The 54900-nt window shown below is 72.9% G+C and carries 59 protein-coding genes and 1 pseudogene (1 of these 60 only partly in view); 25 read left to right on the top strand and 35 right to left on the bottom strand.

What is annotated here, in order from left to right; all coding sequences use genetic code 11:
- The 6 genes and pseudogenes from ACGFMP_RS27820 to pssA all read left to right on the top strand — a co-directional run.
- Nucleotides 1-263: pseudogene (locus tag ACGFMP_RS27820) on the top strand (crotonyl-CoA carboxylase/reductase); the annotation flags it as partial.
- Entirely contained in the window at nt 263-2269 is a 2007-nt protein-coding gene (locus ACGFMP_RS27825; protein ID WP_393675758.1) for a protein meaA, read from the top strand. The pseudogene ACGFMP_RS27820 and the gene ACGFMP_RS27825, both read left to right, overlap by 1 nt.
- A gap of 2 nt (nt 2270-2271) precedes the next feature.
- Nucleotides 2272-2778, top strand: a complete 507-nt coding sequence (locus tag ACGFMP_RS27830) for a MaoC family dehydratase (protein ID WP_393675891.1) — start codon at nt 2272-2274, stop codon at nt 2776-2778.
- 4 nt (nt 2779-2782) lie between these two features.
- On the top strand, nt 2783-3997 hold the full coding sequence (locus tag ACGFMP_RS27835) for an acyl-CoA dehydrogenase family protein (protein WP_393675759.1): 1215 nt from the start codon (nt 2783-2785) through the stop codon (nt 3995-3997).
- A gap of 181 nt (nt 3998-4178) precedes the next feature.
- A complete protein-coding gene (locus ACGFMP_RS27840) occupies nt 4179-4826 on the top strand; it encodes a phosphatidylserine decarboxylase (protein ID WP_393675760.1) in 648 nt (215 codons plus the stop codon).
- Nucleotides 4813-5664 (top strand): CDP-diacylglycerol--serine O-phosphatidyltransferase, encoded by an 852-nt coding sequence (pssA, locus tag ACGFMP_RS27845; RefSeq protein WP_393675761.1) that lies wholly within the window; start codon nt 4813-4815, stop codon nt 5662-5664. Before ACGFMP_RS27840 ends, pssA begins: the two co-directional genes overlap by 14 nt.
- Nucleotides 5665-5968: 304 nt before the next feature.
- On the opposite strand, the gene ACGFMP_RS27850 is transcribed toward pssA, so the two are convergent.
- On the bottom strand, nt 5969-7120 hold the full coding sequence (locus ACGFMP_RS27850; RefSeq protein WP_393675762.1) for a glycerate kinase: 1152 nt from the start codon (nt 7118-7120) through the stop codon (nt 5969-5971).
- A gap of 122 nt (nt 7121-7242) precedes the next feature.
- Between ACGFMP_RS27850 and ACGFMP_RS27855 the strand changes: the two genes are divergently transcribed.
- Nucleotides 7243-7743, top strand: coding sequence for an NUDIX domain-containing protein (locus ACGFMP_RS27855; protein ID WP_393675763.1), 501 nt, complete (start codon nt 7243-7245; stop codon nt 7741-7743).
- A 6-nt stretch (nt 7744-7749) separates the two neighbouring features.
- Here the strand turns inward: ACGFMP_RS27855 and ACGFMP_RS27860 are convergent, their stop codons facing one another.
- Nucleotides 7750-8220, bottom strand: coding sequence for an SCP2 sterol-binding domain-containing protein (locus ACGFMP_RS27860; protein ID WP_393675764.1), 471 nt, complete (start codon nt 8218-8220; stop codon nt 7750-7752).
- Between the two features lie 323 nt (nt 8221-8543).
- Between ACGFMP_RS27860 and ACGFMP_RS27865 the strand changes: the two genes are divergently transcribed.
- Nucleotides 8544-8846 (top strand): hypothetical protein, encoded by a 303-nt coding sequence (locus ACGFMP_RS27865; RefSeq protein WP_393675765.1) that lies wholly within the window; start codon nt 8544-8546, stop codon nt 8844-8846.
- Nucleotides 8847-8904: 58 nt separating this feature from the next.
- On the opposite strand, the gene ACGFMP_RS27870 is transcribed toward ACGFMP_RS27865, so the two are convergent.
- The 5 genes from ACGFMP_RS27870 to ACGFMP_RS27890 form a co-directional block, all read right to left on the bottom strand.
- Complete coding sequence (locus tag ACGFMP_RS27870) at nt 8905-10371, bottom strand: phytoene desaturase family protein (RefSeq protein ID WP_393675766.1); 1467 nt, start codon at nt 10369-10371, stop codon at nt 8905-8907.
- 79 nt (nt 10372-10450) lie between these two features.
- The gene (locus tag ACGFMP_RS27875) at nt 10451-11464 is read right to left on the bottom strand and encodes a TIGR03842 family LLM class F420-dependent oxidoreductase (RefSeq protein ID WP_393675767.1); all 1014 of its coding nucleotides are present in this window, start codon (nt 11462-11464) and stop codon (nt 10451-10453) included.
- Between the two features lie 37 nt (nt 11465-11501).
- The gene (gene hydA / locus ACGFMP_RS27880) at nt 11502-12908 is read right to left on the bottom strand and encodes a dihydropyrimidinase (RefSeq protein WP_393675768.1); all 1407 of its coding nucleotides are present in this window, start codon (nt 12906-12908) and stop codon (nt 11502-11504) included.
- The gene (locus ACGFMP_RS27885; protein ID WP_393675769.1) at nt 12905-14260 is read right to left on the bottom strand and encodes an aspartate aminotransferase family protein; all 1356 of its coding nucleotides are present in this window, start codon (nt 14258-14260) and stop codon (nt 12905-12907) included. Before ACGFMP_RS27885 ends, hydA begins: the two co-directional genes overlap by 4 nt.
- Nucleotides 14261-14264: 4 nt before the next feature.
- Nucleotides 14265-15107: a nitrilase-related carbon-nitrogen hydrolase gene (locus ACGFMP_RS27890; RefSeq protein WP_393675770.1), complete on the bottom strand. Its 843-nt coding sequence runs from the start codon at nt 15105-15107 to the stop codon at nt 14265-14267.
- A gap of 358 nt (nt 15108-15465) precedes the next feature.
- On the opposite strand from ACGFMP_RS27890, the gene ACGFMP_RS27895 reads away from it, so the two are divergent.
- The 5 genes from ACGFMP_RS27895 to ACGFMP_RS27915 all read left to right on the top strand — a co-directional run bounded on the left by ACGFMP_RS27895 (nt 15466) and on the right by ACGFMP_RS27915 (nt 18266).
- A complete protein-coding gene (locus ACGFMP_RS27895; protein WP_393675771.1) occupies nt 15466-16191 on the top strand; it encodes a hypothetical protein in 726 nt (241 codons plus the stop codon).
- Between the two features lie 81 nt (nt 16192-16272).
- Nucleotides 16273-17049 (top strand): hypothetical protein, encoded by a 777-nt coding sequence (locus ACGFMP_RS27900; protein WP_393675772.1) that lies wholly within the window; start codon nt 16273-16275, stop codon nt 17047-17049.
- A 37-nt stretch (nt 17050-17086) separates the two neighbouring features.
- A complete protein-coding gene (locus tag ACGFMP_RS27905) occupies nt 17087-17650 on the top strand; it encodes a DoxX family membrane protein (protein WP_393675773.1) in 564 nt (187 codons plus the stop codon).
- A gap of 68 nt (nt 17651-17718) precedes the next feature.
- A complete protein-coding gene (locus ACGFMP_RS27910; protein WP_393675774.1) occupies nt 17719-18075 on the top strand; it encodes a PRC-barrel domain-containing protein in 357 nt (118 codons plus the stop codon).
- A gap of 23 nt (nt 18076-18098) precedes the next feature.
- Nucleotides 18099-18266 (top strand): hypothetical protein, encoded by a 168-nt coding sequence (locus ACGFMP_RS27915; RefSeq protein WP_393675775.1) that lies wholly within the window; start codon nt 18099-18101, stop codon nt 18264-18266.
- On the opposite strand, the gene ACGFMP_RS27920 is transcribed toward ACGFMP_RS27915, so the two are convergent.
- Entirely contained in the window at nt 18267-18839 is a 573-nt protein-coding gene (locus ACGFMP_RS27920; RefSeq protein ID WP_393675776.1) for a putative glycolipid-binding domain-containing protein, read from the bottom strand.
- 82 nt (nt 18840-18921) lie between these two features.
- Nucleotides 18922-20340, bottom strand: coding sequence for a hypothetical protein (locus tag ACGFMP_RS27925; RefSeq protein WP_393675777.1), 1419 nt, complete (start codon nt 20338-20340; stop codon nt 18922-18924).
- Nucleotides 20341-20500: 160 nt separating this feature from the next.
- On the opposite strand from ACGFMP_RS27925, the gene ACGFMP_RS27930 reads away from it, so the two are divergent.
- The 3 genes from ACGFMP_RS27930 to ACGFMP_RS27940 all read left to right on the top strand — a co-directional run bounded on the left by ACGFMP_RS27930 (nt 20501) and on the right by ACGFMP_RS27940 (nt 22410).
- Complete coding sequence (locus ACGFMP_RS27930) at nt 20501-21028, top strand: MarR family winged helix-turn-helix transcriptional regulator (RefSeq protein WP_393675778.1); 528 nt, start codon at nt 20501-20503, stop codon at nt 21026-21028.
- Nucleotides 21025-21582, top strand: a complete 558-nt coding sequence (locus tag ACGFMP_RS27935; RefSeq protein WP_393675779.1) for an isochorismatase family protein — start codon at nt 21025-21027, stop codon at nt 21580-21582. Before ACGFMP_RS27930 ends, ACGFMP_RS27935 begins: the two co-directional genes overlap by 4 nt.
- A gap of 66 nt (nt 21583-21648) precedes the next feature.
- Nucleotides 21649-22410, top strand: coding sequence for a hypothetical protein (locus ACGFMP_RS27940; protein ID WP_393675780.1), 762 nt, complete (start codon nt 21649-21651; stop codon nt 22408-22410).
- On the opposite strand, the gene ACGFMP_RS27945 is transcribed toward ACGFMP_RS27940, so the two are convergent.
- From ACGFMP_RS27945 to ACGFMP_RS28035, 19 genes are all read right to left on the bottom strand, one after another.
- Nucleotides 22379-23131, bottom strand: a complete 753-nt coding sequence (locus tag ACGFMP_RS27945) for a ZIP family metal transporter (protein WP_393675781.1) — start codon at nt 23129-23131, stop codon at nt 22379-22381. The two genes, ACGFMP_RS27940 and ACGFMP_RS27945, sit on opposite strands and share 32 nt — an antisense overlap.
- A gap of 102 nt (nt 23132-23233) precedes the next feature.
- Nucleotides 23234-24196, bottom strand: coding sequence for an SGNH/GDSL hydrolase family protein (locus ACGFMP_RS27950; protein WP_393675892.1), 963 nt, complete (start codon nt 24194-24196; stop codon nt 23234-23236).
- A gap of 379 nt (nt 24197-24575) precedes the next feature.
- Nucleotides 24576-26414: a transketolase gene (locus ACGFMP_RS27955; protein ID WP_393675893.1), complete on the bottom strand. Its 1839-nt coding sequence runs from the start codon at nt 26412-26414 to the stop codon at nt 24576-24578.
- 156 nt (nt 26415-26570) lie between these two features.
- Nucleotides 26571-27413: an amino acid ABC transporter permease gene (locus ACGFMP_RS27960; RefSeq protein WP_393675782.1), complete on the bottom strand. Its 843-nt coding sequence runs from the start codon at nt 27411-27413 to the stop codon at nt 26571-26573.
- Nucleotides 27410-28054, bottom strand: coding sequence for an amino acid ABC transporter permease (locus tag ACGFMP_RS27965; protein ID WP_393675783.1), 645 nt, complete (start codon nt 28052-28054; stop codon nt 27410-27412). Before ACGFMP_RS27965 ends, ACGFMP_RS27960 begins: the two co-directional genes overlap by 4 nt.
- Complete coding sequence (locus ACGFMP_RS27970) at nt 28051-28974, bottom strand: glutamate ABC transporter substrate-binding protein (protein ID WP_393675784.1); 924 nt, start codon at nt 28972-28974, stop codon at nt 28051-28053. Before ACGFMP_RS27970 ends, ACGFMP_RS27965 begins: the two co-directional genes overlap by 4 nt.
- Before the next feature lie 15 nt (nt 28975-28989).
- Nucleotides 28990-29733: an amino acid ABC transporter ATP-binding protein gene (locus tag ACGFMP_RS27975; protein WP_393675785.1), complete on the bottom strand. Its 744-nt coding sequence runs from the start codon at nt 29731-29733 to the stop codon at nt 28990-28992.
- Between the two features lie 10 nt (nt 29734-29743).
- Entirely contained in the window at nt 29744-29995 is a 252-nt protein-coding gene (locus ACGFMP_RS27980; RefSeq protein WP_393675786.1) for a TfoX/Sxy family DNA transformation protein, read from the bottom strand.
- A gap of 285 nt (nt 29996-30280) precedes the next feature.
- Complete coding sequence (locus ACGFMP_RS27985) at nt 30281-30724, bottom strand: DUF6278 family protein (protein WP_393675787.1); 444 nt, start codon at nt 30722-30724, stop codon at nt 30281-30283.
- A gap of 79 nt (nt 30725-30803) precedes the next feature.
- Complete coding sequence (locus ACGFMP_RS27990) at nt 30804-31517, bottom strand: MBL fold metallo-hydrolase (RefSeq protein WP_393675788.1); 714 nt, start codon at nt 31515-31517, stop codon at nt 30804-30806.
- Between the two features lie 91 nt (nt 31518-31608).
- Complete coding sequence (locus ACGFMP_RS27995; RefSeq protein ID WP_393675789.1) at nt 31609-32388, bottom strand: exodeoxyribonuclease III; 780 nt, start codon at nt 32386-32388, stop codon at nt 31609-31611.
- Nucleotides 32389-32439: 51 nt separating this feature from the next.
- Entirely contained in the window at nt 32440-33075 is a 636-nt protein-coding gene (locus ACGFMP_RS28000; RefSeq protein WP_393675790.1) for an MBL fold metallo-hydrolase, read from the bottom strand.
- Between the two features lie 118 nt (nt 33076-33193).
- The gene (locus ACGFMP_RS28005; RefSeq protein WP_393675791.1) at nt 33194-34534 is read right to left on the bottom strand and encodes an alpha/beta fold hydrolase; all 1341 of its coding nucleotides are present in this window, start codon (nt 34532-34534) and stop codon (nt 33194-33196) included.
- Between the two features lie 34 nt (nt 34535-34568).
- Nucleotides 34569-35288, bottom strand: coding sequence for a hypothetical protein (locus ACGFMP_RS28010; RefSeq protein WP_393675792.1), 720 nt, complete (start codon nt 35286-35288; stop codon nt 34569-34571).
- Entirely contained in the window at nt 35285-36433 is a 1149-nt protein-coding gene (locus ACGFMP_RS28015; protein WP_393675793.1) for an ROK family glucokinase, read from the bottom strand. Before ACGFMP_RS28015 ends, ACGFMP_RS28010 begins: the two co-directional genes overlap by 4 nt.
- Entirely contained in the window at nt 36430-37275 is an 846-nt protein-coding gene (locus ACGFMP_RS28020; protein ID WP_393675794.1) for an ATP-binding cassette domain-containing protein, read from the bottom strand. The genes ACGFMP_RS28015 and ACGFMP_RS28020 overlap by 4 nt, the downstream gene beginning before the upstream one ends.
- The gene (locus ACGFMP_RS28025) at nt 37272-38309 is read right to left on the bottom strand and encodes an ABC transporter permease (RefSeq protein ID WP_393675795.1); all 1038 of its coding nucleotides are present in this window, start codon (nt 38307-38309) and stop codon (nt 37272-37274) included. Before ACGFMP_RS28025 ends, ACGFMP_RS28020 begins: the two co-directional genes overlap by 4 nt.
- Nucleotides 38306-39289 carry a sugar ABC transporter substrate-binding protein gene (locus tag ACGFMP_RS28030; RefSeq protein ID WP_393675894.1) on the bottom strand — a complete coding sequence of 328 codons (984 nt, stop codon included), beginning with the start codon at nt 39287-39289 and terminating at the stop codon, nt 38306-38308. Before ACGFMP_RS28030 ends, ACGFMP_RS28025 begins: the two co-directional genes overlap by 4 nt.
- A 188-nt stretch (nt 39290-39477) precedes the next feature.
- Complete coding sequence (locus tag ACGFMP_RS28035) at nt 39478-40257, bottom strand: GntR family transcriptional regulator (RefSeq protein WP_393675895.1); 780 nt, start codon at nt 40255-40257, stop codon at nt 39478-39480.
- Between the two features lie 116 nt (nt 40258-40373).
- Here ACGFMP_RS28035 and ACGFMP_RS28040 point away from each other — a divergent pair, with 116 nt between their 5' ends.
- The 5 genes from ACGFMP_RS28040 (at nt 40374) to iolD (ending at nt 46284) form a co-directional block, all read left to right on the top strand.
- Entirely contained in the window at nt 40374-41441 is a 1068-nt protein-coding gene (locus ACGFMP_RS28040) for a Gfo/Idh/MocA family oxidoreductase (protein ID WP_393675796.1), read from the top strand.
- Nucleotides 41438-42298 carry a TIM barrel protein gene (locus ACGFMP_RS28045; RefSeq protein WP_393675797.1) on the top strand — a complete coding sequence of 287 codons (861 nt, stop codon included), beginning with the start codon at nt 41438-41440 and terminating at the stop codon, nt 42296-42298. Before ACGFMP_RS28040 ends, ACGFMP_RS28045 begins: the two co-directional genes overlap by 4 nt.
- On the top strand, nt 42295-43395 hold the full coding sequence (gene iolC / locus ACGFMP_RS28050) for a 5-dehydro-2-deoxygluconokinase (RefSeq protein ID WP_393675798.1): 1101 nt from the start codon (nt 42295-42297) through the stop codon (nt 43393-43395). The genes ACGFMP_RS28045 and iolC overlap by 4 nt, the downstream gene beginning before the upstream one ends.
- A gap of 169 nt (nt 43396-43564) precedes the next feature.
- Nucleotides 43565-44440: a 5-deoxy-glucuronate isomerase gene (gene iolB, locus ACGFMP_RS28055; protein ID WP_393675799.1), complete on the top strand. Its 876-nt coding sequence runs from the start codon at nt 43565-43567 to the stop codon at nt 44438-44440.
- On the top strand, nt 44437-46284 hold the full coding sequence (gene iolD, locus ACGFMP_RS28060; protein ID WP_393675800.1) for a 3D-(3,5/4)-trihydroxycyclohexane-1,2-dione acylhydrolase (decyclizing): 1848 nt from the start codon (nt 44437-44439) through the stop codon (nt 46282-46284). Before iolB ends, iolD begins: the two co-directional genes overlap by 4 nt.
- Before the next feature lie 55 nt (nt 46285-46339).
- On the opposite strand, the gene ACGFMP_RS28065 is transcribed toward iolD, so the two are convergent.
- On the bottom strand, nt 46340-46912 hold the full coding sequence (locus ACGFMP_RS28065; RefSeq protein WP_393675801.1) for an isochorismatase family protein: 573 nt from the start codon (nt 46910-46912) through the stop codon (nt 46340-46342).
- 174 nt (nt 46913-47086) lie between these two features.
- On the opposite strand from ACGFMP_RS28065, the gene ACGFMP_RS28070 reads away from it, so the two are divergent.
- Complete coding sequence (locus ACGFMP_RS28070) at nt 47087-48889, top strand: WD40 repeat domain-containing serine/threonine protein kinase (protein WP_393675802.1); 1803 nt, start codon at nt 47087-47089, stop codon at nt 48887-48889.
- Between the two features lie 52 nt (nt 48890-48941).
- Here the strand turns inward: ACGFMP_RS28070 and ACGFMP_RS28075 are convergent, their stop codons facing one another.
- Together ACGFMP_RS28075 and ACGFMP_RS28080 are read right to left on the bottom strand one after the other, a co-directional pair.
- Nucleotides 48942-49160 (bottom strand): DUF397 domain-containing protein, encoded by a 219-nt coding sequence (locus tag ACGFMP_RS28075; protein WP_393675803.1) that lies wholly within the window; start codon nt 49158-49160, stop codon nt 48942-48944.
- Nucleotides 49144-49974 (bottom strand): helix-turn-helix domain-containing protein, encoded by an 831-nt coding sequence (locus ACGFMP_RS28080; protein WP_393675804.1) that lies wholly within the window; start codon nt 49972-49974, stop codon nt 49144-49146. The genes ACGFMP_RS28075 and ACGFMP_RS28080 overlap by 17 nt, the downstream gene beginning before the upstream one ends.
- Nucleotides 49975-50101: 127 nt before the next feature.
- Between ACGFMP_RS28080 and ACGFMP_RS28085 the strand changes: the two genes are divergently transcribed.
- Both ACGFMP_RS28085 and ACGFMP_RS28090 read left to right on the top strand, forming a co-directional pair.
- Nucleotides 50102-50536 carry an ATP-binding protein gene (locus ACGFMP_RS28085; RefSeq protein ID WP_393675805.1) on the top strand — a complete coding sequence of 145 codons (435 nt, stop codon included), beginning with the start codon at nt 50102-50104 and terminating at the stop codon, nt 50534-50536.
- Nucleotides 50537-50627: 91 nt separating this feature from the next.
- Nucleotides 50628-51413, top strand: a complete 786-nt coding sequence (locus ACGFMP_RS28090) for an arylamine N-acetyltransferase (RefSeq protein ID WP_393675806.1) — start codon at nt 50628-50630, stop codon at nt 51411-51413.
- Between the two features lie 21 nt (nt 51414-51434).
- Here ACGFMP_RS28090 and ACGFMP_RS28095 read toward each other — a convergent pair whose 3' ends face one another.
- The 4 genes from ACGFMP_RS28095 to ACGFMP_RS28110 form a co-directional block, all read right to left on the bottom strand.
- Nucleotides 51435-51890, bottom strand: a complete 456-nt coding sequence (locus tag ACGFMP_RS28095; protein WP_393675807.1) for an iron chaperone — start codon at nt 51888-51890, stop codon at nt 51435-51437.
- Between the two features lie 119 nt (nt 51891-52009).
- A complete protein-coding gene (locus ACGFMP_RS28100; RefSeq protein ID WP_393675808.1) occupies nt 52010-52846 on the bottom strand; it encodes a hypothetical protein in 837 nt (278 codons plus the stop codon).
- Between the two features lie 108 nt (nt 52847-52954).
- Entirely contained in the window at nt 52955-54190 is a 1236-nt protein-coding gene (gene aroA, locus ACGFMP_RS28105; protein ID WP_393675809.1) for a 3-phosphoshikimate 1-carboxyvinyltransferase, read from the bottom strand.
- Nucleotides 54191-54328: 138 nt separating this feature from the next.
- Nucleotides 54329-54838, bottom strand: coding sequence for a MarR family winged helix-turn-helix transcriptional regulator (locus ACGFMP_RS28110; RefSeq protein ID WP_393675810.1), 510 nt, complete (start codon nt 54836-54838; stop codon nt 54329-54331).
- Between the two features lie 45 nt (nt 54839-54883).
- Here ACGFMP_RS28110 and ACGFMP_RS28115 point away from each other — a divergent pair, with 45 nt between their 5' ends.
- Nucleotides 54884-54900: the 5' end (the start) of an EamA family transporter gene (locus ACGFMP_RS28115; RefSeq protein WP_393675811.1), read on the top strand. The gene runs 868 nt beyond the window's last position; the window shows 17 of its 885 coding nt (coding positions 1-17); it begins with the start codon at nt 54884-54886; its stop codon lies beyond the right edge, outside the window.

The raw sequence follows: 54900 nt of genomic DNA on the forward strand, positions 1-54900 counted from the left end.
AGAAGATCATCGGCTCCCACTTCGCCAACTACCGCGAAGCATGGGAAGCCAACCGCCTCATCGCCAAAGGCAGGATCCATCCCACCCTGTCGCGCACCTACCGGCTGGCCGACACGGGGCAGGCCGCCTACGACGTCCACCGCAACCTCCACCACGGCAAGGTCGGCGTCCTGGCGCTGGCACCCGAGGAGGGCATGGGCGTGTCGGACCCGGAGATGCGCGAGCGGCACCTGCCGGCCATCAACCGCTTCCGGGACGCCTGATGGAGCCGCGCGAGCAGGGCGGGAAGGACCGGCCCTGGCTGATGCGGACCTACGCGGGCCATTCCACCGCCGAGGCATCCAACGCGCTCTACCGGCGCAACCTCGACAAGGGCCAGACCGGCCTGTCGGTCGCCTTCGACCTGCCGACGCAGACGGGCTACGACGCCGACCACGTGCTGGCACGCGGCGAGGTGGGCAGGGTCGGGGTGCCGGTGGGGCACCTGGGCGACATGCGGCGGCTGTTCGAGGACATCCCGCTGGAGCGGACGAACACCTCGATGACCATCAACGCCACCGCCATGTGGCTGCTGGCGCTCTACCAGGTGGTCGCCGAGGAGCAGGGCGCGGACATCGCCGCGCTCCAGGGCACCACGCAGAACGACATCGTCAAGGAGTACCTGTCCCGCGGTACGCACGTCTTCCCGCCGGTTCCGTCGCTGCGGCTGACCACCGACATGATCACGTACACCGTGCACCACATGCCGCGGTGGAACCCGATCAACATCTGCAGCTACCACCTCCAGGAGGCCGGGGCCACGCCGGTGCAGGAGATCGCCTACGCGATGTCCACCGCCGTCGCGGTGCTCGACGCGGTCTTCGCGTCCGGCCAGGTGCCGGAGGAGCGCAGGGGCGAGGTGGTCGGCCGGATCTCCTTCTTCGTCAACGCCGGGGTCCGCTTCGTCGAGGAGATGTGCAAGATGCGCGCCTTCGGCCGGGTCTGGGACACCCTCACCCGGGAGCGCTACGGCATCGAGGACCCCAGGCACCGGCGCTTCCGCTACGGCGTGCAGGTCAACTCCCTCGGCCTGACCGAGGCGCAGCCGGAGAACAACGTCCAGCGGATCGTGCTGGAGATGCTGGCCGTCACGCTGTCGAAGGACGCCCGCGCGCGGGCCGTCCAACTGCCGGCGTGGAACGAGGCCCTGGGCCTGCCCCGGCCGTGGGACCAGCAGTGGAGCCTGCGGATACAGCAGGTGCTCGCGCACGAGAGCGACCTGCTGGAGTACGCCGACCTCTTCGACGGCAGCCATGTGGTCGAGGCGAAGGTCGCGGAACTGGTCGAGCAGGCGACCGCCGAGATCGCGCACATCGAGGAGCTGGGCGGCGCGATGGCGGCCGTCGAGTCCGGCTACCTGAAGTCGGAACTCGTCGCCTCGCACGCCGCCCGCCGGGCGCGGATCGAGTCCGGCGAGGAGAAGGTCGTCGGCGTCAACATCCATGAGAGCACCGAGCCGAGCCCGCTGACCGCGGATCTGGACACCGCCATCATGACGGTCGACCCCGCGAACGAGGCCCGGGTGGTGGCCGCGCTGCACGAATGGCGGCAGTCCCGCGACGAGCCGCGGGCCAAGGCCGCCCTCGACGCCCTGCGGTCGGCAGCCACTGGTACGGACAACCTGATGGCGGCGACGCTGGACTGCGCCCGGGCGGGCGTGACGACCGGCGAGTGGTCGTGGGCGCTGCGGGACGTCTTCGGCGAATTCCGCGCCCCGACCGGGGTCGGCTCGGCGCCGGTCGCGGTGGCCGCGGAGGAGGGCAGCCCGCTGGCGGACGTACGCCGCAGGGTCGCGGTCACCGCGAAGGAGCTGGGCGGCGGGCGGCTGCGGCTGCTGGTCGGCAAGCCGGGACTGGACGGGCACTCCAACGGCGCCGAGCAGATAGCGGTACGCGCGAGGGACGCCGGTTTCGAGGTGGTCTACCAGGGGATCAGGCTGACCCCTGAGCAGATCGTGTCCGCGGCGGTCGCAGAGGACGTGCACTGCGTGGGACTGTCGATCCTTTCCGGTTCGCACGCGGAGCTGGTCCCCGACGTGCTGGAGCGGCTGCGCCGGGCGGGGGTCGACGACATCCCCGTGGTCGTCGGCGGCATCATTCCGGCGGCGGACGCAACCGCTCTGCGGGCCGCCGGTGTGGCGGCGGTGTTCACACCCAAGGACTTCGGTATCACCGGGATAATCGGCCGGATCGTGGACGAGATCAGGCGCGCGAACAAGCTGGAGGTATGACTGTGCAGTTCGGCCGCACATATGAGGAGTTCGAGGTCGGTGCCGTATACAAGCACTGGCCGGGAAAGACGGTCACGGAATACGACGACCACCTCTTCTGCCTCCTCACCATGAATCACCACCCGCTGCACATGGATGCCAACTACGCCGAGAAGAGCACCGACTTCGGCCGCAACGTCGTCGTCGGGAACTACGTCTACTCGCTGCTGCTCGGGATGTCGGTACCCGACGTGTCGGGCAAGGCCATCGCCAATCTGGAGGTCGAGTCGCTGCGGCACGTGGCGCCGACCTTCCACGGTGACACCGTCTACGGCGAGTCGACGGTGCTCGACAAGTGGCCGTCGAAGTCGAAGAGCGACCGCGGCGTCGTCCAGGTGGAGACCCGCGGGCACAACCAGGACGGCACCCTGATCTGCGTCTTCCGGCGCAAGGTGATGGTGCCGACCGCCACCTACATCGAGCAGCGCGGCGGGGAGCAGCCCGGGCGCCCGCAACCGGAGGGGAACTGAGCAGATGGCCGACCGACTCGCGCAGACCGACGGGCTGACCGACATCCAGCAGGAGATCCTCTCCACCGTCCGCAGCTTCGTGGACAAGGAGATCCTGCCGGTCGCCACCGAGCTCGAACACCGCGACGAATACCCCACGGACATCGTCGAGGGCCTCAAGGAACTCGGCATCTTCGGCCTGATGATCCCCGAGGAGTACGGCGGTCTCGGGGAATCGCTGCTGACCTACGCGCTGACCGTGGAGGAGATCGCCCGCGGCTGGATGAGTGTGTCGGGAATCATCAACACGCACTTCATCGTCGCCTACATGATCAAGCAGCACGGCACGCAGGAGCAGAAGGACCGTTTCCTGCCGCGGATGGCGACCGGCGAGGTGCGTGGCGCGTTCTCGATGTCCGAGCCGGGGCTCGGCTCGGACGTGTCGGCGATCCGCACCAAGGGCGTACGCGACGGGGACGACTACGTCCTGAACGGCCAGAAGATGTGGCTGACCAACGGCGGCTCGTCGAACCTGGTGGCGGTGCTGTGCCGCACGGACGAGGGGCAGCCCGAGGACGCGCCCGCGCACCGGTCGATGACGACCTTCCTGATCGAGAAGGAGCCGGGCTTCGGCCCGAACCCCACCGTCCCCGGCCTGACCGTGCCCGGCAAGATCGACAAGATGGGCTACAAGGGCGTCGACACCACGGAGCTGATCCTCCAGGACGTGCGGGTGCCCGCCGACAGCGTGCTGGGCGGGGCCGGCGGGCAGGGCTTCTACCAGATGATGGACGGGGTCGAGGTGGGCCGGGTGAACGTGGCCGCCCGCGGCTGCGGCGTGGCCAGGCGCGCCTTCGAGCTGGGCATTTCCTACGCACAGCAGAGGCACACCTTCGGCAAGGCCATCGCACAGCACCAGGCGATCCAGTTCAAGCTTGCCGAAATGGCCACCAAGGTGGAGGCCGCACACCAGATGATGGTCAATGCCGCACGCAAGAAGGATTCCGGCGAGCGGAACGACCTCGAGGCCGGAATGGCGAAGTATCTGGCGGCAGAGTTCTGCAAGGAGGTAGTGGAGGACGCCTTCCGCATCCACGGCGGCTACGGCTTCTCCAAGGAGTACGAGATCGAGCGGCTCTACCGGGAGGCACCGATGCTGCTGATCGGCGAGGGGACCGCAGAGATCCAGAAAATGATCATCGGCAGGAGACTTCTGGAGGAGTATCGAATTCAGGGATGAATGTCCGTATTTGGGATGATTTATCCGAGGCAAACGTCACAGTCTGTCATGGGTGAGGCCACCGGAACCAGCCACCGACTCGCCCTTGCGCTTGCCGAGTTGCCGGTGTCAGCCGATACCATCGACGAAAGCCGCCGTCCCCTGAAGTAATTCGCGGCATCCTCCGCTACGAAGGTCTTCCATGCCCCACAGCCATTCCCCTGCACCACGCGGCCGGGTCCGCCTCGCACGTGGCGCATCACCGTGGCTCCTCCCGACCGTGGCCACCGCGGCGGTCTCCCTCGCCAAGGCGCGCCGCTCCGGCCGCTGGGCAACCGTGGCCGTCCCCGCCACCGCGCTCGCGGCCGGGATGCTGTGGTTCTTCCGCGACCCCGAGCGGGAGATCGCCGAAGGCCGGGTCATCAGCCCGGCCGACGGCGTGGTCCAGAGCGTCATGCCGTGGAAGGACGGACGCACCCGCGTCGCGATCTTCATGAGCCCGCTGAACGTGCACGTCAACCGCGCGCCGCTCACCGGCACGGTCATGTCCGTCGAGCACATCCCCGGCGGGTACGTACCGGCGTTCAACAAGGAGAGCGAGAACAACGAGCGGGTGGTCTGGCACTTCGACACCGACGCGGGCGACATCGAGATGGTGCAGATCGCCGGGGCCGTGGCGCGGCGGATCGTGCCGTACGTCCCGCGCGGCTGCAAGGTCGAGCAGGGCGACCGGATCGGGCTGATCCGCTTCGGCTCCCGGGTCGACGTGTACCTTCCGGCCGGGATCGAAGCGGGTGTCGAGGTCGGTCAGACCACCACTGCAGGGGTGACACGCCTTGACCGTGACTGATCAGGACACGGCTCAGTCCAGCTGGGTCACCGAACTCCAGGACGAGGTCGGCGACCTCCCCCTGTCGACCCGGCTGTCCATCGCCGACGCGCTCACCCTGGGCAACGCGATCTGCGGCTTCATGGCGGTGTACTTCACCACCACCGGGGTCCTCGTGCCGCACCTGATGGGCACCAGCGACGGCGGCATGTCCAAGCACAGCGCCGCCACGGCGGTCACGCTGATGCTGCTGGCCTCCGTCTTCGACCTCTTCGACGGGCTCGTCGCACGCAAACTGCGCAGCTCGGCCATGGGGGCCGAACTGGACAACCTCTCCGACCTCATCAGCTTCGGGCTCGCCCCGGCGTATTTCGTGGTCGTCTGGGGTCTGGTCGCCGACGACGCACACGGCAAGGTGTCGGCTGTCGCCGCGGTGCTCGTGGTCCTGGCCGTCGTACTGCGGCTGGCCCGCTTCTCCTGCACGACGCTGCGGGACGGGGTCTTCCAGGGCATGCCGAGCCCCTTCGGGGCGATGACCGTGGTGTCGGTCGTGCTGCTGGAGCTGCCCTTCGTGCCGACCATCGCCGCGATCGTGGGCGTGGCCTGGCTGATGGTGAGCCGGGTCGAGTATCCCAAGCCGCGCGGGCGGCTGGCCGTCCTCACGCTGGCGTGGATCCTGGTCAGCATGGGCTGCCTCACCGCTTGGACGCTCGACGCCCCCGGCGGCCACCAGCTCCTCCAGACCGGCGCCGCGCTCCAGTGCCTGGCCGCCGCCGTGATTCCCTGCTTCGCGACGACGCGCCGCGTGAACACGATGCGGGCCAATCGGCGTGAGGCCCGAGCCGAGGCGCTCCGCTAGGCTCCCCGAAACCCCCGGCCGCCCCTTCCTCGGGGCGCCCGGGGGTTTCCCCATTCCCCACGACGGCCGTCACGGCCGCCCCCAGGCGGTGGTGCGGCTCCCCTGCGCAGGGGGGTGCCCTTCAGGGGCGCTGGGGGTACCCCCAGGCGAAGCTCTGGGGGCGGAACGGCGCGAGCAGCCCACCACCGGGCGGCGGCCCGGAAACGACAGGAACAGCCCCTCTGGGACGGTGACGACCCGCGCCCCTACGGGGCTCGGCACCTGCGCAGTGGGCACCCGGGAAGGCGCCCCTGCGAGGGATCGGCTAGGTCAGGAAGTCCTGGGCCAGGTGGGAGGCCAGGCGTTCCAGGAGGGGGCCGGCTTCCGCCATGGAGCGGGACGGGTCGGGCTCCAGGTCGGAGAGGGCGTAGGCGCGGCGGATGCCGGCCCGGCCGAGGTCGGCCGGGGGGAGGGTGAGGCGGCCGCAGACGGCCACCACGTCGATGCCGCGGGCGCGGGCGGCGCGGGCCACCCCGGCCGGCGCCTTGCCGTGCAGGGTCTGCTCGTCCAGGGAGCCCTCGCCGGTGATGACGAGCGTGGCACCGTCGAGGGCCGCCTCGAAGCCGAGGACGTCGAGCAGCACCTCGATCCCTGGCCGGAAGGCGGCCCGCAGGCCGACCAGCGCGCCGAAGCCGATGCCGCCGGCGGCCCCGGCGCCGGGCGCCTCGGCCTCATCGGTGGCGCCGAGCACCTCGGCGAAGCGCCCGAGCGCCGCGTCGAGGACGGCGACGTCCGCCGCGGAGGCGCCCTTCTGGGGTCCGTAGACCGCCGCGGCGCCCTTGGGCCCGAGCAGCGGGTTGTCGACGTCGCTGGCCAGCACGACCTCGGTGGCGGCGAGCCGCGGGTCGAGGCCGCCGAGGTCGGCGGTGGCGAGATCGGCGAGCGGTCCGCCGCCGGGCGCGAGCGGCGCCCCTTCTGCGTCCAGCAGCCGGGCGCCGAGCGCGCTGAGCATGCCCGCGCCGCCGTCGTTGGTGGCGCTGCCGCCGACGCCGAGCACGATGGTGCGCGCTCCCGCGTCGAGGGCGGCCCGCAGCAGTTCCCCGGTGCCGTGGGTGGTCGCGGTGAGCGGTGCGTAGACCCCGGCGGGCAGGTGCCGCAGCCCTGAGGCCTCGGCCATCTCCACCACCGCGGTGGTGCCGCGCAGCGCGTACGCCGCCTCGACGGGCTCGCCGAGCGGCCCGGTGACGCGTACCGTGCGCCGGTCGAAGCCGGCGGCCACCGCCGCGTCGACCGTACCGTCGCCGCCGTCGGCGACCGGCAGCGCGGTCACCTCGATGCCGGGCACGACGGAGCGCAGTCCGGTGGTGACATGCTCGGCCACCTGCACCGCGGTCAGCGAACCCTTGAACTTGTCGGCGGCGATCAGCACGCGCCCCGTGGTACTCCCTGCGGTGTCGGACACCTTGGTCTTCTCCATCCGATACGGAACATCGCGCCTTTCGGACCCTATCCCGGCGGGGCGCCCGTGCCCATCGGCAGCGCGGGCGGTGAGCGTCCGATTACGGCCCGTCCGCGCGCCAGGCGCCGTAAATTGGCGGTATGACGACCGACTTCGCGACCTACGTCGCCGGCCTGCCGAAGATCCTCGCGGGTGCCAGCATGCTGTGCCGTTCGGCGGACGGCCGGATCCTGATCGTGGAGCCGAACTACCGCGACGACGGGACGTGGACGCTGCCGGGCGGCACGATCGAGTCCGACCAGGACGAGACGCCGCGGCAGGGCGCGCGCCGGGAGACCGCGGAGGAGATCGGCCTCGACCTGGAGCCGGGCGCACTGCTGGTGCTGGACTGGTCCTCGGGTCCCGGGCGGCCGCCGTCGGTGAGCTTCCTCTACGACGGCGGGGTGCTTTCGCAGGAGCAGCTCGCGGCGGTCCGGCTTCAGGAGGAGGAGCTGGACTCCTGGCGGCTGATCGATCCGGCGGAGACGGACCGCTATTTCGCGCCGGGCCAGGCGGGCCGTATCCGTGCGGCCCTGGCGGCGCTGGCCGCGGGCACCGGGACCGCCGAGCTGGTCGGCGGGCGCCCGGTCACCGCGGGCTGAGGCGCGTCAGGCCTTGGGGATGTCGAAGAAGTAGGTGAGGCCGCCGGCCAGCCGGATGTCGCCCTTGAGCTTGAGCTTGCGGGTGAAGAAGAGGGTCGGGCCCGAGGCGTTGCCCGACACGAGCCGGAGGAATTCCGGCGCGGCCATGGTGAGGCTGAGCTGCGCCTCGCGGTCGGTGCGCTCGGAGGTGACCGTGCAGGTGCCACCGCCGATGTGCGTCTCGTAGACGTCGTCGGCGCCGCCGTCGCCCTCGGTGATCCGCCAGCGGATGAGCGCGTCCCGGCCTGCGGCCGCGTCGGGCTTGAAGAGGGTGTGCATCCGTCCGAAGACCTCGTCGAGAACGCGGCGGCGCTGGGGTCCGCTCATCAGTTCCGCGATCCGCCTGGTGGGCATGCCCTTGACGATCCTGGCGAATTCCTGCGGTTCCACCGAGCCGAAGTCGAGGGTCTCCAGGTCGAGATCGTCCAGTGCGGCCATCGGCCACCGTCCTTACCACAGAGTAAACTTACCGACGGGTAAGCCTAGTTTCCGTACGCCTCGGTGACAACCCGGCCAATCGCGGGTGACCGTTTCCCCGGAACATCCCTGCAGGGAACGGAAATCGGCGACACAGAGCAACCTTTACCCCTATGCTTCCGATTCGGCACCGCGAACTACCCCACAGTAAAGGGTGCCTTGCGGCCTGAGCCGCTTACTTCGGCATGCCCCCACCCCACCACGGCCCGCTGCGGCCGCATGTGGCGTTTGCCGGGCTGCCCGTCCCCACCGCTCGGTTCACCTTTTCGAAAGGCGCATATCCCATGTCCCAGCCCCAGACGCTCGGCAACGGCCAGAACACCTCGTGGGAGAAGTTCTGGTACGTCCTCGGCTGCATCTACTTCGGCGCCTACTACCTGTCCAAGGTCCCGGCGAAGAAGGCGCTCAGCGAGTACGGCCTGGTGGAGATGACCAGCGCCGAGAAGTTCTGGTATGTCGTGCTCTGCATCTTCGTGGGCGCCGGCTACTTCAACAAGGTCATCACGAAGCGCGCCCTCTCCGAGGTCCGCTTCGCCGCCCCGCAGGCCTTCACGCCGCCGGCCGGCCAGTCGCCGTACGCGCCCTGACCGCAGCCGCCGCCCGGTACGGCGCCGCCTCCCGCCAGGGGTGGCGCCCAGGGTGCTGTCAGCGGCCGGCCGAGCGGCGCAGGTGCCGCAGCACGGCACGGGCCGCGTTGTGGCCGCTCATCCCGTGCACGCCGGGTCCCGGCGGGGTCGCGGACGAGCAGAGGAAGACCCCGGGGCGCCGGGTGGCGTAGGGCACCGCCGCGAGCCGCGGGCGCAGGACGGTCTGCAGGCCGGCGAACGCGCCGCAGGCCACGTCGCCGCCCACGTAGTTGGCGTTGCGCGCGGCGAGCCCTGCGGGGCCGGTGACGGCGCGGGCCAGCACCAGGTCGCGGAAGCCGGGCGCGAAGCGTTCGATCTGCCGCTCCACCGCGTCGGTGGCATTGCCGTGCCAGTCGTGCGGGACGTGGCCGTAAGCCCAGAAGACGTGTTTGCCCTCCGGCGCCCTGGACGGGTCCACCACGGTGGGCTGCGAGGTGATCAGGAACGGGGTGTGCGGCGGCCGCCCGGTGACCGCCCGGGTCAGCGCGTCGCCGATCTCGGTGTAGGTCGGGCCGATGTGCACGGTCCCGGCCCGCCGCGCCTGCGGCGAGGTCCATGGCACCGGCCCGTCGAGGGCGTAGTCGATCTTGAAGACCGAGGGCCCGTAGCGGTATCCGCGGTAGGCGTCGCCGAGGGCGGCGATCCTGGCCAGCGCGGTCGGCGAGGTGTCGAAGACGTAGGCGCGGGCCGGCGGCAGTTCGTCGAGCTTGCGCACGGTCACACCGGTGCGGATGACGCCGCCGAGCTCGGTCAGATGGCCGGCCAGCGCGTCGGAGATCGCCTGCGAGCCGCCGCGGGCCACCGGCCAGCCCCGCTCGTGGGCGGCGAGCGCGAACATCATGGCCATCGCCCCGGTGAAGGGCTGGCCCAGCCGGGAGATCGCGTGCCCGGCGAGCCCGGCGATCATCCCCCTGGCCTTGGGGTCGTGGAAGCGCAGCGCCAGCATCGCGGCCGGCGGTGTGCCGGTCAGCCCGAACCGGAGGAAGCGGTAGGGGTCGCGGGGTATGCCGGACCACTGCGGCCGGAAGAAGTCCGCCGCGATGGTGTCCCAGTGGCCGATGTAGGGCGCCATCAGCCTGCGGTACGTGCCCGCGTCGCGCGGCCCCAGGGAGGCGGCGGTCTCGCCGACGGTACGGCCGAGTACCGCCGCGGTGCCGTCGGGGAAGGGGTGCGCCATCGGCAGGTCGGGTTGCAGCCACTCCAGGCCGTGCCGGGCGAGCGGCAGTGCCTGGAAGGCGGGCGAGCCGATGCCGAAGGGGTGCACGGCGGAGCACGGGTCGTGCCGGAAGCCCGGCAGTGTCAGCTCCTCGGTGCGCGCCCCGCCGCCCACGGTGTCGGCGGCCTCGTAGATCTGCACGCTCAGCCCCGCACGGGCGAGTTCGACCGCCGCGGTGAGCCCGTTGGGTCCCGCTCCGACGACCACCGCGTCGGCGACGACGGCCCGCCTCACGGCCGGGCCGCCGTCCGGCCGGCCGGGTCCTTGCACGCACCGACTCCGTTGCCCATGGCGCCATCCAACCAGACGCCGGGGCACCGTGGTTCCGCACCCCGCAAGGCCGGCCGGCTCAGGCCATCGCGGGGATCACCCGGCTCCCGTACGCGTCGATCGTCGCCTCCTTGGCGTCGTGCATGTCGTAGACGGCGAAGTGGTCGACGCCCAGGTCGCGCAGGGCCCGGAGCTTGGCGATGTGCGCCTCGGGCGGCCCGATCAGGCAGAAGCGGTCCACGATGTCGTCGGGCACGAATGCGGTGTCGGGGTTGCCGCTGCGGCCGTGGTGCGCGTAGTCGTAGCCGTGCCGCTGCTTGATGTAGTCGGTCAACTCCTCGGGGACCATGCCGGAGTGCTCGCCGTAGCGGCCGACCATGTCGGCGACGTGGTTGCCGACCATGCCGCCGAACCAGCGGCACTGCTCGCGGGCGTGCGCCAGCGCCTCGGGTGAGTCGTCCGCGGTGACGTAGGCGGGGGCGGCGACGCACACGGTGACGGCGTCCGGGTCGCGCCCGGCGGCCTCCGCCGCGGCACGGACCGCCTTGACCATCCACTCGGTGAGGTAGACGTCGGCGAGTTGCAGGATGAAGCCGTCGGCCAGCTCCCCCGCCATGGCCAGCGCCTTGGGGCCGTACGCGGCCATCCACACCGGCAGGCTGCCGTCCCGCACCCACGGCAGCCGCATCGCGGTGCCGTCGACCACCGCCTCGCGGCCCTCGGCGAGGTCCCTGATGGCGGTGATGGCCTCGCCCAGCCTGGCCAGGGTGTTGGGTGGGCGGCCCGCGACCCGCATCGCCGAGTCGCCGCGGCCGATGCCGCACACCGTGCGGTTGCCGTACATCGAGTTGAGGGTCGCGAAGGTGGAGGCGGTCACCTCCCAGGTGCGGGTGCCCGGGTTGGTGACCATGGTGCCGACGGTGAGCCGCTCGGTGTGGTCGAGGATGCGGCTGTGGATGACGAAGGGCTCCTGCCAGAGCACGGCCGAGTCGAAGGTCCAGCCGCGGGTGAAGCCGTTGCGCTCGGCGCGCCGCATGAGGTCGACGACGTCGGACGCGGGCGGGTCGGTCTGTAGCACGAGGCCGAAGTCCATGGCCGCACTCCTTGGATGACGGGTGGCGTGGAGGTGCTCACAGGTATTGGCAGATGCCGCGCGGGGTGTACTGGCCGTGCCCGGCACGGCCGACGTAGGTCTGCCGGTCGATGACCGGGACACCGCGGGACAGCACGGTCTCCACCCGGCCGGTGATCCGGCGGCCCTCGTAGGCGGAGTAGTCGACGTTCATGTGGTGGGTGGCCGCGGAGATGGTCTGCTCCGCGTGCGGGTCGTAGACGACGACGTCGGCGTCCGCCCCGGGGGCGATGGTGCCCTTGCGCGGGTAGAGGCCGAACATGCGGGCCGGGGCGGCGCAGGCGATGTCGATCCAGCGGCGGCGGGTGATGTGCCCGTCGACCACGGCCTGGTGCAGCAGGTCCATCCGGTTCTCCACCCCGGGCAGCCCGTTGGGGATCTTGGAGAAGTCGCCGCGGCCCATCTCCTTCTGGCCGGTGAAGCAGAACGGGCAGTGGTCGGTGGACACCACCTGGAGGTCGTCGGTGCGCAGCCCGCGCCACAGCGCGGCCTGGTGCTCGCGCGGGCGCAGCGGAGTACTGCACACGTACTTCGCGCCCTCGAAGTCCGGCTCCGCGAGGTTGTCCGTGGACAGGAAGAGGTACTGCGGGCAGGTCTCGCCGAAGACCGGCAGCCCCAGGTCGCGGGCCGCGGTCAGTTCCGCGACGGCCTGCTCGGCGGAGACGTGCACGACGTAGAGCGGTGCGCCGGCCACCCGGGCGAGCTGGATGGCGCGGTGGGTGGCCTCGGCCTCCAGCAGCGCCCGCCGCACCTCGCCGTGGTGACGCGGGTCGGTCTTCCCCGCGGCGAGCGCCTGCTGCACCAGGACGTCGATGGCGATGCCGTTCTCCGCGTGCATCATCACCAGGCCGCCGTTGCCCGAGGCACGCTGCATGGCGCGCAGGATCTGCCCGTCGTCGCTGTAGAAGACCCCGGGGTAGGCCATGAACATCTTGAAGCTGGTGACGCCCTCCTCCACCAGGAGGTCCATCTCGGCGAGCGTCTTGTCGTTCACGTCGGCGACGATCATGTGGAAGCCGTAGTCGATCGCGCACTGGGCGTCGGCCTTGGCGTGCCAGGCGTCCAGACCCGCGCGCAGCGAGGCGCCCACGCCCTGGATCGCGAAGTCCACGATGGTGGTGGTGCCACCCCAGGCGGCGGCCCTGGTGCCGGTCTCGAAGGTGTCGGAGGCGGTGGTGCCCCCGAAGGGCATCTGCATGTGGGTGTGCCCGTCGACCCCGCCGGGGATGACGTATCTGCCGGTGGCGTCGATGGTGCTGTCCGCGGTCCAGCCGGCCGCGGTGTCGCTGTCGTGGGCGGCGAGCGCGGCGATCCTGCCGCCCTCGATCAGGACGTCGGCGTGCATCTCGTCGGCCGCGGTGACGACCAGGCCGCCGCGGATGACGGTACGGGTGCCGCTGCTCATATGGTGACGCCTCCCGTGCTGCTGTCCTGCGGGGTCTCCAGTGCGGTCTGCGCCGCCTTCAGCGCCGCTTCGAGCGCGGCGGCGCCCTCCTCGGCCTCGCTGACGGTCAGCGACAGCGGCGGGGCGATCCGCAGCACGTTGCCCGCCCTGCCGCCCTTGCCGATGAGCAGGCCGTTCTCGCGGGCCGCCTCCAGGACCAGCCCGGCCGCCTCGGCCGAGGGCCGGTCGGTGCCGGGCACGACGAGTTCCACGCCGAGCATCAGGCCGCGCCCGCGCACCTCGCGGACCACGCCGAGGCCGGCGGCGACGGCGTCGAGCCTGGCCTTGAGCAGGCCGCCCACCCGGCGGGCGTTGCCCGGCAGGTCGTGCTCGATGAGGTAGTTCAGGTTGGCCAGCGCCGCGGCGGCGGTGACCGGGCTGCCGCCGAAGGTGGAGATCGAGTTGGCGGTGAGGCAGTTCATCACCTCGGCGCGGGCCACCACGCCGCCCATCGACATGCCGTTGCCGACGCCCTTGGCGAAGGTGAGGATGTCGGGCGGGCCGGCCTTGCCGTGCGCCTGCCAGCCCCAGAAGTGCTCGCCGGTGCGTCCCCAGCCGGTCTGTACCTCGTCGGTGATCCACAGGATGCCGTGCCGGTCGAGCACCTGCTTGAACGCGGCGAACAGCCCGTCCGGCGGCAGCGTGAACCCGCCGACGCCCTGCACGGGTTCCGCGATCAGCGCGGCGACCGAGCCGCCGGCCTGGCCGAGCACGTCCTCCAGGTCGGCGACGCACGCGGTGATGAACTCGGCGTCCGACAGGTGCGCGTAGGGGCCGCGGCTGCGCACCCCGCCGTGCACGTAGAGCGTCTGGAGCGGCGACAGGCTGGTCGGCGACCAGGCCGAATTGCCGGTGATGCCGATCGCGCTGAAGGAGCGGCCGTGGTAGCTGTTGCGCAGCGCCAGGATCTGGTTGGAGCGGCGGTGGGCCGTCGCGAGCAGCAGCGCGGTGTCGTTGGCCTCGGTGCCCGAGGTGGTGAAGAAGACCCGGGCGTCGGGGATGCCGGACAGCCGGGCGATCCGCTCGGCCAACTCGACGGCCTGGCTGCTCAGGTACAGCGTCGAGGAGTGCAGCAGCCGCCCGGCCTGGCCGGCCACTGCGGCGGCGACCTCGGGCAGGGCGTGCGCGGTCATCGTGGTGAGGATGCCGCCGAAGAAGTCGAGGTAGCGGTTGCCCTCGGCGTCCCAGACGTGCCTGCCCTCGCCGTGCGTGAGCTCGATCGGCTGTGCGTAGTACGTGGCGAGCCAGTCGGGCAGCACGGCCCGGTGCCTGGCGTGCAGTGCCGCGTGCGCGTTGGCGGTCTCGGTGGCCATCGGCTCAGGCCTCCGTCAGGTCGCCGTAGGCGTCCGGCCTGCGGTCCCGGTAGAAGGCCCACTGGTTGCGCACCTCGTCGATCAGGTCGAAGTCCAGGTCGCGGACCAGCAGTTCCTCCTTGGTGTCGGAGGCGGTGCCGTCCACGAAGCGGCCGCGGGGGTCGACGAAGTAGCTGGTGCCGTAGAAGTCGTTGTCGCCGTACTCCTCGCGGCCGACCCGGTTGATCGCGGCGACGAAGTACTCGTTGGCGACGGCGGCGGCCGGCTGCTCCAGCTGCCACAGGTAGGCCGACAGGCCGCGGCTGGTGGCGCTCGGGTTGTAGACGAGTTGGGCGCCGGCCAGGCCGAGGGCGCGCCAGCCCTCGGGGAAGTGCCGGTCGTAGCAGATGTAGACGCCGATCCTGCCGACCGCGGTGTCGAAGACCGGCCAGCCGAGGTTGCCGGGTTTGAAGTAGTACTTCTCCCAGAAGCCGGTCACCTGAGGGATGTGGTGCTTGCGGTACTTGCCGAGGAAGCTGCCGTCGGCGTCGATGACCGCCGCGGTGTTGAAGTAGACCCCCGGCTGCTCGATCTCGAAGACCGGGACGACGACGACCATGCCCGTCTCCCGGGCGAGTTCCTGCATCCGCCGCACGGTCGGGCCGTCGGGCACCGCCTCCGCCCACCGGTAGTGCTCCGGCTCCTGGACCTGGCAGAAGTAGGGGGCGTTGAAGACCTCCTGGAAGCCGATCACCTTCGCGCCCTGCGCGGCGGCGGCCCTGGCGTGTTCCTCATGCTTGACGATCATTGTCTCGGTGTCACCGGTCCAGGTCGCCTGGACCAGCGCGGCACGCACGACATTGCTCATGGCAGCAACTCCTCTGACGCGACGTCACGCCGGTTCTACGCACGTAGATCCCCGCCGTCCGACGAACGTAAATCCCTCGCCCCACTCTGACAAGGCCCCCGCCGTTACCGCCTGACGTCCCCCATGTTTCGCCCGTGCCCGACCCGTACGGCTCACTGCGTGCGGCGCGCCGGGGCGCGGTGGCTTGAAGCAGTTCATGCGCGGGCGGCCGCCCGCGGCCGCGTTCGAGGGCCGCGGCCCCGCGCACCGGGGGCCGCGGGAGGGCGATTCGAACGGCGGCGGCGGGCCGGTGAGCACTTCCCGCCATAGTCAGCCATTCGGCTGAGCTGGTGGGATGTCCGGATTTAACGTATCGATCATGAAAGCCGTACGCCGTACGCGGATGCGCCTGGCCGCCGCCTGGCTGGCCGCGCCCCTGCTGCTGGCCTGGGCCGGGCAGGCGGCGGCCGAGCCGGCGCCCGCCGCCGGCGGGGTGGCGGTGGCTGTCGGCTGCGCCCCCTCCGCCGGATGCGGGGTCCTGGTGGTCGTCTGCGGCCCCGGCGGCCGCGTCACCGACGTGGTGCGACTGGCGGGCACTCCCCCGCTGCTGCCGACGGGTGGGCTGACCGTACGCGTCGGCGACGCGTGCCGGCCGCCCACGGCCCCGACACCGCCGCCCGCCACGGCGACCCCGACGACGCCTGCGACGGCGGCTCCGACCACGGCTCCGCCGCCGACCGCACCGGCGACCGCGTCCCCGTCCACCGCCCCGGGCACCGCGGGGCCCGGGACGTCCCTGCCGCCGGCCACCTCACCGCCGCCTGCGCCCGGCGCTGCGGTACCGCGCCCCGCCGCCTTCGGCCCCGCCGCCGCGGCCACCGCGCCGGCCCCGCCTGCCGTCCCCGGCCGCCCCGCACCGCATGCGCCGCGCACGCCCCGGCCCGCCGGCACCTCCGGCTACGCGCTGCCGCCGCCGGGCGGCGAACCGTACTCCGACCACGGCTCGGACGACGCCGCCCGCTGGTGGCTGATGACCATGGCGGTCGTCCTGCTGCCCGCCGCCCTGGGGGCGCTGCCGTACCGCCACATCCGGCGCCGGACCTGAAGGCCCGTGAGGCCCCAAGGCCCTGAAGCCCGCGGCCCGCGCCCGCGGCCGCCTGCGGTCACCACGATCCCCGGGAGTCCCATGTCCCCCTACACCGTCCCCCTGCTGTCCACCCTCGGCGGTGCCGTCTTCGCCTTCTGCCTGGGCCGCTTCCTCGGCGCGGGCCGCGTCACGGGCGACGGGGAGTACGGCGGCCAGGCACTGTCGCTGATCGGTGCGGTGCTGCTCAGCTCCTTCATCCTGCTGACGGGCTTCCAGGTGGCCGGCAGTTGGTCGGCGCTCAGCTCGGCGCGCTCCGGCACCTACGACGAGGCGCGCGCGCTGACCGACACCTACTGGGCCGCGGGCGGCCTCGCCGACCGGGACCGCGCGGCGGTGCGGGAGCTGTTGCGGCAGTACACCGCGGATGTGCGCACCACCGAGTACCCCGAACTCGCCCGCGGGCGGACCAGTCCCGCTACCTGGCAGGCGCTCGACCGGGTGCGGTCGGCCGTGCGCGGCGCGGCCACCGCCCGGCCCGACCAGCAGGCCGCGAAGGCCGCGGCCCAGTCCGCCCTGGCGACCGTCTACGAGACGCGTTCGGACCGGGCCGCCGCGGTCAAGGCCGGGATACCCCGGGTCATCTGGCTGGCGATGGTGGTCTCCGGTGCCTTCCTGATCGCCTTCCCCGCGGTCCTGGGGCTCACCACGACGGCCCGCCACCTCGTCGCCCTGTGCTTCGCGGGCGCCGCGGTCGCCTTCGCCATCGCTCTGGCGGCTCAGCTCAACCACCCCTTCCGTGAGCCCTTCGGGGTGGGGCGGACGGCCTTCGCCTTCGCCGAGACCCGCTTCGGCCAGATGGACGCACAGCAGCGGTGAGACGTGTCGGCGCCGACTGCCGGGGCAGACGGCCGATATGGCCGTACTGAGGAAGTTCGCCCGCCCCATGCTCGCGTCGGTGTTCGTCAGCGGGGGCTACGCAGCACTGCGCCATCCCGCGGGGATGGCCAAGGAGATGGCACCGTCCGCGGTGTCGCTCGCCGGGCGGGTGCGCCGGCTGCCCGACGATCCGGAGCAGCTGGCCAGGATCACCGGCGCCGTGCAGCTGGGCGCGGGCGGTCTGCTGGCGCTCGGCCGGCTGCCCCGCGCGGCGGCGCTGGCGCTGGCCGTCACCCTCGTGCCCACCGCGATGGCCGTAGAGCCCTGGTGGACGGTCGAGGACCGGGAGGAGCGGGCCCGGCTGCGGGCGCGGTTCTTCGCGGACATGGCGACGCTGGGCGGCCTGCTGCTCGCCGCCGCCGACACGCACGGCAAGCCGTCGCTGGCCTACAGGACCCGCAGCGGCACCCGGCACGCCAAGGACGCCGCCGCCCGCCGGGTGCACCGGGCAGGCGACGGTGTGCACTCGGCGGCGGACAGCCTGACCGACGGCGTCCGCGATCTCGCGGGCGGAGTACGCGCCCACCTCCCGACGAGCTGAGCCGCGCGGTCAGGGGAAGGCTGGGTTTACGGCGCCGGGGCGACCCGGCCGCGCGAAGGGACCGAAAAATGATCCGTATCAGGGACATCCGCGAGTGGCGCACGCATGACGTCGTCGACTCCGCCGGGCACAGGATCGGCACGTTGGAAGCCGTCTACGTGGACACCGGCACAGACGAGCCGGCGATGGTCACCGTCCAGGTGGGGATGCCCACCCGGCACCGGCTGGTCTTCGCGCCGCTGGACGGTGCCGAGGTCGGGCCTGGCTATCTGAAGGTCGACTACGACAAGGCGCTGGTCAAGGCCTGCCCGTCGATCGGCACGGACGATGTGCTGCCTGCCGAGGACGAGCCCGCACTGTTCAAGCACTACGGCCTCATCTACGAGCCGGGCGCGAGCGGCGAACGCCGCCTCGCCCGCCCCTGACCGGGCCGGGAGGCATCCGCGTCATGGTCGTCTTCCTGCTGCTGGTCATCGTGGCGATGGTGCTGGGCCTGGTCGGCGCCGTCGTCCACGGCCTGCTCTTCCTGCTGTTCATCGGCATCGTGCTCTTCCTCGCCGATCTCGCCTACCTCGCCAGGCTCTGGCGCGGGACGGGCCGCCGCCCGGTCCGCTGATCAGCTCGGGCCGGCCAGGCGATGTGCCAGGCCCGGGTAGTCCAGGACGAGGCCCGCGTCGTCCAAGGTGAGGTCGCTGCGGTGGTCACCTGCCGCGTAGCGCACCCGGGCGGTGCCGCCGCTGCGCGCGAGGTGGGTGTACGTCTGGTGCGAGGGGCGGACCGTCAGGTCCGGCACGGAGACCCAGGCCATCAGGAATCTCCGCTCGCCCGGGGCCAGATGGAGGCCGTGCCGGAGCACCGGCATGGTGTTGGTGAGCGGGCACCGCCCCAGATCGCAGTCGAACGCCCCCTCGACGCCGGGGAGCGGCGTCCCGCCCGCGGTCCAGCTGCCGTCCGAGTCGCGGCGCAGGTCCAGCTCGCGGGTGGCGTGCTCGGTCTCCGCGGCGACCCGCAGCCTGCGGGTGACGAAGTCCTCGCCGGTCTCCAGCTCGTAGGAGATCCAGTACGGCTCGGGGACGGTCCCGACCGCGCGCCCGCGGGCGCGCAGCGTGCCGGGGCCGAGGGTGATCCAGGAGGTCTCGTAGCCGCGGCTCTCGACGACGTCCCAGCTTCGGGTGTGGTGGGCGGTCACGCCCCGACCCTAATCCCGGGACCGGCCCCTGGCGGGCGGTCACGACCCGACCCTCATCCCGGGAACGGCCCCTGGCGGGGGGTCACGACCCGACCCTGGTCCCGGGACCGCCCCTGGCGCGGTCGCGGTCCAGGGCCGCGGCCAGGTCGCGGTGGCACGGCTGGGAGACGCGGGCCGCCGCGGCGAGCAGCGGGCCGGTGAGGGCGGGGCGGGCCCGTGCGACGGCCGCCGCCGCCTCGGCGGGGCGGCCCCGGGCGACGGTCTCCAGCAGCTCACCGGCCTCTGCGGCGCGTCCGCCGCCGTGCAGGAGGTCCGCGACGAGCCCGACGTCCTGCGCGGGGCGTGCGGCGACCTGGTGCAGGAGCGTCCTGGAGTGGTCGCCGCGCCCGTCGGCGGCGAGTGCGGCGACCGCTTCCGCGACGGGTTGCGGCGGCAGCGCCGCGATCTCCCAGAGCAGGGTCGACACGTCCGCCGCGAGGCCGGTGCGCTCCAACTCCCGCACGACGTAAGGGATCCGGTCCGCCGGGCCCTCGGCCACCGCGGACAGCACGAGGTAGGCGGCGCCGCTCTCCCCGGCCTGCCGGAGCCGGCCCAGGCGTAAGGCCTCGGCCCGCGCCTCCGCCACCCACCGGGTGTGGGCCGCCGGACGCACCGGCTCCGCGGCCGGCTGCGGAGCGCCGGCGAAGCGCGCCCCGCGCGGCATCCGTACGGCGGCCGGCGCCGCCTCGGGCAACCCGGCGAAATCCGCACCGCGAGGCACCACCGGGTCGGTTGCAGGCCCCTCGTCCACCCCCGCGAACCGGGCGCCCCGCGGCCGGCGTACCGCGGCAGGGCCCTGCGCCTCCGACCGCCCACCGCCCGCCCGCGCGGGACCGCCCGCCTCCTGCGCCCGCGCGGACCGCGCACCCGGGTCCGGCGCAGGCCCTTCCGGCGCCCCCGCGAACCGGGCGCCCCGCGGGCGAGGTGCGGGGGCCTGCGGGTCCTGGCCGGCGTCCGGCAGGGCGGGGCCGGGTGTGCCCGGCAGCCCGGGCGGGGTCAGGGCGGCGAGCCGCTGGTGGAGGTCCGTGCAGCGGGAGGTGGTGCGGGCCAGCTCGTCACGGGTCCACGCAAGCGCCTGGGCGCGGCCGGCCGTGGGCTGGCGGGCGTAGGCGCGGGCGGCCTCCCTGGCGCGGGTCACGGCGGACTCGCGGGCGCCGGTGGCCGCGGCGATGCGGGCGTGCAGCCGGGCGGCGGCGCCGGGTGCGGCGTCCTCTGCGGCGAGCGCGGCGCGGTGCAGGGCGTAGGCCCGGCCCGCCTCTGCCGGGTCGACACCGCCCGCGCCCGAGTGGGCCGCGAGGTCGTGCAGCATGGCCCTGACCACGTCCCAGGGCGGCACCTCCCGCCCGTTCTCGTGGTCGCGGGCCGCACCCGGGTCCCGTTGTGCGTACCGCCCGTACCAGCCGGGCCGGCCGCCGAGCGCCGCCACCAAAGACCGGAAGTAGTACGTGAATTCCGCCGTCACCGAAGCCTCCGCCGCCATGTGCCGGACCCCCGTCCGTCCGGCATTGGACACCCGGTGCGTTTCGGCGCTGCTACGGACTGTTTTCCGGCAGTGACAGGAACGAGGGCCGACTCGACAGGAAAACTTGTAAGTTTTCCTGTCGGACTCCTACGGTGGGGGTATGCCGAGAGCCGACCGGATACGCACCGCAGACGAGCTGACGACGCTGGTCGCCCAGCTCGGCAGGCGGCTGCGGGCGGCGTCCGCCGAGGCGGAGCTGACCCCGTCGCAGCAGTCGGTGATGGGCCGGCTGGAGCATGCGGGACCCGCGACCACGGCCGCACTGGCCCGCGGCGAGCTGGTGAGGCCGCAGTCGATGCGGATGACGCTCGCCGCGCTCGAGGAGCGCGGGCTCGTGGCCCGCGCGCCGCACGCCACCGACGGCAGGCAGGTGGTCTTCTCACTGACCGCCGCGGGCACCGCCCTGCTGGGTTCCGGCCGGGCCGCCCGACGCGGCTGGCTGGCGGAGGCGATGGACGCCCGGTTGACCCCGGACGAGCACCGCGCCCTGGCCGACGCACTGCCGCTGCTCCGCCGCCTGGTGGAGTCACCGCACCCGGCCGGCCCGCCGTACGGCGACCCCCGGCACAGCAGTCCGCACCACAGCAATCCGCACCACAGCAACCGCACAGGAGATGTCCCGCGATGAGCGCCACCACCCTCGACCCCCGTACCGCCCTGGTCGTCATCGACCTGCAGAGCGGCATCGTCGCCCTGCCCACCGTCCACCCCGCGGACGAGGTCGTCGCCCGCAGCGCCCGGCTCGCGGCCGCATTCCGCAAGGCGGATCTTCCGGTGGTGCTGGTGAACGTCACAGGTGTGGCGCCCGGCCGTACCGACGGCGGTCCCGCGGCCTCCGCCGCCTTCCCCGACGGCTGGGCCGACCTGGTCGGCGAGCTGGACCGGCAGCCGACCGACATCACCGTCTCCAAGCGGCAGTGGGGCGCCTTCTACGGCACCGGCCTCGACATGGAGCTGCGCCGCCGCGGTATCACCCAGATCGTGCTGTGCGGGATCTCGACCAGCATCGGCGTGGAGTCGACGGCCCGTGACGCCTACGAGCACGGCTACAACGTCACGGTGGCCACCGACGCGGTGACCGACACCGACGCCGCCGCGCACGAGCGCTCGGTCGCGACGATCTTCCCGCGCCTGGGCGAGACCGGCAGCACCTCGGACGTCCTGGCGCTGCTCCCGGCCTGACCGGGGGCCCGGGGCGCGGCCCGCCCCGTAGTCGGCACCGCTCGAACACCGCTACGATGCCGCGCCATGAGCGACGACCTCCGCAATCTCGTCCTTGGCCTGGCCGCGGCCGCCGTCTGCGTGGCGCTCGGCTGGTTCGCCCGCAGCTACCTGTGGCAGCGCAGGCTGCAGCGCAAGCAGCGGTTCTTCGGGTTGCCGAAGGACTCCGAGTGCCTCCTGGTGGTGCCCCGCGACCCGGGGTCGCGGGGCTGGAGCGTGGCTCGGCACGACGCCTTCGCCCTGCTGGAACTGGCCGCGGTGATCAAGGAGTGCGGGGCGCACGCGGAGGTGCTGGCGCACGACACCGCCTGGCAGGGCTTCGGCGCCCGCACCGAGTTCTGCATCGGCGGGCCCGCGGAGAACCTGCGGCTCGGGGCGCACCTGCGCTCGATGCTGCCGGGCGTCGAGATCAACGTCGATCCGGCGCCCGGTCCCGAGCAGGGCGCGATAACCCTCGGCAACGACACCTACCGGCTGGAGAAGGGCGCCGTCGAGTACGTGCTGCTGGCCCGGCTGGCGTCGGCCGGCGACACCGGCAACGACCGGCCGGTCTTCCTGTCCTCCGGCCAGCGCGGGATCGCCAACCAGGCGGCCGTGCGCTACCTGGCCAGGCACCACGTGCGGCTGGCCCGCAAACACGGGGTGGACTCCACCTTCTGCCTGCTGCTGCGGGTGGTGAACTCCCAGGCGTACGGCTCGGACGTGGTGGAGCTGGTGGCCGATGTCACCAAGCAGGCCGCGGCGACGTCGAAGAAGCTCAGTCAGCGAGACCGATCACCAGCCACATGATGCCGGCGCCTGCGACGGTGCACAGCAGCGTGGAGCTGGACGGGTGCGGGCTGTGCGCCTCCGGGAGGATGTCGGAGGTCGCCAGGTAGAGCAGGAATCCGGCGAAGAAGCCGAGGTAGAGGCCGAGCGCGCCGGACGGGATGGTGAAGGCCAGCGTCACGGCCGCGCCGGCCACCGGGGCGATGGCGTCGGCTCCGAGCAGCAGCTGCGCCCGGCGCTGGCCGTTCCCGTACATGCGGGTGATCGTGTACGTGTTGAAGCCGTCGGCGAAGTCGTGCGAGACGACGGCGATGGCGACCACGATGCCGACGGTGCTGCCGGCCTGGAAGGCCGCCCCGATCGCGAAGCCGTCCATGACACTGTGCCCGACCAGTGCCACGGCCGCGGTGATGCCGATGCCCTTGACCGGGTCGTGGGCGTGCCCGTGGCCGTGCGCGTGCGGCGCGTACTCGCCCTCGTGGGCGCGGTGGATGGCGACCGAGCGCTCGATGATGTGCAGCGCGAGGAAGCCGGCGACGAACATCAGCAGCGCCGCGGGCACACCGAAGACCACCCGCGGCTGGGTCTCCAGCGCCTCGGGCAGCAGATCGAATCCGACGACGCCGAGCATCAGCCCGGCGGCGAGTCCGAGGACGAGGTGGCGGCGGTCTCCGATGCGCTGGGCGACGAACCCGCCGACGAGGGTCATCGCGAAGGCGCACGCGGCTATCAGGACCGGCATGGATCGATGATCCATGACCCCGCGCGCGCCCGCGACTCAGGGTCGCCTTACCTGCGAGGGCCTCCCACCTGCGCATCACCGGCGGGAAGGTCGGCGCGAACGTCAGCGGCCCGGGCTGCGGCCGCCGATCCCGGCGGTGACGGCCTGCGCCATGACCTGCTCGCCCTTGGCATTGGGGTGGGCGGGCGCGGCGGGTGAGGCGGGCACGAGCGGCTCGATCCAGCGGTCCGCAGGCGCCTTGCACATGTCGTGGCCCACGGTCGGCCGGTAGGTGTCGACGTATTCGGCGCCGCCGAACAGCGCCACGATCTTCAGCATGGTGTTGAGCGACTTCTCGGTGTCCCGCAGGTACGGGAAGTCGCCGGCGGCGAAGGGCACGGCGGGGAAGCAGCCGACGCCGTCGTCGGGCAGCAGGTCGGGGTAGCCGACCACGACGACCTCGGCGTGCGGCGCCCTGCGGTGGACGTCCCGCAGCACCTGGGCGATCTTCGGCGCGGTCTTGACGACGTTGACGGTGAGCTGGTCGACGCCGCTCGCCCGGTAGTGCTGCTTGCAGGGGCTGCCGGCCGGGTCGGTGACGCTCAGACCGGCGCAGGTGGCGATGATCGAGCCGAAGCCGATGTCGTTCCCGCCGATCTGGAGGGTGACCAGGGTGGTGTCCCGGTCGACGGCGTCCAGCTGCGGTCCGTTGGTGCCCTGCGCCTGCCACATCTGGGCGGTGGTGGCGCCGCCGCAGCTGACGTCGGTGAAGCTCGCGTAGCGCCCGGCGGCGGCGACGAGCGACGGGTAGTTGCGGTCGGACCTGGCGCAGTTCGCGTCGACCTGGGTGGGGATGGCGGGCCCCGAGGTGTAGGAGTCGCCGAGGGCCACGTAGTGGACGGCCGGCTTGCCGTGCCCGGCGCCCGGGTGGCCGCCGGTGTGGGCCGCGGCCGGGGTGACGGCCGCCGCGGTCAGCGCGAGGGCCCCGCCGAGCGCCGCGGCCCCCAGTCCTGCCGCCCTGCGGCGTCCCGTCGCCGGCGCTTCCTGCGCCGCCGTCCCGGTTCCCGCGCTCCTGCTGCTGCCCATGCCAAACCTGGCGGCCATGAGGCCCCTCCCCTGCGTCGACGCTGACGTCGATCAAGGCTCAGGGCCGCGGGGGGCGCTGTCAATGGGCGGGACGCCGTGAAGCTACCCGGGCGTCACATCGGGTTCCGCCGGGCGCGTTCCTGCGGTTGCCGGACGGGGATGGTCCGGGAGGTCGGCGGGGCCGGGGACGGCACGGCGGGACGGCACGGCGGGACGGCACGGCGGGACGGCACGGCGGGACGGCACGCCAGGGCGGCACGGCCGACCGCCGGCCGTGCTCCGGCCGGCGGGGTCGGCGCGCTCAGGTGGCGGGGGGTCAGGTGGATCAGGCGGCTCAGGTGGCGGCCGGTGGCCGGTGGCTCAGGTGGTGGCCGGTGGCTCAGGTGGCGGCCAGCTTGCGGGCGGCCGCGGCGATGGCCGGAGCGCTGATCCCCGCCGCGTCCAGCTGCTCGGCGGGGGTCGCGGAGCCGGGCATGGTGTGGACGGCGAGCCGGGTGTGCCGGGGGGCCGGGTGGCCGTTGCCGAAGGACTCCATGACCGCGTCGGCGAGGCCGCCCTCGGGGTGGTGGTCCTCGACGATCACGAAGCGCCCGGTGTCCTCGGCCGCGGTGCGCAGGGTCTGGGTGTCGACCGGCTTGACCGAGTACAGGTCGATGACCCGGGCGCGTGTCCCGTCGGCGACCAGCTGGTCTGCGGCGGCCAGCGCCTCGTGGACGGTGACACCGGCCCCGATCAGGGTGACCTGGTCGTCGGGGTGGGAGCGCAGCACCTTGCTGCCGCCGATCGGGAAGGCGTCGCCGGGCCCGTAGATCACCGGGCCCTCGCCGCGGGTGGCCCGCAGGTAGCTGATGCCGGGCCGGTCGGCCATGGCGGTGACCAGCTGGACGGTCTGGTTGGCGTCGCAGGGGTAGAGCACGGTGGTGCCGTGGATGGCCCGCATCATGGCCAGGTCCTCGAGGGCCATCTGCGAGGGGCCGTCCTCGCCGATCGAGACGCCCGCGTGGGTGCCGACCACGTTGATCGCCGAGCGGCTGATGGCGGCCATCCGCAGGAAGTCGTGGGCCCTGGTCAGGAAGGCCGCGAAGGTGGACGCGTAGGCCGTCCAGCCGCGCACCCCGACACCGACGGCGGCGGCGATCATCTGCTGCTCGGCGATGTAGGCCTCGATGTAGCGCTCGGGGTGGTCGGCGGCGAAGAGCTGGGCCTTGGTGGAGTCGCCGACCTCGCCGTCGAGCACCACGATGTCGTCGTGCAGCGAGCCGAGCGCGGCCAGCGTCTCGCCGAAGGCGGTACGGGTGGCCACCGGGTCGCCGCCGGTGGTGTAGCGGGGCAGCGCGGTGTGCGGGTCGCCGCCACCGCGGGCGGGCGGTTCGACGTCGGGCGGCGCCTGGACGTGGACCCGCAGGTCGCGCGGGCCACCGAGCTCGCGGATGGCCTTGTCGGGGTCGGCCAGCGGCTTGCCGTGCTTGCCCTCACGGTCCTCGACCTCGGTGGCGCCGCGGCCCTTGCGGGTGCGGGCGATGATCGCGGTGGGGGCGCCGCGGGTCTCGCGGGCGGTGGTCATGGCCCGGTCGACGGCTTCGATGTCATGGCCGTCGATCTCCACCGTGTTCCAGCCGAAGGCCCGGATCCTTCGGGCGTAGGCGTCCAGGTCCCAGCCGTGCCGGGTGGGGCCGCGCTGGCCGAGCCGGTTGACGTCGATGATCGCGGTGAGGTGGTCGAGCCCCTCCATGCCCGCGTGCTCGAAGGCCTCCCAGACCGAGCCCTCGGCCATCTCGCTGTCCCCGCACAGCACCCAGGTGCGGTAGGGCAGGTCGTCGAGGCGGCTGCCGGCGAGGGCGACGCCGACGCCGATGGGCAGGCCCTGGCCGAGCGATCCGGTCGCCACGTCGACCCAGGGCAGCCGCGGGGTGGGGTGCCCCTCGATGCGGCTGCCGAGCTTGCGGAAGGTCAGCAGCTCCTCGTCGGTGATGGCGCCCGCGGCCTTGTAGGCGGAGTACAGCAGCGGCGAGGCGTGGCCCTTGGAGAAGATCAGGTGGTCGTTCGCCGGGTGCTCGGGCCGGTCGAAGTCGTAGCGCAGGTGCCGGGCGAGCAGCACCGCTATCAGGTCGGCGGCGGACATCGAGGAGGTCGGGTGCCCGGATCCGGCGGCCGCGGCGGCCCGGACCGAATCCACCCGCAGCTGCTGGGCGAGTTCGGCGAGGTCGGTTTCGCTCATGACCGGGTGTTGGGTGATGGTGTCGTCCATGGCGGCGTCTCTCTCCTCGCAAGGTCGGACCGTCCCTGGGGTTCGGCTGCCCGACCGCAGGGCGGACAAACCGGGATCGCGCCCCACCCGCCGCACATCGGCCGCCCACCCGCGGGCGGGGATCGCTCAGACCTCCTCGGGCAGCTGGGTCCGCACCGCGATGTTCCCGGTCCTGGCGCTGCGCCGCTCGTATCCGGCGATCCCGTTGGCGCACCACGACAGCAGCACGCACATGCCGATGTAGACGGGGGCGATCACCATCACCACCGGGATGAAGGGCAGGTCGTAGTCCAGGTTGGTCGCGATGAGCTTCCCCGAGTACAGGAACTCCTGGTAGGTGATGAGGTAGCCCAGCGAGGTGTCCTTGAGCGCCACCACCAGCTGGCTGATGATCGCCGGCAGCATCGCCCTGGCGGCCTGCGGCACCAGCACGTGGCCCATCACCTGGGTCTTGCGCATCCCCAGGGCGTAGGCCGCCTCCCGCTGGCCGCGCGGCACCGCGTCGACCCCGGCGCGGAAGACCTCGGCGAGCACCGAGCCGTTGTAGAGGGTCAGGCCGATGATCAGCGAGAGCATCGGGTCGAGCCGGAGCGCGATGAAGATGAAGAAGATCATCACCAGCAGCGGCATGGCGCGGAAGAACTCCACCACCAGGGTGCACGCCCAGCGCACCACCCGGTGGTCGGAGAGCCGCCCGGCGGCGAAGACCACCCCGAAGACGAGCGAGGCCAGCGCCGCCCAGCCGAAGGCCACCAGGGTGTTGGCCAGGCCGGTCAGCAGCAGCCGCTGGATGCCCTCGTAGGCGAAGGGCCGCCATTTGACGGCCGAGAACTGCCCGGTGTCGACCAGCTTGTAGACGACGAAGCCGGCCAGCCCGGCCAGCAGCGCGGTGGCGATCACGGCGTACAGCCGGTGCCTGGCCAGCGCTTTCGGCCCCGGGATGTCGTAGAGGGCGCTGCCGGCGGTCACCTGGCCACCCCCAGCTTCCGTTCAAGCAGCGCGAAGATCCCCGCCAGGGTGAGCGTCACGATCAGATAGCCCACCGCGATCCACACGAAGATCCACACGATGCCGTAGCCCATCTCGTTGAGCGGCTTGTAGGTGCCGAGCAGTTCGGTCACCGAGAAGGAGCCGGCGATCGCGGAGTTCTTGGCCAGCGCGATCAGGGTGGAGCCGATCGGCGGGATCACCGAGCGTGCCGCCTGCGGCAGCACCACGAGCGACAGCGTCTGGGAGAAGCTCATCCCCAGGCTGCGGGCCGCCTCGCCCTGGCCGAGCGGCACCGTGTTGATGCCGGCCCGCACCGCCTCGCAGACGAAGGCCGAGGTGTAACCGCCCAGCGCGAGCACCGCGAAGACCGTGAAGGGCAGCACCACGCCGAACCGCGGGAGGCCGAGGAGCACCGCGAAGAACAGCAGGGTCAGCGGGGTGTTGCGGAGCACGGTCACCCATGCGGTGCCGAAGACCCGCAGTGCCTTGACCGGTGAGACCCGGAAGCCGGCGATCAGCACCCCGAGGCCCAGCGCGAGGGCGCCGGCGAGCAGGGTGAGCCGGACGGTGCCCCACAGGCCCCTTCCGTAGAGCGCGAAGTTGTTCGTCAGGACGTTCACGCGCCGCTCCCCCGGTAGCGGTCCACCGGCGGCGGGGTGGGCGCGGGCACCCCGGACAGCCCGAGGGTGGCGGCGTAGGCCCGCTTCCAGTCGCCGTTGCGCTCGTGGGCGACGACGGCGTCGTCCAGCGCGTACCGCAGCGCGGTGTCGCCCTTGGACAGCCCGATCCCGTAGGGCTCCTTCGAGAAGGGCCTGCCGGCCACCTTCATCTCCTCGGGGGCCTTGGCCGCGTACCCCAGCAGGATCGAGTCGTCGGTGGTCACCGCGTCGACCTGGTAGGTGAGCAGGTTGTCCACGCACACCGAGTATGTGTCGTAGGTGACCGGCCGCGCGTCGGGGTAGTCGGCCTCGATCCGCTGGATGGAGCTGGAGCCGGCGGCGGAGCAGACCTTCTTGCCCGCGAGGTCCCGCGGGCCGCCGATGCCGTGCTCGTCGGAGCGCACCAGCAGGCCCTGGCCCGCCAGGTAGTACGGGCCGGCGAAGCCCACCTGCCGCTTGCGCAGCGCGTTGATGGTGTAGGTGCCGACGTAGAGGTCGATCTGGCCGTTGGCCAGCGAGGTCTCCCGGTTGGCCGACGCGATGGCCTTGAAGGTGATCCGGTCGACGGGGAAGCCGAGCGAGGCGGCCGCCATCCTGGCGATCTCGATGTCGAAGCCGGAGTACGTCCCCGTGGCGGGGTCGCGCTCGCCGAGATACGGCTGGTCGTCCTTGACGCCGACGACCAGGCTGCCGCGGCGGTGGGCGGCGGTCCAGGTGGGCGAGGCGGGCAGCGAGAAGCCGCTGTCGACGTGGTAGGAGGGCAGGTCGCCCGGGCGGGGCCCCTTGGCGGGCGGGCTGCCCTCCCGGCCGCAGCCAGCGGCCAGGGCGAGGGCGGCCGGCACCAGCAGGACGGCGGCGGCGAGCCTGGGGGTGCGGCGCATCGGGTCCCCGGCCGGTCAGTGGTGGAGGATCTTGGACAGGAAGTCGCGCGCCCGGTCGGTGCGCGGGTCGGTGAAGAACTCCTCGGGCGCCCGGTCCTCGATGATCTGCCCGTCGGCCATGAAGACCACCCGGTCGGCGGCCGACCGCGCGAAGCCCATCTCGTGGGTGACCACGACCATCGTCATGCCCTCCTCGGCGAGCTGCTGCATCACTTCGAGCACCTCGTTGATCATTTCCGGGTCGAGGGCCGAGGTCGGCTCGTCGAAGAGCATCGCCTTGGGGTCCATGGCCAGCGCGCGGGCGATCGCGACCCGCTGCTGCTGGCCGCCGGACAGCTGGGCGGGCAGCTTGTCCGCCTGCGCCGGCAGGCCGACCCGGTCGAGGAGTTCGCGGGCCTTGCGCTCGGCGGCCGCCTTGCCGCGGCGGCGGACCTTCAACGGAGCCAGCATCACGTTGTCCAGCACGGTCCTGTGGGCGAAGAGGTTGAAGGACTGGAAGACCATGCCGACGTCGGCCCGCAGCCGGGCCAGGGCGCGCCCCTCCGCGGGCAGCGGCCGCCCGTCGACGGTGATGGTGCCCGACTCCACCGGCTCCAGCCGGTTGATCGCGCGGCACAGCGTGGACTTGCCGGAACCCGAGGGGCCGATGACCACCACGACCTCGCCGCGTCCCACGGTCAACTCGATGTCCTTGAGGACGTGGAGCTGCCCGAAGTGCTTGTTGACGCCGCTGAGGACGATCAGTGGTTCCGACGGCATACCGCGGACGTCAGCCCAGCACGCGGTTGACGAGCGTGTCGCGTTCCGTCTGCGGGATCGCGGTCCACCGCATGCCGCGCAGGGCGCCTTCGAGGGCCAGCAGGGTATGGGTGCAGGCGTCGTCGGGCAGGTCGGGGCGGATCTTCTCGAAGGCCCTGCCCGAGCCCAGCCGGCGCAGTTCGCCCGCGTCGTCGACGCCCGCGCGGCGCAGACGGTCGGCGAGCACCGCCCCGATGTTCGGCAGCTGCTGTAGGGAGTCCACGTGGTGCCTCCGGTGCCAGGCTGATGGTGGGTCAAGGGGTGAGTCAGGGGAACGTCTGCCGCCATCATGCACATATGCCGCACCGCAGCCGGTCGACCTCGCCCTTGACACGCCCTGACCGTCCCCCACCACGGGGGCCTCGCCACCGGTTCGAGTGACGGCGGGTCCCCCGATGGACGTACCCGCACCGGCCCGGCGCGGCTGCCCGTGCGGGGCGGGTCGCGCACGGGCACCCGCACAGGACCGGCGGCCGGCGTGCGGGCCAGGTGCCTGCATCGCCGCTGATCAGACCTCGGCGGTCTCCGCGAGCACCTGGGACAGCCCGGGGCTGCCGTTCTCGGCCCAGCCGTGGCCCAGTTCGACGGTGTCGATCACCCGGCCGGTCGCGAGGCGCACCACCGGGCGGCCGTTGGGCCACAGCTGCCAGCCGGCGCCGCGGACCGTGCGGACGATGACCGTGCCGAGGTAGAGGCCCGCGTCGTTGCCGAGCCGGTCGAGGGTCAGCTCCTCCTCGTCGCGCCAGCTGGGCACCAGCTGGTCCAGCGCGGTCAACGAGGCGGCGGAATCGTCCAGTTCGACCCCGTCGCCCGCCGCGCGCTCCCGCAGCAGGTGGCACTCGCCGAGGAGTTCGGCGAGCGAAGCGGAATCCGGCCCTCCCCCGTTGCCGAAGACCGCGATGCCGGTCGGGACGTGCCGCTTTCGCCACCGGGTGATCAGGGGGATGTCCATACGCCAAGACTCGCACCGCGTCCGGCCTGCCGATATCAGGCGCGCGGCCCGCGCCCCCGGGCGCGGCGGCCCGCCGCGCTCAGCCCCCGCTCCCGGCCACCGCCCCTCGCAGTGCCGCGGCCGCGCCGCCGGTGATCGGGTCGCCGTGGCCGAAGCAGGCCACGTCCACATCGAGCGCGGCGAGCCGGTGGAAGGACGCGAGGGCGCGGGCCGGGTCGCTGTTGAACACCCCTGGCATCGTGTGGCCCTCGACGTTCGCCGCCGTGTCGCCGGTGAAGAGGATCCGCGGGCCCGGCAGGTGGATCGCGATGCTGCCGTCGGTGTGCCCCGGCACCCACACCACCTCGGCGCCGCCGCCGAAGCCGAGCGTGTCGCCGTCCTCCAGTTCGCGGTCGACCTCCACCGGCGGGGCGGGCGGCAGCGGGGGGAGGCTGTCGAAGATCGCGCGCTCCCAGTCGGCGAACACCGGCGGCGCGCCCGCGGCCTCGCCCCGGATCACCGGGGCCTCCAGCCGGTGCGCCAGGACGGCGGCGCCACCCCAGGCGCGGATCTCGGCCGCGGAGCCGGTGTGGTCGTGGTGGAAGTGGGTCAGCACCACCTGCCCGATGTCCGCCGGGTCGTGGCCGAGGCCGCGCACCGCCGCGGCGATGCCTTCACCGGAGCCCGCCGCGCCGGTGTCGATCAGGGTCAGGGCGCGGTCGCCGGGGCCGGTGCCGGGCTCCGACCACAGATAGGCGGCGCCGACGGGGAAGCGCAGCATGTGCAGGTTCGGCAGCAGCTCTACGGTCTCCATGGCGGGAACGTAGCGCGGCCTGCGGTGCCCCGCGGGCGCCGTTCGCCGACGGCGGATCCGCGGACGGCGGACGGCGGGGACCGCCTTCCCGTCAGATGTCGAGGTCCACCACGACCGGGGCGTGGTCGGAGGCGCCCTTGCCCTTGCGCTCCTCACGGTCCACATACGCGTCGGAGACCGCCTTGGCGAACGGCCCATTGCCGTACACCAGGTCGATGCGCATGCCGCGGTTCTTCGGGAAGCCGAGCTGGCGGTAGTCCCAGTAGGTGAAGGGGTGGTCGTACTTGAGCGGGCGCGGCACCACGTCGGTCAGGCCGGTGCCGCGCAGCGCGGCCAGCGCGTCGCGCTCGGGGGCGGTGACATGCGTCTGGCCCTCGAAGACCGCGATGTCCCAGACGTCCTGGTCGGTCGGTGCCACGTTGTAGTCGCCGAGGACCGCGAAGGGCAGCTCGGCCGCCGCGTCGTCGGCGACGGCGGCACGCAGCGCCTCGAACCACTCGAGCTTGTACGCGTAGTGCGGGTGGCCGACCTCGCGGCCGTTGGGCACGTAGACCGACCACAGCCGGACCGGGCCGCAGGTCGCGGCCACCGCCCGCGGCTCCTGGACGCCCTCGTACGCCGGGCCCCCCGGCAGGCCCTTGACCACATCGGCCAGGCCCACCCGGGAGATCAGCGCCACGCCGTTCCACCGCCCGTCGGCGTTGACCGCCGCCTCGTAACCCAGCTCGCGCAGCTCGTCGTAGGGGAACTGCTCGTCGCTGCACTTGGTCTCCTGGACGCACAGGACGTCCGTGCCGCTGCTCTCCAGCCAGCCGAGCAGCCTGGGGAGCCGGGCGGTGATCGAGTTGATGTTCCAGGTCGCGATGCGCATGTCCACCAACCTAGCGGCTGGGTACGACAGCGGGCCGTACGCCTTGGTCGGTCAGGTCTCGGTGCCGTCGCCCGGCATGAGGCGCACGTGCGCGGCGCCTCCGCCCAGGTTGCCGATCTGGGTGTCGTACAGCGGCCGGGCCAGGTCGGTCAGCAGCGCGTCGTGGATGTCGACGGCACGGCGCGGCTTGACCTCGCGGACGTAGTCGATCACCTCGGAGATCTTGTTCCAGGGTGCCATCACCGGCAGCAGCAGGGTGTCCACCGGGTAGCCGGGCACCGTCAGGGCGTCGCCGGGATGGAAGACGGCGCCGTCCACCAGGTATCCGACATTGGTGATCCGGGGCAGGTCCGGGTGGATGACGGCGTGCAGTTCGCCGTGCACCTGGACGTCGAAGCCCGCGGCGGTGAAGGTGTCACCGTGCCCCACGGTGTGCACCCGGCCGGGGAAGGCCGCGGAGAGCTGGTCCGCGACGCTGGCCAGCGTCCACAGCTCGGCCGCGGGGTTGTCCTCGAGGCCGGCGTGCAGCCGCTGCGGGTCGAAGTGGTCGGGGTGCTCATGGGTGACCAGGATGACGTCGGCGCCGACCGCCGCGTCCTGCTCGCTGAAGACACCCGGGTCGATGACGAGCGTCAGCCCGTCCTTCTCCATCCGGACGCAGGAGTGCCGTTTCTTGGTCAGCTTCACTGGATTCCACCCTCGCCGGTACGCGTCGGTCGGACTCTCGGGTGCCCGTGAGCCCACGGGCACCCCCTGGGGGTCGTGTGCCGGGCGCCGCGCGCGGCGGCGCCCTCATCCCATCCTGCTACGGATGCCCGCCGGTCTCCTGCTCGACCACGGTGCGTGCCGCGGCCAGTGCGGCCCGTGCCGCGGGCAGCCCGCAGAAGACCGCGGTGTGCAGCAGCACCTCCTCGATCTCGGCCGGGCTCAGCCCGATCCGCAGCGCGCCCCTGACGTGGTCGGCCAGCTCGGCGAGCTGGCCGGTCGCGGTCAGCGCGGTGAGCGTGACACAGGCGCGGGTACGCCGGTCCAGGCCCGGCCTGGCCCATATCTCGCCCCAGGCGTAGCGCGTGGCGAAGGCGTCGAAGCCGCTGCCGAAGCCGTCGCCCGCGGCGAGCGGCCGGTCGGTGGTCGCGCTGTCGCCGATGACCTCGCTGCGGATGCGTGCGCCCTCGGCGAGCCGGTCGGGGGTGGCGGACGCCGGGATCCTGGCGGGCGGCACCGGCGGGACCGGCGGCGGGGGCAGCGGCACCGCGGTGGAGGCGTGGTCCTGCCAGGCGGTGCCGAAGTGGGTGGCAAGGAGCTCGCCGACCGCGGTGGGTTCCTCGACGGGTGCGAGGTGGCCGGTGGCGGGGACGACCGCGAGCCGCGCGTCGGGGATGCCCGCGACCAGCAGCCGGGCGTCGGCCGGCGGGGTCTCGGTGTCGTCGGCGCCCGCGACCACCAGGGTGGGGACTCCTATGCTGCCGAGCGAGTCGCGGATGTCGAAGGCGGCCAGCGCCTCGCACGCGGCCACGTAGCAGGCCGGGTCGGTGGTGGCGACCATCTGCACCGCCCAGCCGGTGATCGCCGGCTGGGTGGCGAGGAAGGCGTCGGTGAACCAGCGCTTCGGGCCGGCCTGCGCGGTGCGCTCCAGGCCGTTGGCGCGCACCACCACGGCACGCTGCCGCCAGGTGTCGGCGGTGCCGAAGCGGGCGGCGGCCGACACCAGGGCGAGGGCTGCGACCCGGTCGGGCCGCAGCAGTGCCAGCCGGGCGCCGATGGCCGCGCCGAGCGCGCAGCCGGCATAGCCGAAGGTGTCGATGCCCTCGTCGTCCAGCACGGCGAGCAGCCGCCGCGCCAGGTCGTCGACCGAGGAGGCGGGCTCGGCCGGCGCGCCGCCGTGCCCGGGCAGCTCGTAGCGCAGCACCCGCCAGTTCGTGGTGAGCATCGGCAGCTGCCGGTCCCACATGTGCCAGGTCGCACCGAGGGCCGGGCCGAGCACCAGCACGGGTGCCCGGTCGGGGCCGTCGAAGCGGTACTGCAGCGGCGGCGCTCCTGCGTACATGTCGTCCATGTCGTCGTAGTCGGCCGCGCGGTCCGCCGGAAAGCCGGCCGCGTAGTCGGCTGCGGCGCCGAAGGGCGCGTCGGTCGTCAGCTCGCTCATCGCTTCACGCTACCGACTCCGGGGGCCGGCCGGGTCACCCACCCCCGAAGCCGTGCTGGAAGTTGACGGTGGACACCACGTAGACCACGGGCGTGTCGGCGTGCGTGAAGTCGACGGTGATGTCGTGGTCGGGCTTGTCGCCTGCCTGGTGGGAGGACATACCCGCCCACAGGTGGCCCGGCACCGCGAAGTTCCAGCCGACCTGCGCCGACTGCTCGGCGCTGATCGCGACCTTGCCGTCGCGCAGCGCGGCCCGCGAGGTGCCGAGCTGGGCGAGGAAGGTGTCGAGGCCGCCGGCGGTGGTGGTGAACTGGCAGTAGAACTCGCTGGTGTCCCAGGAGTTGGTCTCCAGGTAGCCGTCGTGGACGGTGCCGTCGGGGATCGGCACCTGGTAGATGCGGCGCTGGAGTTCGCTGGGGACGACCCACGTCAGATGGCGTACGGCGGCCTGCTTCTGCACGTCCTGGCCGCTGTCGCGGCTCTGCGCGGCGGAGATGATCACGTAGCCGAGCGGGACCAGCACCAGCAGCGGCACCACCACCCAGCGCATCCAGCGCGGGATCTCCCGCGGTGGCAGCGCGGAGGACCCGTCGCCGCCGCGGCCGCCGCCCGGGCCTTCGCCGCCGGGCCCGCCGGGGCCCTCGCCCGCGGGGCCGCCCGGCGCGCGCCCGGGGGCGGTCGCGGCGCCGTCGGCCGCGGGGCCGCCGGGGTCGCGGTAGCCGGGTGCGGCCTCCTTCTCGGGGGTCGTCGTCACGACTCGGCCCCCTGCCGGCCGGTGATCTTGCCGTAGCGCTCGTAGCGCTCGACCCTGCGGCGGTTGGCGCGGCGGAAGCGGCGGGCGACCAGCCTTGCCAGGTCCGCGGCGCCGACCATGCCCGCCTCGGGGCCGAGCTCGGCCTTGGCGATCCTGGCCTCCGGCCGGTAGCCGCGGCCGGTCAGCGTGCGCCGGAAGGCGTCCCTCGCGGGGGTGATGAGCAGATCGTCCGCCGCGCTGACGCCGCCGCCGATGACGAAGCAGGACGGGTCGAGTGCGGCGGCGAGGTTGGCGATGCCGACGCCGAGCCACTGGCCGATGTCCTGGAAGAGCTCCACGCACATCGGGTCGCCGGCCCTGGCCAGCTCGGTGATCAGCGGCCCGGTGATGTCCCCGACATTGCCGCCGACCCGGTCGATGATCCCGTAGGCGACGGGCGAGTCGGCGGCGGCCAGCTCGCGGGCCTCCCTGACCAGGGCGTTGCCCGAGCTGTACTGCTCCCAGCAGCCGCGGTTGCCGCACGCGCAGCGGTGGCCGCTCGGCACCACCTGCATGTGGCCGAACTCGCCCGCGACCCCGTAGCGGCCCCGCTTGACCCGGCCCTCCTCCAGGATCGCGCCGCCGATTCCCGTGCCCAGGGTGATCATCACCAGGTCGGGCTCGCCGCGGCCCGCGCCGAAGCGCCATTCCGCCCAGGCCGCGGTGTTGGCGTCGTTGTCGACCATGACCGGGACCAGCAGGCGTTCGGCGAGCCGGTCGCGCAGCGGTTCGTCGCGCCAGGACAGGTGCGGGGCGAAGAGGATGCGGGAGCGGTCGGCGTCCACCCAGCCCGCGGCTCCGATGCCGACCGCGTGCACGTCGTGCCGCTCGGACAGGTCGAGGACCAGCTCCACGATGGTGTCCTCGACCACCTTGGGGCTCTTGGACTTGTCGGGGGTCTCGGTGCGCAGCTGTTCGAGGATGACGCCGTCGGCGTCCACCACCCCGGCCATCACCTTGGTGCCGCCGATGTCGATGCCGACGGTCGGCACCCGGGGTGCCGTCAGGTGGCTGCGTCTCTCCCGGCGCTCCGAGCCGCTGACATTCCGCCACACCGTCGATCGGGCGGCGCTGCCGCGGTACACACGTTCACGATTGGCACTCAAGCGGGGGTCTCCGGGTCGGTGGCGTGCACGGGCTCTGTGTCCGCCGGTGTGCGGCTCAGCTCATGCGTCAGCTCGTCCAGCTCGCTGCCCCCGGCCATCTCCCGGGTCAGCTCGTCAAGCGTAATGTCCTTCTTGAGGTGGCTGCCCGACATCGTGCCCCGCTTCAGCAGGACGAAGCGGTCCCCGACCAGATAGGCGTGGTGCGGGTTGTGGGTGATCAGCACCACACCGAGCCCGGCGTCGCGCGCCGCGGCCACGTACTTCAGCACCATTCCCGACTGCTTGACGCCGAGCGCGGCGGTGGGCTCGTCGAGCACCAGCACCCTGGCGCCGAAGTGCACGGCACGGGCGATCGCCACGCACTGCCGCTCACCGCCTGACAGGGTGCCGATCGGCTGGTCGACGTCGCGCAGGTCGATGCCCATCCGGAGCAGCGCGGCGTGTGTCGTGCCGCGCATGGTGGCCACGTCCAGCCGGCGCAGCGGGCCGCGCCCCTTGGTGGGCTCCGACCCGAGGAAGAAATTCCGCCATACGGGCATCAGCGGCACCACGGCGAGGTCCTGGTACACGGTGGCGATGCCGCGGTCCAGCGCGTCGCGCGGGGAGGCGTGCCTGACCTGCTCGCCGACCACCCGGTAGTCGCCCGAGTCGTGCGGGTGCAGCCCGGCGATGATCTTGATGAGGGTGGACTTTCCCGCACCGTTGTCGCCCAGGACACAGGTGATCTCTCCGGCGTGCACTTCCAGGGAGACGCCCCGCAGCGCGCGGACGTTCCCGTAGGACTTGGAGACGTCGGTCAGCGCGATCAGCGGCGCGGCCGCCTTGTCGGTCGTCGCGGTCATGCGGTGGCCTCCGCCCGCCTGCGGACCCAGGCGTTGAGCAGGGTGGCGAGCAGCAGCATCGCCCCGAGGAAGAATTTGAACCAGTCGGGATTCCACTGGGCGTAGACGATGCCCTTGTTGGTCATGCCGAAGATGAAGGCGCCGACCGCCGAGCCGATGGCACTGCCGTAGCCGCCGGTCATCAGGCAGCCGCCGATCACGGCGGCGATGATGTACAGGAACTCGTTGCCGACGCCCTCCCCCGACTGCACCACGTCGAAGGAGAAGAGCAGGTGCTGCCCTGAGATCCAGGCGCAGAAGGCCACCGCCATGTAGAGGCCGACCTTGGTGCGCGCCACGGGGACGCCGACGGCGCGGGCCGCGTCGGCGTTGCCGCCGGCGGCGAAGATCCAGTTGCCGGCCCGGGTGCGCAGCAGCACCCAGGTGGCGACGGCGACCAGGCCGAGCCACCACAGGATCGTCACCTGGAGGTCGACGGAGCCGATCGTCCAGTGCGAGGCGAAGACGTTCTGTGCGGCGGGGAAGCCCTCCATGTCGCCGATCGACTTGGTGGCGACGGTGCCGCTGATCAGCTTGGTCAGCCCCAGGTTCAGGCCGGTCAGCATCAGGAAGGTGCCCAGCGTGATGATGAAGCTGGGCAGCTTGGTGCGCACCAGCATGATCCCGTTGAAGGCGCCGAAGGCCAGGGTCACCAGCAGCGAGACGCCGATGCCGACCCAGACGTTCGCGGTCATCTGGAAGCTGAACATCGAGGAGGCCAGCGCGGAGCTGGTCACCATCACACCGGCCGACAGGTCGAACTCGCCGCCGATCATCAGCAGCGCCACCGGCACCGCCATGATCCCGATGGTGGAGGAGGCGTACAGGACGGTGCCGAAGCTCGACCACTGGAGGAAGGGGTCGGCGGCGAAGGAGAAGAACAGGAAGACGGCGGCCGCGCCGACGACCGCGCCCAGCTCGGGCCGGCCGAGCAGCCGCCGCGCGGTGGAGCGCGGTGCGAGGCGCTCGTCCGGGGCGAGCGCCAGGTCGGTCATCGGGTCCCCCGCTTGGCGTACGACAGCAGCGCGTCGGCGTCGTCCTTGGTGACGATCTGCGGGCCGGTGAGCACCGGCAGGCCGCCGCCGAGGGTGTCCTTGTTGTAGCGGTAGAGCCACAGCAGGTCCACTGCCTCGTAGCCCTGGAGGTAGGGCTGCTGGTCGACGGCGAAGCCGATGGTGCCGTTCTTGAGGGAGGCCGCGACCTGCGGGTTCAGGTCGAAGGTGTCGATCTCGGCGCCGGACCCCGACTGCTTCTTGGCCTTGGCGGCGGTGTCGGCGAAGGGCGCGCCCAGCGTGACGACGGAGTCGATGGACTTGTCGGACTGCAGCTTGGCCTGGATCGCGGACAGCACGTCCGGCATGTTGGTGCCGTTGACGTAGAGGTTGTCCGTGCGGCCCTTGAACTTCTCCTTGACGCCGGCGCAGCGCTGTTCGAGGCCGACGTTGCCCTGCTCGTGCAGGATGCACAGGGCGTGCTGCTTGCCGCGGGTGTTCAGCTCCTCGCCGACCGCGTTGCCCGCGATGGTCTCGTCCTGGCCTATGTGGGTCAGCGCGCCGACCTGCCGGGACTCGGCGGCGCCGGAGTTGATGGTGATCACCGGGATGCCGGCCTTGACCGCCTTGGCGACGACGGCCTTCAGCGCGTCGGGCTTGGCGAGGGTGACGACCAGGCCGTCGACGTGGCTGTCGATCGCGGCCTGGACCAGCTGGGCCTGCTGGTCGCCCTGGTCGCTGCTGGAGTAGACGAACTTGATGTTGTCCTTGGCCGCGGCCTGCTTGGCGCCGCTCTGGACGATGTCCCAGAAGGTGTCGCCCGCGCCGGAGTGGGTGACCATGGCGATCGTCCACTTCGGCGTGTCGACCGCCGACCCGTTCGCCGCGAGCTGCTTGGCCCGGTCCTCCGCGCGCTTGCCGCCGGTGCTGCTGCAGCCGGCGAGCCCGGCCGCGCCGAGCACCACCGCCAGCACAGCGCCCAGCGCCCTCGTTCCCGCCCTTGCCATCGCCACGAGCCCCGCCTTTCCGTTCCGTCTCTGTTGCAGCCGTGGTGGAAGTGCTGCGAAACGCTTCGAGCGACGACCATCCCGGCGGGCCAAGTATCCGTCAAGAGGTACGGCATCCCTTCCGCAGGGAGGCCGCCACGGGGTCGCGGCCTGCGGTATGCGGCTCAGCCGCGGACCAGCAGCCGGAATTCGAAGGTGTAGCGCGAGGCCCGGTAGACGTGTGCGCCGTATTCGACGGGCCGGCCGCGGTCGTCGTAGCTGACCCGCCGCATGGTGAGCAGCGCCGCCCCCGCCGGCTCGCCGAGCAGCCCGCACTCCTCGGCGGTGCCGGTCCTGGCGCCGACGCTCTGCTGGGCGCTGTGCAGGGTGATGCCGTGCCGCCGTATCAGGGCGTACAGGCCGCTGGTCTCCAGTTCGCCGGTGGGCAGGTCGAGCAGGTCGCTGGGCAGGTAGTTGCACAGGTAGGCCATCGGCTCGCCGCGGGTGAGCCGCAGCCGGTGCACCACGGTGACCGGGCAGGACTCCGGCAGCCCGAGGGCGGCGGTCACCTCTGCGGGTGCCGGGCCGCGGGTGTTGTGCAGCACCCGGGTGGTGGGGTGCAGGCCGGCGGCGGCGAGGTCGTCGTAGAGGCTGCTCAGCTCCGGCGGGCGGGCCACCCCGGTGTGCACCACCTGGGTGCCGACACCGCGGCGGCGCACCAGCAGGCCCTTGTCGACCAGCGACCTGATGGCCTGCCGGACCGTGGGGCGGGACAGGCCGAGCCTGGCGGCCAGCTCGATCTCGTTGCCGAGCAGACTGCCGGGGGTGAGCGCACCGTCCTCGATGGCGGTCTCCAGCTGGCGGGCAAGCTGGAAGTACAGCGGTACGGGGCTCGCCCGGTCCACGGCGAGCCGCAGCTGTGCGGGCTCGTGCTTGGGCACGCTGGGAGCGTAGCGGGACCGCATCATGACGGGTAGTCCTTATGTCCGGACAAAGCGTTGACACAGGTGCGGGTGGCGAGGGAGGTTGGGACGGCGCGCACAGCCGTCACGTCTCCTCTTCCGAAGGGGCAGGAGCAGGTATGCGGATCGGACTCATCGGCGCAGGACGGATCGGCGCTTTCCACGCCGGGACGCTCCAGGCGCACCCCGACGTCGGCGAGCTGCTGGTCGCCGACGCGGATCCGGCCCGCGCGCGGCAGGTCGCCGCCGACTGCGGGGGCCGCGCCCTGCCGGTGGAGCAGCTCTTCGCGGCACGGCCGGACGCGCTGGTCATCGCCTCGGCGACCGCCGCGCACGCCGACCTGATCGCCCGCGCGGCGCGGGCGGGGGTGCCGGCCTTCTGCGAGAAGCCGATCGCGCTGGACCTGGCGGGCACGGTCGCCGCCCTGGACGCGGTGGCCGCCGCGGACGCGGTGCTCCAGATCGGCTTCCAGCGCCGCTTCGACCCCGGTTACGCCGCCGCCCGGCAGGCGGTCGCCTGCGGGCGGCTCGGCCGGCTGCACACCGTACGGACCGTCAGCTCCGACGCCGCGCCGCCGCCGGCCGGTTACGTGCCGCTGTCCGGCGGCCTGTACCGGGACTGCCTGATCCACGACTTCGACATACTGCGCTGGGTGACAGGACGGGCCGTCACCGAGGTGTACGCGGCGGGGGCGAACGTCGGCGAGGACTTCTTCCGTGCCGCCGGCGACGCCGACACCGGGGCGGTGCTGCTCACCCTGGAGGGCGGGGTGCTGGCCACCGCGACGGCGACCCGCTACCACGCCGCCGGGTACGACGTGCGGATGGAGCTGGCAGGCACCGACGACCAGGTCGCGGTGGGCGTCGCCGCCCGCACCCCGCTGACCTCGGTGGAAGCCGGCGCGGCCGCCCCGCCGCGCACGCCCTGGTCGGGTTTCCTCGACCGCTTCTGCTCGGCCTACCGGGCCGAACTGGACACCTTCCTGCGCGTCGCACGCGGCACCGAGGCCAATCCCTGCGAGGGTCGGGACGCGCTGCGCGCCCTGCTGGTCGCCGAGGCCTGCGAGCTCTCCCGCCGGGAGCGGCGCCCGGTGCCGGTCGCCGAGGTCGAGGCGGCCGCGCGGGCCTGCCGGGGCGACGCGCTGAGCCGGGGCGGAACGAACGGGCGGAACGGGGTGGTCGCGTGAGGCGGGACCGGATCGCGGCGGCGCCGATCTCCTGGGGCGTGTGCGAAGTGCCGGGGTGGGGGCACCAGTTGACCCCGGAGCGGGTGCTCGACGAGATGGCGGGGCTCGGTGTCACGGCGAGCGAGTTCGGGCCCGACGGCTTCCTGCCGGGGCCGCTGCTGGCCGCGTACGGCGTCACGGCCGTGGGCGGCTTCGTGCCCGCGGTGCTGCACGACCCCGGCCACGACCCGCTGCCGGACGTGCGGGCCGCGCTCGACCGCTTCACGACGGCCGGCGCCCGTACCCTCGTGCTGGCCGCGGCGACCGGCCTCGACGGCTACGACGAGCGCCCGGAGGTCGGGGCGGCGGGCTGGCGGACGCTGCTGGCCCGGCTGGACGAGATCGCCGCCCTGGCGGCGTCCCTCGGCGTCACCGCGGCCCTGCACCCGCATGTCGGCACCGTGGTCGAGGGGCCGGCCGAGGTCGACCGGGTCCTCGACGGCAGCGGTATCGGCCTGTGCCTGGACACCGGGCACCTGCTGATCGGCGGCACCGACCCCGTGGCCCTCGCCGGGCGTGCCGCCGCCCGCGTCGCCCACGTCCACCTCAAGGACGTCCACGAGGCCACCGCGGCCGCGGTACGCTCCGGCCGCACCTCCTACACCTCCGCGGTCGCCGGCGGCCTCTACCGCCCTCTGGGCCAGGGCGACCTGGACCTGCCGTCCCTGCTGGCGGCGCTGGACGCGGCGCACTACACCGGCTGGTACGTGATGGAGCAGGACACCGTCCTGGCGTCGGAGCCGCCGCCGGGCGCGGGCCCGCTCGCGGACGTGCGGACCTCCCTCGACTGGCTGCTGGCCCGGACGGAGCAGCCGTGAGGCCGGACGGCCCGGCGGGACCGGCGCCGCTTCCCGGTGGCACCCGCGCGGCGGGGCAGGACGCCGGGCCCCCCGACGTCGTCACCGTCGGACGGGTCGGGGTGGACCTCTACCCGGAGCAGAGCGGTGTCGGGCTCGCCGAGGTGCGCAGCTTCGCGAAATACCTGGGCGGCACCGCGGGGAACGTCGCGGTGGCGGGCGCCCGCCTGGGCCTGCGGACGGCGGTGCTCAGCGCGGTGGGACCCGACCCCTTCGGGGACTTCGTGCGCACCGCGCTCACCGGCTTCGGCGTGGACGCGGGCCTCGTCACGACGGTGCCGGGCACGCAGACCCCGGTGGTCTTCTGCGAGCTCTTCCCGCCCGACGACTTCCCGATCCACTTCTACCGCCGCCCCGTCGCGCCCGACGAGTGCCTGGCCCCGGGCCTGCTGGACGAGCCCGCCGTGGCGGCGGCTGTACGCGGCGCCCGCGCGCTGTGGATCACCGGCTCCGCCCTCGCCGTGGAACCCACCCGCTCCACGGTCTTCGCGGCGCTCGAACGGCGTGCGGGCGCCGAGGTGTGGTTCGACCTCGACTGGCGGCCGGGCTTCTGGGCCGACCCCGCGCAGGCCCCTGCCCTCTACGCCCGCGCGCTGTCGTACGCCACGGTCGCGGTCGGCAACCGGGCGGAGGTCGAGGTCGCGGTGGGCAGCGCGGACCCGGAGAAGGCGGCCGCGCTGCTGCTGGGCCGGGGCGTGCGCACGGCAGTGGTCAAGCAGGGGCCGGCCGGCGCCCTGGTCCGTACCGCGAAGGAGCAGTACGTGGCGCCGCCGCTGCCCGTGGAGGTGGTCAACGGCCTCGGTGCGGGCGACGCCTTCGGCGGCGCCCTGTGCGCGGGCCTGCTCGCCGGCGACCCGCTGCCCGAGGTGCTGCGGGCGGCCAATGCGGCGGGCGCGATCGTCGCCTCCCGGCTGGCCTGCGCGGACGCGATGCCCACCCGGGCGGAGATCGAGGCGGTGACCGGGCCGGGCCGGGGGTCAGGCGCCGGGCCGGGCTCAGGGGCAGGCGCCGGGCCGGGCGGAAACTCGCAGCCGCATCCGGGAGTTGACGGCACATGAACCACCAGCAGGCCCGCCGCCGCACCGCGGCCCCTCACCACCCCGCGCCGGCCCGCACACCGCGGCGGCACGGAAGCCCCGTACCCGGCGCGGGACATGCGGTGCGGGACGTCGATCCGCCGGCCTCCGGCGGCGCAAACCCCGTACCCGGCATGGGAGGTGGCCGGGCGTGACGCACCTGCCTGCGGGCCGCAGCGGCCGCGACGGCTACGACCTGTGGATCGACCCGGCGTCGGCGGGCTGGGCGTACTCGGCACTGCGCGTGCTCACCCTGGAGCCGGGCGCGCAGCGGGCGTTCGGGACCGGTGACAGCGAGTGGATCGTGCTGCCGCTGGCCGGGGCGTGCACGGTACTTGTCGACGGGGAGGCCTTCGCGCTGCACGGCCGCGCCGACGTCTTCTCCGGGGTGACGGACTTCGGGTACCTGCCGCGGGACGCGCACGCGGTGGTCGCCTCCACCACGGGCGGCCGCTTCGCGCTGGCCGGGGCGCGCTGCTCGCGGCGGCTGCCGGCCCGCTACGGCCCGGCGGCCGGAGTGCCGGTGGAGCTGCGCGGCGCGGGCAACGCCAGCCGCCAGGTGAACAACTTCGCCGCCGCCGACGTCTTCGAGTGCGACCGGCTGATCGCGGTGGAGGTGCTCACCCCGGGCGGCAACTGGTCGTCCTTCCCGCCGCACAAGCACGACGAGGCGGGCCCGCACGAGTCGCGGCTCGAAGAGGTCTACTACTACGAACTCGCCGGCGGCCAGGGCGCCATGGGCTACCAGCGGGTCTACCCCTCGCCGCGGGGCGCCACCGACGTGCTGGCCGAGGTCCGCTCGGGCGACGCGGTGCTGATCCCGGACGGCTGGCACGGACCGAGCATGGCGGTGCCCGGCTACGACATGTACTACCTCAACGTCATGGCCGGGCCCGGCCCTTCACGGTCCTGGCTGATCAGCGACGACCCGGCGCACGCGTGGGTGCGGGACAGCTGGGCGGGCGGGCGCCCTGACCCGCGGCTGCCGTTGTACGAGGCCCCGGCACGGGAGGACGACGGCTCATGAGACTCACCGTCGCACAGGCACTGGTCCGCTTCCTGTCGGTGCAGTTCACCGAGCGGGACGGGGTGCGGCACCGCACGGTCGCCGGGATGTGGGGCATCTTCGGGCACGGCAACGTCGCGGGCGTCGGCCAGGCACTGCTGGAGGCCGGGCCCGAGGCGATGCCCTTCCACCAGGGCCGCAACGAGCAGGCGATGGTCCACGCCGCCGTCGGCTACGCCCGGATGAAGCACCGGCTGTCCACGCTGGCCTGCACCACCTCGATCGGCCCCGGCGCGACGAACCTGGTCACCGGCGCGGCCCTGGCCACCGTCAACCGGGTGCCGGTGCTGCTGCTCCCGGGGGACGTCTTCGCGACCCGCCCGGCCGACCCGGTGCTCCAGCAGCTCGAAGTGCCATGGGCCTACGACGTGTCGGTCAACGACGCACTGCGCCCGGTGTCCCGGTACTTCGACCGGATCTGGCGCCCCGAGATGCTGCCGGCCTCGCTGCTCCAGGCGATGCGGGTGCTGACCGACCCGGTGGACACCGGCGCGGTCACCCTCGCGCTGCCGCAGGACGTGCAGACCGAGGCGCACGAGTGGCCGGACGAGCTGTTCCGCGAACGGGTCTGGCACGTACGCAGGCCGCTGCCCGACGCAGCCGCCGTCACCGAGGGCGCCGCGCTGCTGCGGTCGGCGCGCCGCCCGCTGATCGTGGCCGGCGGCGGTGTGCGGCACGCGGAAGCGGCGCAGGCGCTGGCGGAGTTCGCCGCGGCGACCGGTGTCCCGGTGGCGGAGACGCAGGCCGGCAAGGGGTCGCTGCGCTGGGACCACCCGCAGGCGCTGGGCGCGATCGGGCACACCGGCACCGCCCCGGCGGACGCGGCGGCGCGGGAGGCCGACGTGGTGCTGGGCGTGGGCACCCGCTGGACGGACTTCACCACCGCGTCGGGCTCGCTCTTCGCGCCCGGCGCCCGCTTCGTGAACCTCAATGCCGCCGCCTTCGACGGCCACAAGATGTCGGGCCTGGCCCTGGTGGGCGACGCACGGGCCGGACTGGCGGCGCTTGCCGCCGAGTTGGCGGGCTTCCGCGCACCGGAGCGGGAGCACGCCGTCTCCGCGTGGCGGGCGCTCACGGACACGGTCCTCGGCGACGGGGACGGGCCGTGGCCGCCGTCGCAGGCCGAGGTCATCGGCGCGCTGGACGCCGTACTCGGCGACCGGGACGTGCTGATCAACGCGGCCGGGTCGATGCCCGGCGACCTGCACAAGCTGTGGCGGTCCCGCGACCCCGAGCAGTATCACGTCGAATACGGCTACTCCTGCATGGGCTACGAGATCCCGGCCGCGATCGGCGTGCGGCTCGCCGCACCCGACCGGGAGGTCTTCGCCCTGGTCGGCGACGGCACCTACCTCATGCTGCCGACGGAGATCGTCACCGCCGTCCAGGAGGGCATCCCGGTCAACCTGGTGATCGTCCAGAACCACGGCTACGCCTCGATCGGCGGCCTGTCGGCGCAGGTCGGCGCGGAGGGCTACGGCACCGCCTACCGGTTCCCCGGCGCGGGCGGCGACTTCACCGGCGCCCCGCTCCCGGTCGACCTGGCGGCCAACGCGGCCAGCCTCGGCCTCGACGTCCTCACCCCGGGCAGCGCCAAGGAGCTGCGCACGGCGCTGGCCGCCGCCCGCGAATCCCCCCGCCCGACGGCCGTCTACGTCGAGACCGACCCGGCAAGGCAAGGCCCGCCCGCCGAGGCCTGGTGGGACGTCCCGGTCGCCGAGGTCTCCACCCGCGCGGCGACCCGCGCGGCCCGCACCGCCTACGAGGAGGCCCGCCCGGCACCGGGAACCCGCCCGGCGCTGTGACGCCAGGCCGTCCGGCTGCGGGTCGCGGGTCGCGCGGGCTGCACCGCCGCCCGGCTCAGTCCTCGGGCTTCTCCGCCGGGCCGAAGCCGGCGTCGGCGGTGGTGACCGTGCCCGCGGTGCGGCCGGGGGCGGCGTGGTAGCGCCAGTAGAGGTTGGTGTGGGCGATCACCTTGTCCGGGGGCGGGGCGCCGAAGGACGTCAGATCCTCCGTGGTGTGGGCGTCCTCCACCAACGTCACGTCGTAGCCCCGGGTGATCGCGCCGTGCAGCGTGGCGCGGACGCACTCGTCGGTCTGGGCGCCGGTGACCACCAGGCGCCCGATGCCGCGCCCGGCGAGCACCTCTTCCAGGTCGGTCGCCTCGAAGGAGTCGGCGTAGTTCTTCTGCACCAGCGGCTCGGCCTCCGCCCGCACCAGCTCGGGCACGTAGGACCACGCGTCGGTGCCGCTGACCAGCTGGTCGCTGTTGTGCTGCACCCACACGACGGAGGCGCCCTCGGCCCGCGCCCTGTCCACGAGGACGGCGATGTTGGCCACGACGGCGTCCCTTTCGTGCGCCCCCGCCACGACGCCTTTCTGCACGTCGATGACGACCAGGGCGGTATGCGGTCGATTCTCCAGCGTGGTCACGGTGCCTCCCGGCAGGTACGACATCATCGTCCTTGCCGACCCTACGACCGGCCACTGACAACGCCTCCCGGCCGGCCCTGGCGGCACGTGCCCGGTCGGCACCACGGCCGGCCCGCGGCCCGCGTACGCTCCGGGGCAGTGGGCACCGCACCGTCCGACAGGGGTAGGGGAATCGTGTCAGCTCTGGTGGAGCCGGGCCTGACGGCCGGCGGGCGGTATCGGCTGGTCGGGAAGCTGGGAGCGGACGCGGCCGGCGAGGTCTGGCGGGCCCACGACGAACACCTTCGCGTCGATGTGGCGATCAAGCGCTTCACCTTGCCCGCCGACGCCGACAGGGCCGAGGCGCTGGCCCGCACCGCCCAGCAGGCCCGCACCGCCGCACGGCTGCGCGAACACCCCCATGTCGTCGCCGTGTACGACACCTTCACCGAGGACGACGTGCCGTGGACCGTCATGCAATTGGTCGACGGGCGTTCGCTGCGTGAGCATCTCGCCGTCCACGGCCGGCTGTCCGTCGACCGGGCGGCCGACGTCGCCAGGGCCGTGCTCAAGGCCCTGGCCGCCGCGTACACCGCCGACGTGGTGCACCGGAACATCACGCCGGCAGCCGTCATCCTCGCCGCCGGCGGCGAGGTGCTGCTGACCGACTTCGGGGTCGCGCGGCAGACGGCCGACGACGCGCTGACCGCCTTCGGCGTTCTCGTCGGCACGCCCGGATTCGTCGCGCCGGAAAGGCTGGGCGGAGCCGAGGCGGGCGGGGCCGGCGACCTCTTCTCGCTGGGTGTGACGCTGTACGAGGCACTCGAAGGCGAACTGCCTTTCGATCCCCGCATTGTGACCTCGGTGCTCCACGAAGAGGCCCCGGCGCCCCGGAGTTGCGGCCGGCTCGCCCCGCTGATCACCCAGCTGCTGCGAAAGGACCCGGAACAGCGCCCGACCGCAGTTCAGGCGCTGGCCCTGCTCGACACACCGCGCGACACGGCTCCGCCGGCCGGGCGGGAATGGCAGGCGGTCGACCGGACGTCGGAAGCGGACCAACTCGAGGGGCACACCGCCCAGATCAACGCCCTGGCATTCAGCGCCGACGGCTCACTGCTCGCCAGCGGCGGTGAGGACAAGGTCATCCGGCTGTGGGACCTGAGGACATCGCGTGTGGCGAGCACCCAGCTGAGCGACCACACCGACTGGATCCGCGCGCTGGCCTTCAGCCCTGACGGCTCACTGCTCGCCAGCGGCGGTGACGACAAGGACATCCGGCTGTGGGACATCTCCACGGGGCGCCCCTTCACCGTGAAGCTCACCGGTCACACCGGCTGGATCCGCGCGCTCGCCTTCAGCCCTGACGGCTCACTGCTCGCCAGCGCGGGCGGGGACCGGGTCGTCCGGCTGTGGGACGTCGCCTCCGGCAGCAGCGCCGCGACGCTGAGCGGTCACACCGGCTGGATCCGGGCGCTGGCCTTCAGCCCCGACGGCACGATGCTCGCCACCGGGGGCAACGACAAGGTCGTACGGCTGTGGCATGTGGCTTCGGGCAGGAAGGTCTCCGACTGGCCCGAGACCGGCGGCCGCGTCCACGCGGTGGCCTTCAGCCCCGACGGCACCACGGTCGCCGCCGCGGGAGCATCCGGGGTCAGGATGTCGGACGTCGCCACCCTCAAACCGGTCCCCGCCTGGACCGGAGTCGGCGCCAAGATCAGGTCCCTCGCCTTCGGGCCCGACGGCACCACGCTGGCCACCGGCGGCAAGAGGCGCAAGGTCACGATGTGGGACGTCGCCACCGCGACCCCCACGGTCACCTGGAAGGGCACCTACGGCACGGCTCGTTCCGTGGTCCACAGCCCCGACGGCACCCTGGTCGCGAGCGCCGACTACAAGTCGGTCCGCCTCTGGCATCCGGCGGTGCCGAGTCCCCTGCTGGTGAAGCCTGCCGCCGCCGCAGGTGGGCCGGAGCCGACACCACGAAGGTGTACGACCTGACCGCCTTCCTGAGCCTGGCCCGCGAGGCCCGGACAGGCGGCTGAGCCACGCCCTACGCCGGGAACCAGCCGTCCTTCACCGCGGTGAGGAAGTGCGTCCACGCCGCGGCAGGGAAGACCAGCGCCGGGCCCTGGGGGTCCTTGCTGTCCCGCACCGGTGCGAAGCCGGGGACGCCGTCCGCGACCTCGACGCAGTCGCCGTTGCTGGCGCCGCTGTGACTGGACTTGCGCCACACCGCAGGGGTCAGGTCGTGCTCAGCAAACCCGCTCATAACTCTCCACCACTTCCGCCATGAGTGCCAGCGACTCCTCCGCCGACAGCGCGTCGCCCAGGGCAAGATCATAGGCAGACTGGCATGTGTCGACCACCGCTGGATCATCGAGAACCCGTCCGGTCTGGACGCCCTCAACGTACGCCACCGAGGGAGCGTCGGTGAATCGCATGAGGACGAGCATGCTCTCCATCAGCGCGTGGGCCCCGACCGCGAAGGGGATGACGTGGGTTCGGACGCGCCCGCAGCGCGTGAGGGTCTCGATGTGGCGCACCTGGGCGGCCATGGTGGCGGGACCCCCGACCGGGCGGCGCAGTACGTGCTCGTCCAGAAGCACCCACAGGCAGGGGCCGTCCGGATCATCCAGGATCGTCGCCCGCTCCAGCCGACTGGCGACCCGCTGCTCTACATCGCGCTCTGTAGGGTTCGCGATCCCGGCTCGGAACACCGCCCGGGTGTAGCCCTCTACCTGCAGCAGCCCGGGCACCAGGCTCGCCCCATAGCACTTGATCACGGTCGCGAGGCGTTCCAATTCTGCGGCGGTGGCAAAGTGATCGGCGAACCGCGCATCATCCAGCGTCCCTCGCATCCGGTGGAAGAACCCGTCCGTGGCAAGCGCCTGGTCGAGGCGCTTGGCATCATCGCGGCGGGGTTTGCGGCGCCCGGCCTCGAAGTGGGCGATCATCTGCGGCGAGATGACGACCTTCTCGCCGAGCGCTGCCTGCGTCAGGCCCATCAGCTCTCTGCGGCGCTGGATCTCCTGCCCATAGAACTCAACGGGGCTCAGCGCGTCGGGATCCTGGCTGCGTACCACGTGGAACTCCCTCTTCCTCCAAAGCTCGTTGGAGAGCCTGGCCTCCTGTCAAGGCTATCCCCGGTCACGTCACGCTGTGCGTAGTTCGGTACAGGAAGTGCCGCTAGTACGCACGGAGGAGCAGTCCATGGAAACGTCCATGACCGGCGGTCAGGTCACCGACGCAAGCACGCCCGGGCCTGTGGTCAGCCGCTGGCCGCTCACCGGGCACTCCGTCGGGCGGGCCCGGCACGAACTGCGGGCGGCCCTCAGCGGGTGGGGCCTGGACCACCTCGCCGACCCTGCGGAACTGGTGCTCTCGGAGTTGCTGACGAACGCCGTGCGGCACGCCCGTACGCCCGCGGGGCGCCTGGTCGAGACCCGGTACGAGCGCCTGCCGCAAGGCGGCGGCATCCGGATCGAGGTGCACGACGCCAACGACCGGATGCCGCAGATGCGGCGGCCGGCGGACGACGACGAAGGCGGCCGCGGCCTCGCCCTGGTCGATGCGCTCACCGGGCGCCGATGGGGGGTCAGCTCACGCCAGGGCGTGGGGAAGCTCGTCTGGGCGCTGGTCGGTTGACCCGCCCGGGGCTGGACGCCCTCAACGTACGCCACCGAGGGAACCGGCGGCGCGCGGCGCGTCCGGCCCCGCCACCGCGTAGAAAGGTGGCATGGACTCCTCCCAGGCCGACGCCTACCTTCGTCGGATCGGCGCCGCGCGCCCGACCGCCGCCGACGCGGACGCCCTGCGTACGCTCCAGTTGCGGCACCTGCTGACCGTGCCGTTCGAGAACCTGTCGATCCACCTCGGGGAGGACGTCGTCCTGGAGGAAGCGGCCCTCGTCGAGAAGATCGTCGGAGCCCGGCGCGGCGGCTTCTGCTACGAACTCAACGGCGCCTTCGCCGCGCTGCTGCGGTCGCTGGGCTTCGGGGTGGACCTGCTGGCCGCGCGCGTCTTCGCCGAGGGTGGTCTGCTCGGGCCACCGTTCGACCACATGGCGCTGCGGGTCACCACGGCGGACGGCACCGGGCCCTGGCTGGCGGACGTCGGCTTCGGACGGCACACCCACCACCCGCTGGCCTACCGCAGCAGGGCCGAGCAGCACGATCCGGGCGGCGTCTTCCGTATCACCGAGACGGCGGAGGGCGACCTCGACGTCTCGCGCGGCGGCGAGGCCGTCTACCGGGTCGAGCAACGCCCGCACGTCTTGGGCGACTTCGAGCCGACCTGCTGGTGGCAGTGCACGTCGCCGGCGTCGCACTTCCGGAAGTCGCTGGTCTGCTCCAAGCTGACCGAGGCGGGGAGGGTGACTCTCAGCGGGCGGCGGCTGGTGCTGACCGGCGGCGGGGACCGCCGGGAGGAGCGGAAGTTGGGCGACGGTGAGATCCTGGCCGCCTACCGCGAGCACTTCGGCATCACGCTCGACCGCGAACCCGTCGTCGCCCCGACCGGCTGAGGGCCGCTGCCCGCGGAACGGTCAGCCGACCGCCCGCTTGACCAGGGCCGCGATCCGCTCCTCCACCTCGGCTGTCACCTCGGTGAGAGCGAAACCGGCCGCCCACATCGTGCCCTCGTCCAGCTTCGCCTGGTCGCTGAAACCGAGGGTGGCGTAGCGCGCCTTGAACTTCTCCGCGCTCTGGAAGAAGCAGACGACCTTGCCGTCGAGGGCGTAGGCGGGCATTCCGTACCAGAGCTTCGGTGCGAGGGACGGGCCGTTCGCCGTGACGACCGCGTGGACTCGCTCTGCCATGACCCGATCCGAGTCCTGCATCTCGGCGATCTTCGCCAGGACGTCACGCTCCGCCTCGGCCGCCTTGTCCGCGCCTCGCGCGCTGCGGCGCGCCGCCGTCTTCAACTCCTTGGCGTGGTCCTTCATCGCGGCCCGTTCCTCGGCCGAGAAACCCTCGTGCGTGCTGCTGTCGGCGCTGCTCATCGCGGATCTTCCCCTGGCGGATCTCGATGTACCGGTCCTGGAAGGGGACACTACCCCGGGCCGCCGACACCGCGGGCTGCGACGTCCGGGGCCTGCCCCGGCAGGCCCCGGCAGCCGGGTCAGGAAAAGACGACCGAGCGCATCGTCAGGCCGTCCGGCACGTTCTGCGGCGCGGCCTGCGGCGCGGCCTGTGTGTCACCTTCCGGCGCACCCTGCAGCGCGGCCTGCGTGTCGCCTTCCGGCGCGACCTGCGGAGCACCCGCCACGGCACCCTGCGGAGCAGCCTGCGTGTCACCCTGCGGCGCCGCCTGCGCGTCACCCGCCGGCGCGACCTGCGGAGCAGCCTGCGGGGCAACCTGCGGCGCCGCCTGGACGTCACCCTGCGGCGCGACCTGCGGCGCCGCCTGGGCGTCACCCTGCGGCGCAACCTGCGCGTCACCTGCCGGCGCGACCTGCGGAGCAGCCTGCGCGTCGCCCTGCGGCGCAACCTGCGCGTCACCTGCCGGCGCGACCTGCGGAGCAGCCTGCGGGGCAACCTGCGGCGCAACCTGCGCGTCACCCTGCGGCGCAGTCTGGACAGCACCCTGCGGCGCAACCTGCGCGGCACCCTGCGGAGCGGCCTGCGTGTCACCCTGCGGCGCAACCTCCGGTGCGGCCTGCGTCGCGGTGTCGCTCGCGGGGCGCAGCGTGAAGTACTCACCGGTGCAGTCCGGACCGGTGAAGACCGTGACCGTGGAGCCGGTCGCGTTGTAGGGGGCGTTGGCGGGTGCCACGCTCTCGTCCGCGACCTCGGGCAGCGTGACGCACTGCTGGCTCGGGGGGCTGTCCAGGATGCCGACCTGGCCGTTGCCGTAGGTGTAGTAGAACTGGCCGTCGGCCGCGTGGGCGGACATCGGGAAGGACAGCGCGATACCTGCCGCGCAGACGGCGGCGGCAAAGGTCGTACGGATGCGCACGGGTGACCCTTTCATGGAAGCGAGACGTACGGACATCACCCTAAATCCGGACACATCCGGCGAAACGCTTCTTCGGCCCAATTCCTCCCCCGGCGCGTCGCCGCAGCGTCAGACGCCCCAGCCCGCCCGCAGGTCGGCGAAGAACTCGTGGAACCCGGGGAAGGTCTTCTTCACGCACTCCGGGTCGTCGAAGGTCGTGCCCGGCGTGCGCAGTCCGGCGACCGCGAAGCTCATCGCCATCCGGTGGTCGCCGCGGCAGGCGATCTGCACGGGGGCCGGTGTGCCGGGGCTGATCTCGATCCAGTCCCGGCCGGTCTCGACCCCGATGCCCTGAGCGCGCAGGTTCTCCGCGCACGCGTCCAGGCGATCGCACTCCTTGACGCGGGTGTTGTAGACGTCCTCGATACGCACCGGGCCGTCCGCGAAAGGGGCGATGGCCGCGAGGGTGGGCATCGTGTCGGAGATGTCCCGCATGTTGACGGTCACCCCGGACAGGCGGCCGGTGCCGGTCACCGTCGTGGCGTCCTCGCCGATCTCCACCTCGGCGCCCATCGCGCGCAGCACCTCGACGAACCCGAGGTCGCCCTGCAACGCGCCGCGCCCCAGCCCCGGGATGGTGGCGGTCCTGCCCGCGAGCGCGGCGGCGGCGAAGACGTAGCTGGCCGCCGAGGCGTCCGGCTCGATCGCGTAGTCCGCCGCACGGTAGCCGCCGGGCGGCACGACGAAGGTGTCGCCCTCGCGGGCCACCTGCACGCCGAAGCTGCGCATCATCGCCAGGGTGATCTCGACGTAGGGCACCGAGACGATGCCGGTCACCTTGATCCGCAGCCCTTCGGCCGTCAGCGGGCCGGTCATCAGCAGCGCGGTCAGGAACTGCGAGGACAGGCTCGCGTCGAGCACCACCTCACCGCCCTTCAGCCCGGCCGCCCGCACGGTGAGGGGGAGATGGCCCTCGGCACCGTCGTGCACGAGGTCCACGCCGAGCGCGCGGAGCGCGTCGGTGAGGGGGGCCACCGGGCGGCGGCGCATCTGGGCCGAGGCGTCGAAGCGGTAGGTGCCTGACGTGGCGGCCGCCACCAGGGCGGGCAGGAAGCGGGCCGCGGTGCCGGCGTCGCGGCAGTCCACCTCGGCGGCGGGCCGCGACGGGCCCTGGGGGCGGCCCGTGACGCGCCACTCCTGCGCCCCGCGCCGCACGTCGTAGCCGAGGGTGGCGAGGGCCTGTGCGAAGCCGTCGGTGTCGTCGGAGACCAGCGGCTTGCGCAGGACGCTCTCCCCCTCGGCCGCCGCGGCCAGGAACAACGCGCGTGCCGTCACGGACTTCGAACCGGGTACGGCGACGATCACGGCTGCCTCCAGGCTGGGATGGGGGGATGCTCCCCCCGGCCGCGCAATTTTACGCGGCCGCCGCGCCCCCGCCGGGCGCGGGTGCCGCCGGCCATGCCCGGGTCCCGACCGCCGCCCGCCGGGCGGGGGGCCGCGCCGTCAGGTGGCGTCGCCGAGGGACAGCAGGAGGGTGCGCAGCGTCGACGCCACCTCGGTGCGGGCCGCGGGATCGAGGGCGGCGAGCAGGCGGTGCTCGTTGGCGACGTGGGCCGGCAGCGCCTGGTCGATCAGCGCGAGCCCCGCGGGGGTGAGGGCGACATGGACGACGCGGGCGTCCTCCTCGCTGCGGGTGCGGGTGACCAGGCCTGCGGTCCCGAGGCGGTCGAGGCGCTGGCTGACCGCGCCCGACGTCACCATCGAGGACTGCATGAGCTGCGCGGGGGTCAGCCGGTGCGGCGGGTCGCTGCGCCGCAGCGTGGCGAGGACGTCGAAGGACGCGGGGTCGAGCCCGAACTCGGCGAAGACCTTGCGGAGTTCCGCGTCGATCACGCGGCTGAGCCGCTTGAGCCTGCCGATCACGGCCATCGGTGAGACGTCCAGGTCGGGCCGCCGCCTGGCCCACTGGTCGAGTACCAGGTCGACGTGGTCTGCGCCTTCGGTCGGTTCCATCGGGCCAGACTAGCCAATCTCTTAGCACTGAGATATTTTATCTTAGTGCTAAGAAATCGAAC

The organism is Streptomyces sp. NPDC049040 (genome assembly GCF_043197715.1).
Classification (GTDB): Bacteria; Actinomycetota; Actinomycetes; order Streptomycetales; family Streptomycetaceae; genus Actinacidiphila.

Coding starts and splice junctions, on each gene's coding strand:
- ACGFMP_RS27825 (WP_393675758.1), top strand. CDS start 263: ATGGAGCCGCGCGAGCAGGGCGGGAAGGACCGGCCCTGGCTGATGCGG.
- ACGFMP_RS27835 (WP_393675759.1), top strand. CDS start 2,783: ATGGCCGACCGACTCGCGCAGACCGACGGGCTGACCGACATCCAGCAG.
- ACGFMP_RS27840 (WP_393675760.1), top strand. CDS start 4,179: ATGCCCCACAGCCATTCCCCTGCACCACGCGGCCGGGTCCGCCTCGCA.
- ACGFMP_RS27850 (WP_393675762.1), bottom strand. CDS start 7,120: ATGGAGAAGACCAAGGTGTCCGACACCGCAGGGAGTACCACGGGGCGC.
- ACGFMP_RS27855 (WP_393675763.1), top strand. CDS start 7,243: ATGACGACCGACTTCGCGACCTACGTCGCCGGCCTGCCGAAGATCCTC.
- ACGFMP_RS27860 (WP_393675764.1), bottom strand. CDS start 8,220: ATGGCCGCACTGGACGATCTCGACCTGGAGACCCTCGACTTCGGCTCG.
- ACGFMP_RS27865 (WP_393675765.1), top strand. CDS start 8,544: ATGTCCCAGCCCCAGACGCTCGGCAACGGCCAGAACACCTCGTGGGAG.
- ACGFMP_RS27875 (WP_393675767.1), bottom strand. CDS start 11,464: ATGGACTTCGGCCTCGTGCTACAGACCGACCCGCCCGCGTCCGACGTC.
- hydA (WP_393675768.1), bottom strand. CDS start 12,908: ATGAGCAGCGGCACCCGTACCGTCATCCGCGGCGGCCTGGTCGTCACC.
- ACGFMP_RS27885 (WP_393675769.1), bottom strand. CDS start 14,260: ATGGCCACCGAGACCGCCAACGCGCACGCGGCACTGCACGCCAGGCAC.
- ACGFMP_RS27890 (WP_393675770.1), bottom strand. CDS start 15,107: ATGAGCAATGTCGTGCGTGCCGCGCTGGTCCAGGCGACCTGGACCGGT.
- ACGFMP_RS27895 (WP_393675771.1), top strand. CDS start 15,466: ATGAAAGCCGTACGCCGTACGCGGATGCGCCTGGCCGCCGCCTGGCTG.
- ACGFMP_RS27900 (WP_393675772.1), top strand. CDS start 16,273: ATGTCCCCCTACACCGTCCCCCTGCTGTCCACCCTCGGCGGTGCCGTC.
- ACGFMP_RS27905 (WP_393675773.1), top strand. CDS start 17,087: ATGGCCGTACTGAGGAAGTTCGCCCGCCCCATGCTCGCGTCGGTGTTC.
- ACGFMP_RS27910 (WP_393675774.1), top strand. CDS start 17,719: ATGATCCGTATCAGGGACATCCGCGAGTGGCGCACGCATGACGTCGTC.
- ACGFMP_RS27915 (WP_393675775.1), top strand. CDS start 18,099: ATGGTCGTCTTCCTGCTGCTGGTCATCGTGGCGATGGTGCTGGGCCTG.
- ACGFMP_RS27930 (WP_393675778.1), top strand. CDS start 20,501: ATGCCGAGAGCCGACCGGATACGCACCGCAGACGAGCTGACGACGCTG.
- ACGFMP_RS27935 (WP_393675779.1), top strand. CDS start 21,025: ATGAGCGCCACCACCCTCGACCCCCGTACCGCCCTGGTCGTCATCGAC.
- ACGFMP_RS27940 (WP_393675780.1), top strand. CDS start 21,649: ATGAGCGACGACCTCCGCAATCTCGTCCTTGGCCTGGCCGCGGCCGCC.
- ACGFMP_RS27945 (WP_393675781.1), bottom strand. CDS start 23,131: ATGCCGGTCCTGATAGCCGCGTGCGCCTTCGCGATGACCCTCGTCGGC.
- ACGFMP_RS27950 (WP_393675892.1), bottom strand. CDS start 24,196: ATGGGCAGCAGCAGGAGCGCGGGAACCGGGACGGCGGCGCAGGAAGCG.
- ACGFMP_RS27955 (WP_393675893.1), bottom strand. CDS start 26,414: ATGAGCGAAACCGACCTCGCCGAACTCGCCCAGCAGCTGCGGGTGGAT.
- ACGFMP_RS27970 (WP_393675784.1), bottom strand. CDS start 28,974: ATGCGCCGCACCCCCAGGCTCGCCGCCGCCGTCCTGCTGGTGCCGGCC.
- ACGFMP_RS27975 (WP_393675785.1), bottom strand. CDS start 29,733: ATGCCGTCGGAACCACTGATCGTCCTCAGCGGCGTCAACAAGCACTTC.
- ACGFMP_RS27985 (WP_393675787.1), bottom strand. CDS start 30,724: ATGGACATCCCCCTGATCACCCGGTGGCGAAAGCGGCACGTCCCGACC.
- ACGFMP_RS27990 (WP_393675788.1), bottom strand. CDS start 31,517: ATGGAGACCGTAGAGCTGCTGCCGAACCTGCACATGCTGCGCTTCCCC.
- ACGFMP_RS27995 (WP_393675789.1), bottom strand. CDS start 32,388: ATGCGCATCGCGACCTGGAACATCAACTCGATCACCGCCCGGCTCCCC.
- ACGFMP_RS28005 (WP_393675791.1), bottom strand. CDS start 34,534: ATGAGCGAGCTGACGACCGACGCGCCCTTCGGCGCCGCAGCCGACTAC.
- ACGFMP_RS28020 (WP_393675794.1), bottom strand. CDS start 37,275: ATGACCGCGACGACCGACAAGGCGGCCGCGCCGCTGATCGCGCTGACC.
- ACGFMP_RS28025 (WP_393675795.1), bottom strand. CDS start 38,309: ATGACCGACCTGGCGCTCGCCCCGGACGAGCGCCTCGCACCGCGCTCC.
- ACGFMP_RS28035 (WP_393675895.1), bottom strand. CDS start 40,257: ATGCGGTCCCGCTACGCTCCCAGCGTGCCCAAGCACGAGCCCGCACAG.
- ACGFMP_RS28040 (WP_393675796.1), top strand. CDS start 40,374: ATGCGGATCGGACTCATCGGCGCAGGACGGATCGGCGCTTTCCACGCC.
- iolD (WP_393675800.1), top strand. CDS start 44,437: ATGAGACTCACCGTCGCACAGGCACTGGTCCGCTTCCTGTCGGTGCAG.
- ACGFMP_RS28075 (WP_393675803.1), bottom strand. CDS start 49,160: ATGAGCGGGTTTGCTGAGCACGACCTGACCCCTGCGGTGTGGCGCAAG.
- ACGFMP_RS28085 (WP_393675805.1), top strand. CDS start 50,102: ATGGAAACGTCCATGACCGGCGGTCAGGTCACCGACGCAAGCACGCCC.
- ACGFMP_RS28090 (WP_393675806.1), top strand. CDS start 50,628: ATGGACTCCTCCCAGGCCGACGCCTACCTTCGTCGGATCGGCGCCGCG.
- ACGFMP_RS28095 (WP_393675807.1), bottom strand. CDS start 51,890: ATGAGCAGCGCCGACAGCAGCACGCACGAGGGTTTCTCGGCCGAGGAA.
- ACGFMP_RS28110 (WP_393675810.1), bottom strand. CDS start 54,838: ATGGAACCGACCGAAGGCGCAGACCACGTCGACCTGGTACTCGACCAG.